General features: G+C 71.7%; 39 protein-coding genes and 2 pseudogenes (1 of these 41 running past the window's edge). 25 read left to right on the top strand and 16 right to left on the bottom strand.

What is annotated here, in order from left to right:
* A protein-coding gene (locus tag ACH4DZ_RS42705; RefSeq protein ID WP_398294922.1) for a hypothetical protein crosses the window boundary here: on the top strand, nt 1-5,983 show its 3' portion. The gene continues 830 nt to the left of window position 1, outside the view; the window shows 5,983 of its 6,813 coding nt (coding positions 831-6,813); its start codon lies beyond the left edge, outside the window; it ends in the stop codon at nt 5,981-5,983.
* 68 nt (nt 5,984-6,051) lie between these two features.
* On the opposite strand, the gene ACH4DZ_RS42700 is transcribed toward ACH4DZ_RS42705, so the two are convergent.
* Complete coding sequence (locus ACH4DZ_RS42700) at nt 6,052-6,726, bottom strand: TetR/AcrR family transcriptional regulator (protein WP_398294920.1); 675 nt, start codon at nt 6,724-6,726, stop codon at nt 6,052-6,054.
* Between the two features lie 385 nt (nt 6,727-7,111).
* Here ACH4DZ_RS42700 and ACH4DZ_RS42695 point away from each other — a divergent pair.
* A pseudogene (locus ACH4DZ_RS42695) lies at nt 7,112-7,342 on the top strand (LLM class F420-dependent oxidoreductase); the annotation flags it as partial.
* Nucleotides 7,339-9,285, top strand: coding sequence for an AMP-dependent synthetase/ligase (locus ACH4DZ_RS42690; RefSeq protein WP_398294918.1), 1,947 nt, complete (start codon nt 7,339-7,341; stop codon nt 9,283-9,285). The pseudogene ACH4DZ_RS42695 and the gene ACH4DZ_RS42690, both read left to right, overlap by 4 nt.
* A 106-nt stretch (nt 9,286-9,391) precedes the next feature.
* Here the strand turns inward: ACH4DZ_RS42690 and ACH4DZ_RS42685 are convergent, their stop codons facing one another.
* The gene (locus tag ACH4DZ_RS42685; RefSeq protein WP_398294916.1) at nt 9,392-10,531 is read right to left on the bottom strand and encodes an acyl-CoA dehydrogenase family protein; all 1,140 of its coding nucleotides are present in this window, start codon (nt 10,529-10,531) and stop codon (nt 9,392-9,394) included.
* 90 nt (nt 10,532-10,621) lie between these two features.
* On the opposite strand from ACH4DZ_RS42685, the gene ACH4DZ_RS42680 reads away from it, so the two are divergent.
* On the top strand, nt 10,622-11,248 hold the full coding sequence (locus tag ACH4DZ_RS42680) for a TetR/AcrR family transcriptional regulator (protein ID WP_398294914.1): 627 nt from the start codon (nt 10,622-10,624) through the stop codon (nt 11,246-11,248).
* Between the two features lie 30 nt (nt 11,249-11,278).
* Here ACH4DZ_RS42680 and ACH4DZ_RS42675 read toward each other — a convergent pair whose 3' ends face one another.
* From ACH4DZ_RS42675 to ACH4DZ_RS42665, 3 genes are all read right to left on the bottom strand, one after another.
* A complete protein-coding gene (locus ACH4DZ_RS42675) occupies nt 11,279-12,802 on the bottom strand; it encodes an aldehyde dehydrogenase family protein (RefSeq protein ID WP_398294912.1) in 1,524 nt (507 codons plus the stop codon).
* Entirely contained in the window at nt 12,799-13,797 is a 999-nt protein-coding gene (locus ACH4DZ_RS42670) for an oxygenase MpaB family protein (protein ID WP_398294910.1), read from the bottom strand. The genes ACH4DZ_RS42675 and ACH4DZ_RS42670 overlap by 4 nt, the downstream gene beginning before the upstream one ends.
* A 431-nt stretch (nt 13,798-14,228) precedes the next feature.
* The gene (locus ACH4DZ_RS42665) at nt 14,229-14,957 is read right to left on the bottom strand and encodes a LuxR C-terminal-related transcriptional regulator (protein WP_398294908.1); all 729 of its coding nucleotides are present in this window, start codon (nt 14,955-14,957) and stop codon (nt 14,229-14,231) included.
* A gap of 414 nt (nt 14,958-15,371) precedes the next feature.
* Between ACH4DZ_RS42665 and ACH4DZ_RS42660 the strand changes: the two genes are divergently transcribed.
* Nucleotides 15,372-16,280 carry a hypothetical protein gene (locus ACH4DZ_RS42660; RefSeq protein WP_398294906.1) on the top strand — a complete coding sequence of 303 codons (909 nt, stop codon included), beginning with the start codon at nt 15,372-15,374 and terminating at the stop codon, nt 16,278-16,280.
* A gap of 70 nt (nt 16,281-16,350) precedes the next feature.
* On the opposite strand, the gene ACH4DZ_RS42655 is transcribed toward ACH4DZ_RS42660, so the two are convergent.
* The gene (locus ACH4DZ_RS42655) at nt 16,351-19,317 is read right to left on the bottom strand and encodes an AAA family ATPase (RefSeq protein WP_398294904.1); all 2,967 of its coding nucleotides are present in this window, start codon (nt 19,315-19,317) and stop codon (nt 16,351-16,353) included.
* A 195-nt stretch (nt 19,318-19,512) separates the two neighbouring features.
* Between ACH4DZ_RS42655 and ACH4DZ_RS42650 the strand changes: the two genes are divergently transcribed.
* Together ACH4DZ_RS42650 and ACH4DZ_RS42645 are read left to right on the top strand one after the other, a co-directional pair.
* On the top strand, nt 19,513-22,707 hold the full coding sequence (locus ACH4DZ_RS42650) for an AAA family ATPase (RefSeq protein WP_398294902.1): 3,195 nt from the start codon (nt 19,513-19,515) through the stop codon (nt 22,705-22,707).
* 130 nt (nt 22,708-22,837) lie between these two features.
* A complete protein-coding gene (locus ACH4DZ_RS42645) occupies nt 22,838-24,013 on the top strand; it encodes a cytochrome P450 (RefSeq protein WP_398294901.1) in 1,176 nt (391 codons plus the stop codon).
* 185 nt (nt 24,014-24,198) lie between these two features.
* Here the strand turns inward: ACH4DZ_RS42645 and ACH4DZ_RS42640 are convergent, their stop codons facing one another.
* Nucleotides 24,199-24,780 (bottom strand): TetR/AcrR family transcriptional regulator, encoded by a 582-nt coding sequence (locus ACH4DZ_RS42640; RefSeq protein WP_398294899.1) that lies wholly within the window; start codon nt 24,778-24,780, stop codon nt 24,199-24,201.
* A gap of 340 nt (nt 24,781-25,120) precedes the next feature.
* Here ACH4DZ_RS42640 and ACH4DZ_RS42635 point away from each other — a divergent pair, with 340 nt between their 5' ends.
* Genes ACH4DZ_RS42635 through ACH4DZ_RS42620 form a run of 4 tightly spaced genes read left to right on the top strand, consistent with a single transcriptional unit; the run spans nt 25,121 to nt 29,979 of the window.
* Entirely contained in the window at nt 25,121-25,717 is a 597-nt protein-coding gene (locus tag ACH4DZ_RS42635; protein ID WP_398294897.1) for a 2Fe-2S iron-sulfur cluster-binding protein, read from the top strand.
* Entirely contained in the window at nt 25,714-26,706 is a 993-nt protein-coding gene (locus ACH4DZ_RS42630) for an FAD binding domain-containing protein (protein ID WP_398294895.1), read from the top strand. Before ACH4DZ_RS42635 ends, ACH4DZ_RS42630 begins: the two co-directional genes overlap by 4 nt.
* Entirely contained in the window at nt 26,703-28,832 is a 2,130-nt protein-coding gene (locus tag ACH4DZ_RS42625; protein ID WP_398294893.1) for a xanthine dehydrogenase family protein molybdopterin-binding subunit, read from the top strand. The genes ACH4DZ_RS42630 and ACH4DZ_RS42625 overlap by 4 nt, the downstream gene beginning before the upstream one ends.
* Nucleotides 28,825-29,979 (top strand): XdhC family protein, encoded by a 1,155-nt coding sequence (locus tag ACH4DZ_RS42620; RefSeq protein ID WP_398294891.1) that lies wholly within the window; start codon nt 28,825-28,827, stop codon nt 29,977-29,979. The genes ACH4DZ_RS42625 and ACH4DZ_RS42620 overlap by 8 nt, the downstream gene beginning before the upstream one ends.
* Nucleotides 29,980-30,042: 63 nt before the next feature.
* On the opposite strand, the gene ACH4DZ_RS42615 is transcribed toward ACH4DZ_RS42620, so the two are convergent.
* The 3 genes from ACH4DZ_RS42615 to ACH4DZ_RS42605 are packed head-to-tail and all read right to left on the bottom strand — an operon-like array spanning nt 30,043 to nt 33,451.
* Nucleotides 30,043-30,918, bottom strand: coding sequence for a geranyl diphosphate 2-C-methyltransferase (locus ACH4DZ_RS42615; protein ID WP_398294890.1), 876 nt, complete (start codon nt 30,916-30,918; stop codon nt 30,043-30,045).
* A gap of 47 nt (nt 30,919-30,965) precedes the next feature.
* Nucleotides 30,966-32,024, bottom strand: a complete 1,059-nt coding sequence (locus tag ACH4DZ_RS42610) for a family 2 encapsulin nanocompartment cargo protein terpene cyclase (protein ID WP_398294888.1) — start codon at nt 32,022-32,024, stop codon at nt 30,966-30,968.
* On the bottom strand, nt 32,021-33,451 hold the full coding sequence (locus ACH4DZ_RS42605; protein WP_398294886.1) for a family 2B encapsulin nanocompartment shell protein: 1,431 nt from the start codon (nt 33,449-33,451) through the stop codon (nt 32,021-32,023). The genes ACH4DZ_RS42610 and ACH4DZ_RS42605 overlap by 4 nt, the downstream gene beginning before the upstream one ends.
* 474 nt (nt 33,452-33,925) lie before the next feature.
* Here ACH4DZ_RS42605 and paaA point away from each other — a divergent pair, with 474 nt between their 5' ends.
* The 8 genes from paaA (at nt 33,926) to ACH4DZ_RS42565 (ending at nt 40,870) form a co-directional block, all read left to right on the top strand.
* Complete coding sequence (gene paaA / locus ACH4DZ_RS42600; protein WP_398294884.1) at nt 33,926-34,918, top strand: 1,2-phenylacetyl-CoA epoxidase subunit PaaA; 993 nt, start codon at nt 33,926-33,928, stop codon at nt 34,916-34,918.
* A complete protein-coding gene (gene paaB, locus ACH4DZ_RS42595) occupies nt 34,915-35,235 on the top strand; it encodes a 1,2-phenylacetyl-CoA epoxidase subunit PaaB (protein WP_398294882.1) in 321 nt (106 codons plus the stop codon). Before paaA ends, paaB begins: the two co-directional genes overlap by 4 nt.
* Nucleotides 35,236-35,245: 10 nt before the next feature.
* A complete protein-coding gene (gene paaC / locus ACH4DZ_RS42590; protein WP_398294880.1) occupies nt 35,246-36,073 on the top strand; it encodes a 1,2-phenylacetyl-CoA epoxidase subunit PaaC in 828 nt (275 codons plus the stop codon).
* A complete protein-coding gene (gene paaD / locus ACH4DZ_RS42585; protein ID WP_398294878.1) occupies nt 36,067-36,582 on the top strand; it encodes a 1,2-phenylacetyl-CoA epoxidase subunit PaaD in 516 nt (171 codons plus the stop codon). The genes paaC and paaD overlap by 7 nt, the downstream gene beginning before the upstream one ends.
* Nucleotides 36,582-37,757, top strand: coding sequence for a 1,2-phenylacetyl-CoA epoxidase subunit PaaE (gene paaE / locus ACH4DZ_RS42580; protein ID WP_398294876.1), 1,176 nt, complete (start codon nt 36,582-36,584; stop codon nt 37,755-37,757). The genes paaD and paaE overlap by 1 nt, the downstream gene beginning before the upstream one ends.
* A 208-nt stretch (nt 37,758-37,965) precedes the next feature.
* The gene (locus ACH4DZ_RS42575) at nt 37,966-39,330 is read left to right on the top strand and encodes an FAD-dependent oxidoreductase (protein WP_398294874.1); all 1,365 of its coding nucleotides are present in this window, start codon (nt 37,966-37,968) and stop codon (nt 39,328-39,330) included.
* A gap of 206 nt (nt 39,331-39,536) precedes the next feature.
* A complete protein-coding gene (locus ACH4DZ_RS42570; protein WP_398294872.1) occupies nt 39,537-40,238 on the top strand; it encodes an SDR family oxidoreductase in 702 nt (233 codons plus the stop codon).
* A 59-nt stretch (nt 40,239-40,297) separates the two neighbouring features.
* Complete coding sequence (locus ACH4DZ_RS42565) at nt 40,298-40,870, top strand: TetR/AcrR family transcriptional regulator (RefSeq protein WP_398294870.1); 573 nt, start codon at nt 40,298-40,300, stop codon at nt 40,868-40,870.
* A gap of 128 nt (nt 40,871-40,998) precedes the next feature.
* Here the strand turns inward: ACH4DZ_RS42565 and ACH4DZ_RS42560 are convergent.
* A pseudogene (locus ACH4DZ_RS42560) lies at nt 40,999-41,227 on the bottom strand (HAD hydrolase-like protein); the annotation flags it as partial.
* A gap of 20 nt (nt 41,228-41,247) precedes the next feature.
* Nucleotides 41,248-41,724 (bottom strand): Lrp/AsnC family transcriptional regulator, encoded by a 477-nt coding sequence (locus ACH4DZ_RS42555; protein WP_398294868.1) that lies wholly within the window; start codon nt 41,722-41,724, stop codon nt 41,248-41,250.
* Nucleotides 41,725-41,979: 255 nt separating this feature from the next.
* Between ACH4DZ_RS42555 and ACH4DZ_RS42550 the strand changes: the two genes are divergently transcribed.
* From ACH4DZ_RS42550 to ACH4DZ_RS42535, 4 genes are all read left to right on the top strand, one after another.
* Nucleotides 41,980-43,464, top strand: a complete 1,485-nt coding sequence (locus ACH4DZ_RS42550; protein ID WP_398294924.1) for an FUSC family protein — start codon at nt 41,980-41,982, stop codon at nt 43,462-43,464.
* 197 nt (nt 43,465-43,661) lie between these two features.
* Nucleotides 43,662-44,648, top strand: coding sequence for a hypothetical protein (locus ACH4DZ_RS42545; protein WP_398294866.1), 987 nt, complete (start codon nt 43,662-43,664; stop codon nt 44,646-44,648).
* A gap of 165 nt (nt 44,649-44,813) precedes the next feature.
* The gene (locus tag ACH4DZ_RS42540) at nt 44,814-46,724 is read left to right on the top strand and encodes an HSP90 family protein (protein ID WP_398294865.1); all 1,911 of its coding nucleotides are present in this window, start codon (nt 44,814-44,816) and stop codon (nt 46,722-46,724) included.
* Between the two features lie 2 nt (nt 46,725-46,726).
* Nucleotides 46,727-49,807 (top strand): hypothetical protein, encoded by a 3,081-nt coding sequence (locus ACH4DZ_RS42535; RefSeq protein ID WP_398294863.1) that lies wholly within the window; start codon nt 46,727-46,729, stop codon nt 49,805-49,807.
* Between the two features lie 14 nt (nt 49,808-49,821).
* Here the strand turns inward: ACH4DZ_RS42535 and ACH4DZ_RS42530 are convergent, their stop codons facing one another.
* On the bottom strand, nt 49,822-52,089 hold the full coding sequence (locus ACH4DZ_RS42530; protein ID WP_398294861.1) for an NACHT domain-containing protein: 2,268 nt from the start codon (nt 52,087-52,089) through the stop codon (nt 49,822-49,824).
* Nucleotides 52,086-52,982: a hypothetical protein gene (locus tag ACH4DZ_RS42525; RefSeq protein ID WP_398294859.1), complete on the bottom strand. Its 897-nt coding sequence runs from the start codon at nt 52,980-52,982 to the stop codon at nt 52,086-52,088. Before ACH4DZ_RS42525 ends, ACH4DZ_RS42530 begins: the two co-directional genes overlap by 4 nt.
* A 351-nt stretch (nt 52,983-53,333) precedes the next feature.
* Between ACH4DZ_RS42525 and ACH4DZ_RS42520 the strand changes: the two genes are divergently transcribed.
* Nucleotides 53,334-54,380: a lactonase family protein gene (locus ACH4DZ_RS42520; protein ID WP_398294857.1), complete on the top strand. Its 1,047-nt coding sequence runs from the start codon at nt 53,334-53,336 to the stop codon at nt 54,378-54,380.
* Nucleotides 54,381-54,504: 124 nt separating this feature from the next.
* Here the strand turns inward: ACH4DZ_RS42520 and ACH4DZ_RS42515 are convergent, their stop codons facing one another.
* Nucleotides 54,505-55,428 carry a sirohydrochlorin chelatase gene (locus ACH4DZ_RS42515; protein WP_398294855.1) on the bottom strand — a complete coding sequence of 308 codons (924 nt, stop codon included), beginning with the start codon at nt 55,426-55,428 and terminating at the stop codon, nt 54,505-54,507.
* A 119-nt stretch (nt 55,429-55,547) separates the two neighbouring features.
* On the bottom strand, nt 55,548-56,660 hold the full coding sequence (locus ACH4DZ_RS42510; RefSeq protein WP_398294853.1) for an N-acetylglucosamine kinase: 1,113 nt from the start codon (nt 56,658-56,660) through the stop codon (nt 55,548-55,550).
* Between the two features lie 125 nt (nt 56,661-56,785).
* Between ACH4DZ_RS42510 and ACH4DZ_RS42505 the strand changes: the two genes are divergently transcribed.
* Nucleotides 56,786-57,463 (top strand): uracil-DNA glycosylase, encoded by a 678-nt coding sequence (locus ACH4DZ_RS42505; RefSeq protein ID WP_398294851.1) that lies wholly within the window; start codon nt 56,786-56,788, stop codon nt 57,461-57,463.
* Nucleotides 57,464-57,671: the final 208 nt, after the last annotated feature.

Here is a 57,671-nt window from a genome sequence, read left to right as displayed (position 1 = left end):
GGGTGAGGCCCACCCCCGGTTGCCGCAAGCCGCCGACAGCGCACAAGAGGCCGAGGAGAGCGTCGAGCAAGTTCCGTTCACCACAGCGCAGTCGCGGGGTCCGCGTGACAGCAGGCCGCGGTTCGTGGTGCGGTCGGGCTTCGATGCGCGGCGGTTCACCTATGACGGCGATCCGGTCACCGACCTCACGGTCCGTATCGCGGTGCGCGGAGCGGCGGATCAGACGCCACGGGTGTTCGGTCAACTCAGCTCGGGAGTGAGCGAGTTCCTGAACAGTCCCGGCTACCGGCTCCCCAACGGCGACCTGCTGCACGTGACCGTCGAGCTGGTCGATCCGGAGAAGTCCCCGCATTTGACCGTGGACTTGGCGGGCCGTGATCAGGCGATGGATCAGGTCACGTGGTGGGCGGATGCCGACCCGGTGCAACTGGTGCATGAGCTGACCCATCAGCTCGGTCTGCGGGACGAGTACCGGGATGCCGATTCCCCGCATCGCCCGCACGTCCTGGGCAGCCTGCTCGGTGACCTGAATGCCGACCCTGAGGATTCCTCGCTGGCTGCCGGTGGGCTCCGGGGACGGCATCTGGCGTTGCTGGGTGCGTTGATTGGGGACGTAACTCCGCGGCCCTCGGCAGGAAGCGCGCAGGAGGACTCCGAACAGACCTGGGACGAGGCGCGTGAGGATGCCACGACGGTCCGCCGCGAGGCGGTCTGGGTCGACCCGATCTCCCTGCCCCGACCGTCCACCGGTGACACGGCGGTGACCGAGGTTCCGGCCCACATGCAGCAGGACCCGGACACGAGCATGGCGCCTGCCGTGCCGGTGCCGGTTCTGCGCCCGTTCAAGTTGGGGAATTTCGAGTTCACGAACTTGAATCAGACGGACAGGTACGTCGACAAGGCGGTTCGGATTGTCGAGCTGCTGGATGAGCACAGCACGATCAAGGGTTATGTCGGCGGCCGTCCTGTGCGTATCACTCTGCATGTGCGGACGACGGAGACCCCGGCGGACGTTCGCGATCTGGGTGACGCGGGTGTCGAGATCAATCTCGCGAGTTATTACTTCGAGAAGTACGACATCGGATACATCATGGGCATGCTGGCCCATGAGATCGGTCTCCATCCTCTGGCCTCCAGTAACACGAAGATTCCTGAGGAGGAGGAGCTCTACCAGGGCATGCCCCTGTTGGTGCCGGGGTTGGAGACCTTGAGCACGCCGCGTTTCATGAACACCGAGGGCGCGGGTCAGGCGGACCACATCATGGCCGCGTTCCCGCACACCATCCGGCACGGCATCTATCGCGACATCGTGCTGGAGATGGCGGAGGTGCTGGCCCAGCATGCGCGGGTGGGTGTGGCGGGCGCGAAGCCGAAGGACGTCACCGACCTCCTTGACACCTACCTCATGGACCTGGCTTCCATCGCGGTCACCAACGATCACCGGGCGCGTGCGATGAGGGATCCCGCTTACACAGCGAGGGTCTACAACGCCTACAAGGCGCAGTTGGCCGAGCACATGGCCCAGGACAGTCCTGTCCGTGCTCTGCTGCCGGGGGACAAGGGCAGGTTCGGTGTCCTGGGTGACTTCGCTGCGCTTGCCACCAGCGTGGGAACCAACAACCGCGGGGACAGCATCCAGCGCCCGGCTGTTCCGGAACCGACTGCGGGCAGCAATTCCGGCGAAGCGCGCCCCAGGCTGCCCCAGTCCGACAGCGACACCGGCGCCGACACCGGCGTCGGCGCGGCTCCGGCCCCGACGAGCGCCACCGCCGTCGAGCCGACCCTCACGCCATTCAAGTCGGGGAACTTCGAGTTCACCAACTTGAAGCACACGAACGAGGCGTACCGCGACAAGGCGGTCCGGATCATCGAGTTGCTCCGCAAGCACGACACGATCCGTGACTACGTCGGGGGCCGTCCGGTACGGATCACTCTCCACCTGCGCACAACCGAGACTCCGGCCGACGTGACGGACCGCGGTGACGCCGGCGTCGACATCAATCTCGCGAGCTATTACTTCGAGAAGTACGACATCGGTTATGTCATGGGGATGCTGGCCCACGAGATCGGTCTCCACCCTCTCGCCTCGCGGGATACGAACATTCCTGATGAGGAGGAGATGTTCGCGGGGGTGCCCTTGACCGTTCCGGGGCTGGCGCATCTGACTCCGCCACGGACCATGAACACCGAGGGCGCGGGTCAGGCCGACCACATCATGGCCGCGTTCCCCAGCAGTACCCGTCACCGGATCTACCGGGACATCGTGCTCGGCATGGCCAATGACCTGGCGGAGGAGGCGCGAACAGGCGAGGAGGGTGCGAAGGCCAAGGACGTCACGGACCTGATCGACACCTATCTCATGGACCTGGCCACGATCGCGCTCACCAACGACAAGCGCAAGGACGCGGCCTGGGAGCCGCGTTACACGGCGAAGGTCTACAACGCCTACAAGGAGCAGTTCGCAGCACAGCTCGCGCAGGGCAGCCCCGTACGGAGCCTGCTTCCGGCCGACAAGAGCTGGTACAACGTCACCAGCAACTTCTTCGGTCTGGGCAGCAGCGTCGCGTTCAACAACCAGGGCGACAGCATCCAGACCGCCACTCCGGTGTCGAGCAGCACCGAGACCGGCGAGACACGCCCGCGGCTTTCGCCGGGTCCGGGCGGCACCGAGTCCGGGCCGCAGACCGGGCCGTCCGACACCACGTCGTCGACGGAACCGCGTGCCAGTTGGCCGCGTGCAAGTCGGCCGCGTGACAAGCGGCCCCGTTTCGTGGTGCGTTCCGATTTCGATGCGCGGCGGTTCACCTACGACGGCGATCCGGTCACCGACCTCACGGTCCGTATCGCGATGCGCGGCGGCAAGGACGGTCAGAGCGCCCACTCCTTCGCGCAACTCCGCGAGGGCGTACATGAGTTCCTCAACGACCCCGGCCACCGGCTCCCCAACGGCGACCTGCTGCACGTGACCGTCGAGCTGGTCGATCCGTCGAAGTCCCCGCACCTGACCGTGGACCTGACCGGTCGCGACCGGGCGATGGATCAGGTCACGTGGTGGGCGGATGCCGACCCGGTGCAACTGGTGCATGAGCTGACCCATCAGCTCGGTCTGCGGGACGAGTACCGGGACGCCGATTCCGCGCATCGCCCGCACATCCCGGGCAGCCTGCTCGGTGACCTGAATGCCGACCCCGAGGACTCCTCGCTGGCCGCCGGTGGGCTCCGCGGGCGGCACCTGGCCCTGCTGGGTGCGCTGATCGGGGACGTAACTCCGCGGCCCTCGGAGCGTGGCGCGCGGGAGGAGAGTGAGCAGACCTGGGACGAGGTGCGCGGAGACGCCACGAAGGTCCGCCGTGAGGCGGTCTGGGTCGACCCGGTCTCCCTGCCCCGACCGTCCACCGGTGACACGGCGGCCACCGATGTCCCGGCCCGTATGCCGCAGGACCCGAACGCGGCACCGGCCCCCGCCACCGCAGATGCCGCCGCCGCACCGACCCTCACCCCCTTCAGGTCGGGGAAGTTCGAGTTCACCAACCTGAAGCACACGGAGGAGAAGTACCGCGACAAGGCCGTCCGCATCATCGAACTGCTGCGGGACCATCCGACGATCAGTGCCTACGTCGGTGACCGTCCCGTCCGGATCACGTTGCATGTGCGGACCACGGAGACACCGGCGGACGTACGCGACCTGGGTGACACCGGTGTCCAGATCAACCTCGCGAGCTACTACTTCGAGAAGTACGACATCGGTTACATCATGGGGATGCTGGCCCACGAGATCGGCCTGCACCCGCTTGCCTCCAGGAACGGGGACATCCCCGACGAGGAGGCGATGTTCCGAGGCATCCCCCTGCCTGTGCCAGGGCTGGGCGACCTGCGGACCCCGCGCACGATGAACACCGACAGCGCGGGCCAGGCCGACCACATCATGGCCGCGTTCCCCAGCAGTACACGGCACGGGATCTACCGCGACATCGTGCTGAAGATGGCCGACATGCTGGCCGAGGCCGCGCAGGCCGGTGTGGAGGGCGCCAAGGCCAAGGACGCCACCGACCTGATCGACACCTACCTCATGGACCTCGCCTCCATCGCGATCACCAGCGACTACCGGATGAACGCGGCCAAGGAACCCGGTAACACAGCGAAGGTCTACAACGCCTACAAGGCGCTGTTCGCCGCGCGCATGGCCGTGGACAGTCCCGCCCGTGCCCTGCTCCCCGCCGACAAGGGGATGTTCGGAGTCGTACGGGACTTCGCCACGCTGGCCGCCAACCTCGCGACCAACAACCGCGGTGACAGCATCCAGCAGCCCATCCCGACGGACGAGGCCCGCCCCCGGCTCCCGCAAGCCACCGCCGGCGCTCAGCGGATCGGGGAGAGCATCGAACAAGCTCTGGCCGGTACACCGCGGTTGGTGGGCCCGCGTGACAGCCGGCCGCGGTTCGTGGTGCGGTCGGGCTTCGACGTCCGGCGGCTCTCGTACCAGGGCGAACAGATCACGGACCTCACGGTTCGCGTCCAGATGCGGGGCACGGACTCAGAAGCGGCGCACGCGTACGAGCAACTCTCGGCAGGCGTACATGAGTTCCTGAACGAACCCGGCCGCCGGCTGCCGAACGGCGACCTGCTGCATGTGACCGTCGAGCTGGTCGATTCCTCGGAGTCCCCGCACCTCACGGTGGGCCTGACCGGTCGGGACCGGGCGATGGATCAGAACACGTGGTGGGCGGATGCCGACCCGGTGCAACTGGTGCATGAGCTGACCCATCAACTCGGCTTGCGGGATGAGTACCGGGATGCCGATTCCCCACACCGGCCGCACATCCCGGGCAGTCTGCTGGGTGACCTGAACGCCGAACCCGAGGACGCCTCGCTGGCCGCCGGTGGGCTCCGGGGACGGCACCTGGCCCTGCTGAGCGCGCTGATCGGAGACGTGAGCCCGGACCCCGAGCGGCCTCAGACGGGTGCGCAGGACATCGCGCAGACCTGGGACGAGGCCCGCAAGGGGACCGACGGGATCCTCCGCGAGGCCGTCTGGGTGGACCCGGTCTCCCTGCCCCGCCCGGCCGAAGGCGCGGACGGCACCGAAGTCCCCGCCCGCATGCAGCAGGACCCGAACACGGCGCCCGACCGGGCGACAGGGCAGCCGACAACGCTCTACGCCCCCTTCTCCTCAGGAAACTTCGAGTTCACCAACCTGAAGCACACGAACGAGGCGTACCGCGACAAGGCGATCCGCATCATCGATCTGCTCCGGAAGCACGACACCATCAAGGAGTACGTCGGTGACCGTCGCGTCCGTATCACCTTGCACGTGCGGACGACGGAGACCCCGGCCGACGTGACGGACCGCGGTGACGCCGGTGTCGACATCAACCTGGCCAGCTACTACTTCGAGAAGTACGGCATCGGCCACATCATGGGGATGTTGGCTCATGAGATCGGCCTGCACCCTCTCGCCTCCCGGAACCGGGACATCCCCGACGAGGAGGAGATGTTCCGGAATGTCCCGCTGGCGGTACCCGGCCTGGGGGATCTGGCGACGCCGCGCACCATGAACACCGAGGGCGCGGGGCAGGCCGACCACATCATGGCCGCCTACCCCAGCAGCACCCGGCACCGGATCTACCGTGACATCGTCCTGAAGATGGCCGGTGTCCTGGCGGAGGACGCCCGCGTGGGAGAGGACGGCGCCCGGGCCCAGGACGTCACCGATCTGATCGACTGCTATCTGATGGACCTGGCCTCCATCGCGCTCACCAACGACTACCGGATGAACGCGGCGAAGGAGCCCAACTACACGGCGAGGGTCTACAACGCCTACAAGGAGATGCTTCTGGCCCGGCTGGCCGACGAGGCTTCCGTCCGGGCCCTCCTGCCGTCCAACAAGAGCATGTTCGGCGTGATGAACGACTTCCGGCGCATCGGCACGTACATCGCGATCGGCAACAGCGGCGACAGCATCCAGCAGGCCGATACGACCTGAGCGCGTCCCTTGTCGCCGCGGGGTGTCCGTCACTCGACGCGCAGCCACAGCAGCCGAGCTCGCAGTGTTCAGCGTTCAGTGTTCGAGCTCGCAGTGTTCAGCGTGCAAGCGCGCGGCCCCGCGTACCCCACCGTCCCGAGGCTGAGCAGGACGTGCCGCTCGGCGACCTCCTCGGCGGTCAAGGGGCCGTCCGAGCGGTACCAGTTGGCCACGCCCTGGCACATGATGAGGATCGCCCGCACCGCGTCGGCCGGGATCGGTGTGGTGAACGCGCCCTCGCGGATGCCGGCCCGGACGGTGTCCAGCAGCATGTGCTGCAGATAGTCGCGCAGCGCCACGTACCGGGCGCGGTTCTCGGGCTCCAGGCTGCGGATCTCCGTGTCCAGGAAGGCCATGCCCTTGCGGTTGGCCATGTAGAGCACGATCGACTCCACCATGCCGCGGAAGCGGGGCAGCGGATCGTCGCCCGCCTCGGCCGCCGCGGCCCGGCAGCGGTCCAGGACGTCCTTCATGGACGTCTCCAGCAGTGTGGTGAGCAGGGCCTGCTTGTTCTCGTAGTGGTAGTACAGCGCGGGCACGGTGACGCCGACCCGGGTGGCTATGTCCCGCACCGAAGTGCCGTGGTAGCCGTGCTCGTTGAAGGCCTCCATGGCGTGCAGGAGGATGGGGTGCAGATCGAGCGGACCGTACGAGCGCCAGTGCTGCGCGGGGGAGATGGCGGCCCGGCTCGGTTCGCTGCTCAACTGGGCTCCTCGGATGGCTCGGTGGCGAGTGACATCGTATGTCGGCGGGACGCCGTGCGCTCGGATCGGTCACTTATCGATCGATCAGTGGAAGCGGCCGGGCCTGTGTCGAGGGTGGTCACTCCCGAGGCGTTGACCGTTCCTTCCACTACTCCTACTGTCTTAGCGAACGCTCAGTAAGTTGTTGGTCCGTCCTCGGCCCGTTCTTGTCCGTCCTCGGCCTGTTCCGGTCCGGTTGGTACACGCACCACCTCTCGCGAGAGGAACCGATGAGCCTGTGCACCTGTCCACACCCCTGACCTACGCCGGAGACCCGCGCACCGCCGCGGACCGGGCCGCCGCCCTGGAGGCGGCCGGTCTCGACGCGGTCTGGGTCGCCGAGGCCTACGAGGCGGAGGCCGCCGCGATCCAGGAGCACTTCCTGGCCGGCCGTAAGAAGGACGCGGAGGCCGCCGTCCCGGCCGAACTGTGCGAACTGGTCAGCCTGGCCGGCCCCGAGGGCTATGTGCGGGACCGTGTCGAGGCGTTCCGGGAGCCGGGCGTCACCATGCTCGATGTGACGCCCGTGGGACCCGAACCCGCCCGTCTGGTGGAGCGCGTCAAGGAGTGGCTGTGACAACCGAACTCTCAGCACAACCCCCTGCCGAACAGACCCTGCCGCTGCTGCTCGAACGCAACGCGCGTCTGTACGCCGAACTGCCCGCCCTCTCCTGGCAGGGAACGGGCGGCACCGGGCTGGACGACACCGGGCCGGGCGGCACCGAGTCGGACGGCGCCGGACCGGACAGCCCAGGACCGGACAGCCCAGGACCGGACGGCGCCGGACCGGACGAGGACGGCTGGGTGACGCTGACCTGGGCGCAGGTCCGGGAGCACACCACCCGCCTCGCCGCGGGCTACGCGGCACTCGGCGTCGGCCGCGGCGACCACGTGCTGCTCATGATGGCCAACCGGCCCGAACACTGGCTCTCCGACCTGGCACTGGTGCGCCTCGGTGCCGTACCCGTCACCGTCTACGGCACCTCCGCCCCCGAGCAGGTCGCCCACATCGCCCGCAACTGCCGGGCCCGGGTCGCCGTCGTGGAGGGGGCCGCCCAAGTGGCGCTGTGGGAGCCCCTGTTGGCGGACGCGGATGTCCCGCTCGGCCGCATCGTCGTGGTGGAATCCGGCGCGGAGGGCAGCCACTTCCCCTACGGCGCCCTGGGCCGGGAGCCGGTCCCGGAGCGGTTCGAGAAGGCGCTGGACGCCGCACGCCCCGAAGACCCGCTGACGGTCGTCTACACCTCGGGCACCACCGGTGAGCCCAAGGGTGTCGTCCTCAACCACCGCCATGTGCTGGCCAACGCGTCGGCGCTGGACGAGGTGGTCGAACTGCCGCCGCACGTCGAGCACATCTGCTACCTGCCCTTCGCGCACATCGCCGAACGGATGCTCGGCATCTACCTGCCCTGTCACCGCGCCTCGCACGTTCATCTGTGCGCCGACCCGACGGGTGTCGCCGAGATCGTGCGCAAGGTGCGTCCGGCCCAGTTCTTCGGCGTGCCGCGTGTCTGGGAGAAGCTCGCGGCCGCCGTCCGGGCCGTACTGCCGCTGCTGCCGGCGGAACAGCAGGCGGCCATCGAGGAGGCCACCCGGGTGGCCCGGGAGCATGTCGGTTACCGGGAGCGGGGCGAGCGACCGCCGGCCGAACTCGAAGAGGCCTACGCCCGGCAACGGGCCGAGGTCCTGCTGCCGTTGCTGGCCGCGGGCGGTCTGGACCGGATCAGCTGGGCGGCCAGCGCCTCGGCTCCCATGTCGATCGACGTGGTGCGGTTCTGGGCCGGCTTCGGCATCGTGATCATGGACGCGTGGGGGCTCACGGAGACCACCGGAGTGGCGACCACCAACAGCCCGCGCACCGGTTTCCGGCTGGGTTCGGTGGGACGACCCGTCTCGTCCGTGGAGGTCCGCGTCGCCGGGGACGGTGAGATCGAGGTGCGCGGCTCGACCGTGTTCTCCGGCTATCTGCGCGAGGACGGCACGGTGGGGCCGGTGGTGGACGAGGAGGGCTGGCTGCGGACCGGTGACATCGGCCGGCTCGACGACGACGGCTATCTGTGGGTCACCGACCGCAAGAAGGAAATGATCGTCACGTCGACGGGCAAAAACGTCTCCCCGGCGCTCGTGGAGAACGCCCTCAAGGGGCACCCACTGATCGGCCAGGCCCTGGTGCACGGCGACAACCGCTCCTACCTCGTGGCACTGCTGGTGCTCGACGCCGAGACGGCGCCCGCCTGGGCCGAGGCCCACGGCATCGACAAGCACACCGGCCCCGACAAGCACACCGGCCGCGATGCCCTGGCGTTCCTGGCGGCGCATCCGGTCGTACGGGAGGAAGTGGACCGGGCGGTGACGGCGGCCAACGCGCGCCTGAACCGCACCGAGCAGGTCAAACGGTACCGGCTGCTCGCGGAGGAGTGGGGTCCGGCCACGGGGGAGCTGACCCCGTCGCTGAAGATGAAGCGCCGCGTCATCCGGGAGAAGCACGCCGTCGCGCTGGGAGAGCTGTACGAGGACTGACGTCCGGGGCAGGTGTGCGTGACGGCGGGCGCTCCACTCCGGAGAGGGGTGGGGCGCCCGCCGTTCGCCGGGGTCCGCGGACCCGGACTGATCCAGAAGAAGCGCCCTAGAGCCCGTAGGTCTTGCCGATCACGTCCCGCTGGATCTCGCTCGTCCCGCCGTAGACGGTGGAGACGACCGCGGCGCGCAGATGGCGTTCCATGTCGTACTCGGTGGCGTAGCCGTAGCCGCCCATCATCTGCATACCTTCCAGGGCTGCCCGCTTGGCGGTCTCGGTGGCCTTGAGTTTGGCCATGGACGCCTCGCGCGGGAACAGCCGCTCCGGCTCGGCGTCGCAGTCCAGGGCCACCTCGCGCACCAGCAGCCGTGTGCACTCGATCTCCGTGGCGAGATCGGCGATCCGGTGGCGCAGGGCCTGGAACGAGCCGACGGGACGGCCGAACTGCTCACGCTCGCGTACGTGTCCGACGGCGTCGTCGAACGCGCGGCGGGCCAGGCCGAGCATGGTGGCGGCCAGGAAGAGCCGCTCGTGGTTGAGGCCGGCCATCAACTGCCGCCAGCCGTTGTCGACCTCGCCGACGACCGCGTCGGCGGGCAGCCGGACGCCGGTGAGGTGGACGTCGTTCACCTCGCGCCCGCCCATGGTCTCGATGCCCCGGACCTCCACACCGGGCGTATCGGCCGGGACGTGGAACATGGTGAGTCCCGCGTGCTTGTCCCGGGAGGTCCGGGCCACGAGCAGGATGCTGTCGGCGATATGGGCGTTGGAGATCCACGTCTTCTGCCCGTCGATCAGCCAGTCGCCGTCGGGGCCGCGCCGGGCGCGGCACGTGAGCGCCCCCACGTCGGAGCCGGCCGCGGGCTCGGACATCGCGATCGCGAGGACCCTGCCCCGCCCGACACCCGCCAGCACCTCCCGCTTCTGCCGTTCGGTACCGAACCGTTCGTAGGCCTTGGCGGTGATGACGCTGGTGACGAAGCCGCCCGCCGGGACCATTCCGTACGACGTCTCCTCAAGGAACAGACAGGCGTCGGCCAGGCCGCCGCCCGAACCGCCGTACTCCTCGGGCAGGCACACCCCGAGCCAGCCGAGTCCGGCGAGCCTGCCGTAGAGGCCGGGGTGGTGCCGGTCGTGGCCGCCCCCGGTCAGCGCGTCCCGCTGTTCACGCGTGCCGCACTCGCGCTTGGCGAAGTCGCGGACCGCCGCGACGAAGTCGGACTGTTCCGGGGTGAGTCGACTGCCCATGGGGTCCTCCGGGTTCCGGATGGTTACAAAGAAATGGTATTTGTTTCAAAGTCTCATCGGTGGATCTCGGGCGGTATCGTGAGGAGCACCATGACGACTTCTGCGAACGACTCCCTGCTCGCCCGGGCCATCGCCCGGCCCGAGACGGAGGAAAAGGTGGCGCGGCGCATCCTGGACGCCGCACTGGAACAGTTCACGACGTTCGGGCTGCGCCGCTCCTCCATGGACGACGTCGCCAAACGGGCCGGGGTCTCCAGGGTCACGGTCTACCGCCGCTTCCGGACCAAGGACGGACTGGTGGAGGCCTGCCTGCTGCGCGAGGGCAGCAGGTTCTTCCAGCAACTGGACTCCGCGGTGGCGGCCCTGCCGACCATGGAGGAGCGGGTCGTCGAAGGCTTCGTGGTGGCCCTGCGGTACACCAGGGCACACCCCCTCTTCGGCGGCCTGCTGCGCCTCGAACCCGAGGTGGTGCTGCCCTACCTGACCGTCCAGGGAGGCCCCTCGCTGGAGGCCACCTGCGACTACCTGACGGCACATCTGCGGCGTGCCCAGCAGGTGGAGGGGCGCGGCGACTCCGATCCCCGGCCGGTCGCCGAACTCATGGTCCGCGTCGCCGTCTCCTTCCTGCTGAACCCGTCGAGCTGCATCGAGATGGAGGACGAGGACCAGGCCCGCGCCTTCGCCCGCCGCTACCTCGCCCCGCTCCTGAACGCCTGAGGGCCCGTGTCGTGGGGGCCTTCCGGGCCGTCAGCGGTGCCGGTGCAGCCACTTCGCCGCCGCGACCGCGCGTTCCCGGGCGGTCGCGGGAGTGCTGAAGGAGGTCAAGTTCACCGGGGGGGCGAAGCGCTGCACGGTGACCGACTGGGGCGCGGTGAACGCCCGCAGCCCGTCCGCGCCGTGGATCCGTCCGAAGCCGGACTCCCCGGAACCGCCGAACGGCAGGGCCGGGACCCCGGCGAAGCCGAGCACGGAGTTGACGGACACCGCTCCGGCCCGTAGCCGCGCGGCGATCGCGGCACCGGCCCGCCGGTCGCGGCAGAACACCGAGGCGGCCAGCGCGTAGGTCGAGGCATTGGTGCGCCGAACGGCCTCGTCGACATTCGCCACCGCGTTGATCGCCACGACAGGCCCGAACGTCTCCTCGGTCATCGCCGCCGAATCCTCCGGTACGTCGGCCAGGACGACCGGCGTGACGAACGCCCCGGAGGCCGAGGCCGAGGCCGAGACCGAGGCCGCGTCGCCGAGCAGGGCACGCGCACCGCCCGCCAGCGCCTGTTCCACATGCCGCCGGACGACGGCCGTCTGGGCCGGGATCGTCATCGGACCGTAGACGGCGTCCGGTACGGGACCGACCCGCAGCGCACCGGCCCGCTCGACGACCTTGCGGCACAGCGGGGCGTACACCTCCCGTACGACGTAGACGCGTTCGACGCCCGCGCAGGTCTGCCCGGCGTTGCTCAGCGCGCCCCACACGACGGCGTCGGCCGCCGCGTCGAGGTCCGCGTCGACCGTGACGATCGTCGCGTCCTTGCCACCGCACTCGGCGAGGAACGGCGTCAGCGACCGCGCACACACGGCCATGACCTTGCGCGCGGTCCCGGGGGACCCGGTGAACGCCACCTTGTCGACGCCCGAGCGGGCCAACGCCTCACCCGTCGCCGCGGAACCGGTCACGACAGTGAGCAGACCGGCGTGTTCGGGCACGGCCGAGGCCAGGAGTTCGGCCAGCAGTACGCCCGTACCGGGGGTGTGCTCGGACGGCTTGAACACCACGGCGTTGCCGGCGGCCAGCGCGTAACCGATGGAACCCATGGGCGTGTACAGGGGATAGTTCCAGGGGCCGATCACCCCGATCACACCGAGCGGCCGGTGGGCCACGGAGGCCCGCTGGTTCACCGCGAGGAGGCCGCTGCGGACGCGCCGCCGTCGCAGTACGCGGTCGGCGTTGCGGGCCGCCCAGTCCAGGTGCTCCAGGGTGAGGACGACTTCCAGTACCGCGTCGCTGTGCGGCTTGCCCGTCTCCGCCGCGATCGTCCCCGCGACGGCGTCGAGCGAGGACGCGAGTTCGCGCTTCCACCGCAGCAGGTGTGCGCGGCGGTCCGCCGCGGAGAGCGCGGCCCACCCGGACGCGGCGGTCCGGGCCCGTTCCACGGCGCGGGCCACCTCCCCCGGACCGTGGACCGGATGCTCGCCGACGGGATCGCCGGTGGCGGGGGAGTGGACGGTGAAGGTGGCGGAGCGGGTCGCCGCGTCCTGGTCCGTGCCGGTCATCGAAGCTCCTGGTGTGTGGGACCGCCACCGGCCGGTGGGGTGCGGTGTCCGTTCGCGTCGGAGGGGGAAGCCGCCGCTGCCGGTTCCCCGCCGTCGCCGTCCGAGCGCACGGCACTCCGGTCGTCCTCGTCCGGCAGCGGTCGCAGCGGCCTGGAGTGGGACCAGTGCGGACCGAGGTCGTCCAGCGTCCAGCCGAAGGGGTAGGTGCGGGGCTCGGGCCGGTACGGGCGCCCGGTGGGCCGGGGTGGCAGCCGGCGCACCAGGGCGGCCCGGGCCCGCAGGGCGCGGTGGGTCGCGGTCCGTACCCGGCGTGGCTGCGGACGGAAGCCCAGCGCGGTGAGCAGCGAGTCGTCAAGGACGGCGAGCGAGGCGCGCGCCACCAACGGCCGCAGCCAGTTCGGGTACCACTGGGTGACGACCCGCAACGTGGCTGCCGCGACCCGCCGGTTGGCCGGGTCGTACGCGAACATCCGCTGCTCGTAGGAGTCGTGGAGGCGGGCGAAGTCCACGTAGTCGACGGGTAGTTCGGCGATGCCCATCATCTCGCCCATGCGCCGCCCCACGAGCGCGAGGCTCTCGGTCTCCTGCGGGGACAACGGCCGCCAGCCGTACCGGTCGATCCACCGCTTGGGACCGACGACGGTGGTGGCCAGGACGTAGAGGTAGTCCTCGTTGGCTATGCGGTAGCGGCCGTGGATGCGGTTGAGGTGGCGCACGGCGGCCCTGCCCTGCTCGGAGTCCATGCCGTCGCGCACCATCTCATGGGCGATCAGTACGGTGTCGTCGTATCGCTTCTGTCCGGCGCGCTCGAACTCCTGGGTGCGGTCCAGGAGTCGGGATATGCGGGGCACGCCGTAGTCGCGCAGGAAGGCGACCGAGACGCCCTGGAGGTAGTCCCAGGGGAACTCGTACGCGGTGATGAGGCGGAAGATCTCTTCGTAGTCCTGTCGCGGGTCCATCTGCTCGATGCGGTGGAGCCGGCTGTAGCGGCCCATGGGTGGGGTCTCCTATCGGTGCCTGCTGCGGACTTTGCAGATCGGAGAAGTGCGCGCTGTCGGCGGACGCGGGGCGGTCGGCTCGCCGGCGGCGCGGTCGGGTGCTCGCCCGGTCAGTCCTGTCACAGGCGTGTCCGGCGCTCATGGGAAGTCCCTTCCGCGCAGCCGGGCGACAGCGACGACGCGCACTCGGCGCCGGTCTCGGTGGCCATCGATGAGTCGAAGATACAAAAACTATTGACTTGTTTCACGGGGCGCGTCAATACTCCCGACACAACGGAGACCCGGAGGTGCCGTGACCGCTCTGCCGCACACATCCGCCGGGCAACACCAAGACAGTTGGTCCCTCTGCAGGTCGCATACCCGGGCACCCTCGCCTACCGGGTGACCTACCGGCCGGGCACCGATCCCGCCGCTTCAGCCATGGCGGTTCAGATCAGCCCGGCCCGTATCGCGTAGGACACGGCGTGCGCGCGGTTGCGGGTCCGGGTGCGCTTCATGGCCCCGTACAGGATGTATCTCACCGTGCGTTCGGAGTAGGAGAGCTCGACCGCGATCTCGTCGCACTGCTTTCCCTCCGCGATCAGGCGCAGCACGTCCACCTCGCGGGAGTTCAGCTTGGGTACGGTCCGGGCGCGGGTGGTGGCGGCAACTGTGTTGGCGGTGGCGGTGGCGGTGGCGGTGGCGGAGTGCTGGCTCGTGCGCTCGGCAAGAGGTGCCTGACGTGCGAGTGCGAGTGCGAGTGCGAGTGCGGGGGCGGGGGCGGGTGCGGGTGTGTCTGGGGAAGTGGGAGCGCTCCCGCCGCTGCCCGCCACCGCTCGCACGGTCCGGGCGAAGACATCCGGGCTGCAGAAGTCCCACCACACGACGGCGCGTACGCCCCGCTTCCGTGCCGCTGACAGGTCGGCCCGCCACTGCTTGCCCACGACCACGAGGAAGCGTGCGTCGGGTTCGTCGCTCAGGCGGGGGAGCAGGTCCAGCGCGGAGGCGTCCGCCACCTCCAAGGCGACCACGATCGCGTCGGCCTCGCGGATCCTGTCCCGCGGCAACTCGTGCAGACGGGGGTCCAGGGCGACGAAACCGGCCAGCCCGGCACGTACCAAGGGCGCGGGCGCGTGGATCGCCACGCGCACGGTCTCGGTGAGTACCCGCTGGGGCATGGGCCCTCCCGCCTCGCGCCTGTGGTCGCCCATGGGGAATGTGGTCGTCCAGATGGTTCAGGGAGCTGATGCTGCCACCCGCGGAGACCGGACAGCCGTGCCGAGGGCCCTCGGCTCCACAACCGAGGGAAACCTGGCGCGAGCACTCGGCCGCCCTGCTCAAGCCCGCTCTGCGCAAGGCGGCTCAGCGGAGGTCCGCGAGAACTTCCTGTACGGAACGGCAAGGTTCGCGATGACGCCTTCACCGGGGGAGCCGGTCGCACAACGATGGGGTGAGAGCGCGTTCCGACGCACTCCGGTTGCCGGAGCGTGCGTGCGGGATGCCGTGGCGGCCCGTGACCACTCCTGGCCGCTCCGGGCAACGCCCGGCAACGGCCCGCAACTTCTGGCACTTCTAGCAACAAAGGTAGTCCCATGATCGTGTCCCTTGTCCTGTTCGTGGTGCTCGGCCTGGTGCTGCTCGGAGCCGCTGCCGCACTGACCCGGCGGAAGCTCGGTTCCTCCTCCGGACAGGCCCGTACCGCGGGGCCGGGCGCCGACCGGAAGGTACTGGAGGCCGTCGCCCTGGGTCTGCAGGCACTGGCCGAGGGGCGCGCGCAGGACGCGCGCCGACTGCCCGAGGTGCAGACGGTCGTCCACTCGGGACAGCGGCTCACCGTGCAGCTCGCGCACGCCGACGCGGCGGCGCCCTCACCGTGGACGTCGGACGTCTCGGGCAAGGAGTGGTCGCTTGACCCGGCGAGCCTGCGCGGAACCGGCACCTCCGGCGGCGGGCCCACGCATCCCTACTCCCTGACCGTCACCCTCGGCCTGTACAGGGGAGACAGGGTGCTGGTCGACCTCGCGCAGTTGTCGGGGCCGATCGCCCTGACAGGTGACGACCACGAGGTGCTGCGCCTGGCGCAGGCCCTCATCACCGAGGTCGTCGCGGGGCCGGTCGGGCACCTCGCCACGGTCGTCCTGGTGGGTTCGGCGACCACACCTCCGGTGACCGACGGACTGGGCACGCGGTCGGCCCGGCTGTACCCCGCGGCCACCCGGAAGGAGGCCTTGGCCCACAAGGAGGCCCTGGCCCACGAGGACGGTGGGAGGGCCGGAGGGGCGTCGGTCGGCGGAACGCACGCCCGCCGTCTCTTCGTGGTCACCGCCGCCCAGTTCCGGGACGAGAGATGGGCCGACGCCCCGCTGCGCGAGACCGACGCGCTCCTGGTACTCGGCTGGATCACCGACGCGGAATGGCACATCGGGGTGAACACGGACGGCTCCCTGGACACCGGCCGCCTGGGTGTCCTCGTCGACACCCACACCGCCCGCTTCGCCTGACCTGTCAGACCTGTCAGACCTGTTAGACCTGTCGGACCTGTCAGGCTGTTCGACCTGTTCCGTCCGTCGGCTACCGGGCGGTGCCGGGCACACCGTCCGGCACCAGGCCGCGGTCGGCGAGGCTGCCGTCCAGCCAGGCCGCGGCCAGCTCCGCCCGGGAGCGGCACCCGGTGCGCTGGAACAACTGCGTCAGCCGCCGCTCCACGGTCTTCTCGCTCGACGCCAGCCGCGCCGCGATCTGCCGGTTGGTCGCCCCGTCGCTGACCAGCACCGTCAGCCTGACGTCCGCCGCGCTCAACCGGTCCCTGGCCGGCCGCAGTCTCGGCAGTACGAGACTCCGCCGCCGCGCCATGTGCCCCAGTGTCGTACGGGTGGCGCGCCCGATCCCCAGCGACTGCGCGAGGTACGAGGCCTCGGCCAGCCGCCGGTCGGAGTCGTCGCCGATCTCCACCAGGCACAGCCGGCAGAGCAGACTCATGTACACATCACCCCGCTGGTCCACCGACCGCAGGGCGGCCAGCGCGCCGTCCACCTCCCCGCGCACCAGACCCCGGCCCAGCAGCACGGTCTCGTGCGTCATGGCAGAGCCCACTTCCTCGTGCAGCGCCTCCAGTTCGCCCAGGGTCTGACGCATGGCCTGCGGCATGCCTTCCAGCAGGGCGTACGACAGATGCCGCAGCAGCACCTTCTCGATGCCCGACAGCAGACCGTCCCCGCGAGCCCGCCGTACGTCCTCGCGCGCCCCCTCCAGCGCCTTTGCCGCCTGGCCCGACCAGTACCGCAGACTCAGCCTCGCCCAGGCGACGAGCGGGTGGGTCACACCGTCGGGAATCAGCTCCAGCCATGCCCGGGCGTGCCCCAACTCCCCGCGGGCGCAGTGGATCTCGGCCGCCAGCGCGCGGGCGCACTGCGCGGTGGCGGCCTCCGTGCCACGGGTCCGGCTGCGTGCCTCGATGCGGCGGGCGGCCGAGAGAGCCTGGTCCCAGTCGCCCTCCAGATAGGAGCGCACCATGGCGTGGTAGCGCGCGGCGGTGCTGTCCCCCGCCCCCGTGTAGCGATCGCCGAGCACGGCGGCCAGGGCGTCAGCGAGGTCCGCGTGGGTGGCCGCGTGCCGCAGCCGGTCCATGGTGTGCGCGTTGTCCGCTTCCGGCGGCAGGGCGTCCAGTGCCTCCAGCAGCTCGGCGCGCCCGCCCGCGGCGGCGGCCAGCAACCGTAGTTCCGCGGGTGAGGGCAGCGGCCCGGATCCGGGGCGACGGTCGTCGACCGGGTGGCGCACAGGCAAATGCGCCTCGCCCTCCGGACGGCGTGCGACCCGGCCGATTCCGTACGGAGCTGCCAGCGCCGCGTATCCCTCCACGGCGGGCGGGTGTTCCGGGGCGCCGGTGTCCTGGCTGCCGGAGCCACCGGAGTAGGGCAACCGGTGTTCGTGCAACGCGGCCAGAGCCCACACTTCGGTGACATGCACCAGCGGATCCCGATCCCGATCCCGATCCCGGTCTCGATCCCGATCTCCGTATGGGCGTTCGCCTCCGTCCGGGCCTTCGCCACTCTGCAGGCTGCTTTCGCCTCCGTCCCTGGCTCCGCCGCCCTCCCCGGTGGCCCGCTCGGCGGGTGACGCGGCCAGGCGGGCGAGCAGTGGTTCGCCCAGGGCCAGCGCACCGGAGTGGTCGGCGTGGCGCAGGCTCAGTTCGGCGGACTCGTACAGCACCCCGGGCGTCCTGCGGTCGTACGGAGTCAGGCGTTTCAGCGCCGAGGAGTAGGCGCGGACCGACCGCGGCCAGTCGGATCTGGCGTCCGTACGGGCCGCTGCCAACAGCACGTCCACCGCGAGCGTGTCGTCCAACTCGGCGCCTGCGGCGGTCACATGGTCGGCGAGGCGGGGGTGACCGCCTCCCGCGGTCTCCGCGCCGAGCCGGTCGCTCAGGGACCTGGTGATCAGGGCGTGCAGCGACGACACGTCGTGGTGGGTGGGCAGGGCGCGCAGCGCCGCCGCGAGCGCCGGGACGGCGAACGACGCCCGGCCGTCCTCGTCCACGGTCAGGATCCCGTCCCCGACCAGCGGTGTCAGGGCCCGGTCGACTAGGCCGGCCCGCCGGGGGCCTCCCGGCTTCAGCCGGTGCAGATCGTCGAACCGTATCTCGGCGTGTTCCAGGGCGCGGGCCACCGCGGCGGCCGCGTCCAGGTCGGCGGCGTCCGGTGGCTCGCCCGGCCAGCAGAGCCGCCTCAGCCGTGCCACGTCCGTGGTGAGCCGCAGTGCCTGCTCCGGCTCGGTCAGGCAGACACGGCCGCCGAGTTCGAGGAGGCCGCCGCGTCCGTCCACCGAGTCGAGCACCGAGAGTACGGCCTCGGGGGTGCCTGCCATCGGTCCGAGCGCACGGAGCACCGCCGTCACGAGTGCCGGCTCGACCGGGCGGCCGAGCCCGCGCTCCATCAGGGCCTCGACGTCGGTGGGACCCAGTGGGGGCAGTTCGAGCAACCGGTCTGCGGCCGACGTCAGTTGCGAGGCCCCGCCGTCTCCCGGGTGTACCGGTCGGCCGGCCATCACCATCGGTACACCGGCCGGGCGGAAGACACGTATGAGCAGGCCGAGGGCGGAGGCGGTGGCCGACGGCAGGTGCTCGACGTCGTCGATCACCAGCGCGAAAGGGGCGTCGCGGGCGGCTTCCGTGAGGGCCTCGCTCAGGGCGGAGAGCTGACTCAACTCACCGTGTTGTCCTGGGGGTTGGCGAAATGTTCGGCGGGCGCCGCTGACGCGGACCGTGTTCCGGCGGTCGTGGACCTTGCTGAGTGCGCTGTGGACGCCGTCGGCCAGGGCGATGGCGCCGGGTGTGCTCCCGCCGTCGTGACAGCGCAGCCGCAGGATCTTGGCGCCCTCCTCGGCCGCCGCTCGCCGAGCGTGTTCCAGTACGGCGGTCTTGCCCGTCCCGGCCGCGCCGACGACCAGCAGGACGCGCGCCGGGGCACCGGTGGACAGCAGGGTCCGGGTCACGTCCCGGATCTCGCTGTCCCGGCCTATGACAGGTCCGCCGTCGTACACGTCCGCGCCTCCTGATCCGGTACGCGCCGGACGGAAATGACCAGCGGAAACGACCACATGTGAACAGCCCCTGGCACATGACCATAATGGCTGTCGCCGGCCGAAAGCCCGGACGAAGGGCCGGCCGACGGCGCTCTCCCCGTGGGCGCGTCACCGCCCGCCCGGCACATGTCGTCGAGGAGAGCGCGGTGGACCATGACTGCCCCGTCCGAAACCCCCTGGCTGCTCCACGGGGGTACGGCCGTGAGTCTGGACGGCACCGCCGGTCGACCGGTCGGCCGCGAACGGCAGTTGGACGAGGTCCATGGTCGGCTGAGCGATCCGGGCGGGCCGCGCGTGGTGCTCGTCCGCGGTGAACGAGGCGCCGGGCGGACCGAGTTCGTGCACGGAGTCGGTGAACGGTTGCGCGCGCAGGGGACGGTCGTGCTCGCCGTGGGCTGCGTACCCGGCGACGAAGTACGGCCGTTTCTGCTGGCGCTTCGGTTGGTCATGGCGCTGGAACAGCACCGTACGGCCGCGGCACACCAACGGTCGACGCGGCCGGCCACCGAGGCTCTGCGGGCGGCCGAGCAGCGTGACGGGACGGCCATGGCGGGACTGCTGCGTGCCGCTCTCGCGCAGCCCGTGCCCGTGCCCGCGTCCGCATCCGTACCCGCGTCCGTGGTCGTGGTGATGGACGACGTGCAGCATGCCGACGCCGGTTCGCTGGCCGTGCTCCGGGAGACCGACTTCGCGCGAGTGCCGCACACCGTGCGGCTGTTGGCCTCGGAAGTGGGGCGCGGCGAGCCGAGCGCGGGCGGGGCCGGTGAGGGGCGCCGGGCAACCGGGTTGGAGACCGCCGGGGGGACCCACACGGTCGTCCTGTCCCGGCTCGGACCGGAAGAGACCACCACCGTGGTGGCGCGCCGACTGCGGGCCACGCCCGACACGACGCTGGCCCGACGGGTGCGGGAGCTCACCCTCGGGGTTCCCGGTGCGGTCGACGCGCTGCTCACCGGGTGGACGCGGCAGGGCGCGATCAGGGTGGCCGACGGCCACGCCTTCGTCGGTGCGCGGAGACCGACGCCGGTGCTGTCGGACAACGACCGGTTCATGACGGCGCTGGACGCGCTGGGCGAGCCGTGCCGCACGGTGGCCGGGGCACTGAGCATCCTGTGGCCGCTCGGCGGACGGGCCGCGCGGCTGATCGCGACGTCGACCGGCCTGTCCGTGGACACGGTGAGCGACGCGCTCCGCACCCTGACCGACGCGGACATCGCGGAAGACCTCCCGGCACAGGCACAGGCACAGGCAGAGGCACCGGCACAAGCACAGGCACCGGCTCGGGCGGACACTGAGTCTCCCGTCCGCGACGACACGACCCCGCCCGGCTGGCGGTTTCGGTTGCCGCTCGTGGCGTATGCCGTTCGGGAGCGGCTGGGGCCGTTGGAGCGCAGTCGGCTGTCCGCCACCGCGGTGGAGGCGCTGTGGGCGGAGCAGGACGCGGTGAGCCGGGAGGGCGTCACTCCGTACCCGCGAAGACCGGCGGTCGTGGCCCTGCCGGACGAGGCGGACGCGGTGGCCTACCTCGCGGACCGCGTCGCGGAAGCGGGATCACTCGTCGACCTCGACCGCGCCGTCGCCGAACTGACGGCCGCCGCGCAGAGACTGCACCCCGACCCCGAGGGCAGGGGAGTGCTCCGGTGGTGCCGGGCGGCCGGCCACCTCGTCGAGCGGCCGGCCGACCGCGTCGCGGCCCTGCACCGGTACGCCGAGGCCGCCTACAACGCCGGCGACCACCGCATCGCACGGACCATCGCGGAGTCGGTCCTGCGCAACCTGGCGGACGTCCTCGGCCCCCGGGCGCTGCAGGACACCGCCAGTCTGTGCACGGCGGCGACGGCCAACGACCTGGACTGGCGGGCCCTGTCCCGGCTGGCCACGGCGCGTTGGTGGGACGAGCTGCGCCTGCCCGACCTGGCCGCCGTGACCGGCCGGGCCCTGGCCCTCGGCCAGTTGGAGAGGTGGCAGGAGGTACTGGAGCTGCTGGCGCGGACCGAGTCCGTGTGGGACACCGATGCCCAGGCCCGGGCGAAGCCCGCCTACTTCCGGGCCGTGGCGGAACTGGCACTGGGCCGGCCGGAGCGCTTCCGGGAGTCGCTGGCCTTCCCGGAGGCGTCGTACCTCGACACCGGTCACGTCCACGCGCTCGCCACCACCATGTTCGACGAACTCCTCAGCGGCCGGGACCTGCGCGCGGCCGAAGCCCTGCTGGACGCGCGGGGTCTGGCGGCCGACGTGCTGGCTCCGCGCAGCCTGTTCCTGTGGCGCCATCTCCAGGGCCGCTGGGACGAGGCGCTGGAGTCGGCCCGCTGGATGCTGGTGAACAACCAGACGAGCACCCCCGCGGCGGACAGCCATCTGGTCCCGGCGCGGACCGCCGCCATCCTGCTGGCCCGGGGCCGCCCCACCAGCGCCCGCCGCCTCCTCGACAGCGTGCGTGGCGACAGCGCGCGCGGCCACGAGGAGGGTCCGCTGGAGTACTCCCTGGACGCCGTCGAAGCGGAGTTGCTGCGAGCCCTCGGCGACCCGTCCGGCGCCGAGAAGGTACTGCGTCGCGGCCTGGACGCGGCAGCGGCCCGCGGACAGATCGCCGGCACCGACGAACTGTGGGCCGCACTCGCCGAGACACACGCGGAGGAAGGACGTACGGGTGAGGCGGCGGCCTGTCTGCGACACCTGCGACGGATCTCCGACCGCACGGGTGACGCAAGGACACGGCTGAGGTATCTGCTCGCGTCGGCCCACGTTCAGCGACAGAACGGCCGGCCCGGCCACATCGCTCCGATCGGTCAGGTCGGCGTCCGCCATGCCGGTCATGCCGGTCATGCCGGTCAGGCCAGCCAGGCCCGCCAGGTCGGTCCGGACGATTGCGGCACCGTCCACGACAACCTGCGCGAGGCAGTGGAACTGGCCCGCTCCCGCAGTCAGCCGTTCGAGACCGCGGTGACCCTCGTCGCCGCCGCGGACGCGGGCGCCGGCCCGCCCGCCCTGCTGCACGAGGCGTACGAACTGTTCGGCGAGACCGGCGCCGCACTGCCCCGCTTCCACACCAGGACCGCCATGCGCGAGGCCGGAACGACCGTCCCCGGGCGCCGGCAGGCCACCGCCGAGAACGAACAGCTGCTCGCGACCCTGATCGCCGAAGGACTCACCAACCGCCAGATCGCCACGGTGCTGCGGCTCAGCGAGGACGCGGTCGCCAACCGCCTGACCCGGTTGTTCGCCCGTACCGGACTGCGGTCCCGCACCGAAGTGGTCACCGCCGTACTCACCCACTACCGCGTCCACCGTGGCACGGCCGAGCACGGCCGAGTACGGACCGAGCAGGTACCGAACGGCGATTGTTAGCCTTGCGTGTGATCGGATACCCCATACCGGCCCGGACCTCGATGCCGGCGCGAATCTCGATACCCGCCCGGACCCCGAAACCCGCCCGGACCCCGAAACCCGCCCGGACCTCGCCACGCCGGACCCCGCGATGAACGCCGTCGCCTCCTCCCCTCTCGGCGCCGCGACCACGCTGGCCGAACTCACCCGGGACCCCCACGCACGACTGGCACGGCTCCGTGCGCACGAGCCCGTGTCCTGGCTGCCCGAACTGGACGGCTGGCTGGTGACCCGCCGGGACCTCGCGATGAGCGTGATGCGGGACGCCGAGACCTTCACGGTCGACGATCCCCGGTTCTCCACCGCGCAGGTCGTCGGGCCGAGCATGCTGTCCCTGGACGGTGACCCGCACGCCCGCCACCGTGAGCCCTTCACCGCTCCCTTCCGCCCCCGGGCGGTCCATGACGGCTTCGCCTCGTTCATCGAGGGGGAGAGCGACCGGCTCATCACCGGACTGGCCCCGGCCGGCACCGCCGACCTGCGACGCGCCTTCGCCGGTCCGCTCGCGGTCGCCGTCGTCACCGAGGCACTCGGGCTGGTCGGCACGAGTACCGCCACGGTCCTGTCCTGGTACGACTCCATCGTGGCGGCCGTCTCGGACATCACCGCGGGACAGGCGGCGGGTCCCGCCGGCACCGCGGCCTACGCGCAGCTGCGGGCGGCCGTGGAGGCCACGGTCGCCGACCGGAACGCGGCCTCGCTCCTCGTTTCCGCCGCCGGACGGCTGACCCCGGCCGAAGTGGCGTCCAACGCCGCGGTCCTGATGTTCGGCGGCATCGAGACCACCGAGGGAATGATCACCAACGCGCTGCTGCATCTGCTGAGCCACCCCGACCAGCTCGCCCTCGTCCGGGCCGACCCCGAGCTGCTGGACGGCGCGATCGAGGAGTCGCTGCGCCTCGAACCGGGCGCCGCGGTCGTGGACCGCTACGCCACCCGCGACACCGTCCTCGGCCCGGTCACCGTCCGCCGGGGCGACCTGGTCACCGTCTCCCTGGCCGGAGCCAACCGCGACCCCGAGGTCTTCCCAGACCCCGACAGGTTCGACGTCCGGCGGGAGAACGCGCGCCTCCAGCTGGCCTTCGCCCACGGCCCGCACTACTGCCTCGCCGCACATCTCGCGCGACTGGAGACCCGTATCGCTCTCCGGCACCTGCTCGGACGGCTCCCCGCCCTGCGCCTGGACCCGGTCCGCCCCACCGCCCCGTACGGCCTGGTCTTCCGCAAGCCGCTCAGCCTCCACGTCCTGTGGGACAGCCCGGTCTGACCGCCCGCCACTCCGACCGACCGTCACTCCGGCGCACCCAGGCCGAGTTCGCCAAGGACCCGCACGGGAAGGACCTGCGCTCTTCTACGCGTACTTCCACCGGGTCGGCTCCGAGGACCGGAGCGCCCTGCACGAGGAACCTCTGCGTGAGGAACCCCTCTCCCGACACCACCGGGAACGCGGCCTCACCGGCGGCCCGGGGCCCCCGCGCGCAGCCCGTCCATGACGAAGTCCAGGAGGCGGGCCGCGCGCGACTGCCAGTCCCCGTGCGGGTCGAGCTGCCAGAGGCCGGCGATGGCGAGGAAGAAGTCGTCCGCGCTCACGCCGGGCCGGATGGTGCCCGCCTCCTCGTTGGCGCGGAGCAACAGTTCCGCCGCGGACGCCACCGGAGTGGGTTCCGGCTTCGCCGGGCTGCCCGGGGCGCTGGTGGCCTGCCGGATCGCGTCCGCCAGCCCCGCCTTGGTCATGGCGAACCGGGCGAGGTGGTCCATCCACTCGCGCAGCGCCCGCTCCGGCTCATGGGCGTGGAGCAGCTCGCACGCCGCGTCGGCGACCTGCTGCATCTCGTGGCGGTAGATCTCCAGGACGAGCGCCTCGCGGTTGGGGAAGTTGCGGTAGAACGTGCCCTGCCCGACACCCGCCTTCTTGGCGATGACGCTGAGCGGGGCGTCCGCGCAGAGCGTCAGCTCGGCCACGGCCACTTCGAGGATGCGCTCGCGGTTCCGCTGCGCGTCCGAGCGCAGAGGTGCGTCCTTCTTGTGCCGCACGCGTCCTCCTCGCGGGTTCGTGGCCGAATCCCGTCCTTGCTAAGCGGACAGGTGTCCACTACGTTTTCTTGTGAGCGGACAGTTGTCCGGTTAGGTACACCTTACCGGCGAGCCGTCCTGCCTGGACAGATGGCGGTGGCCGGCCGCGGTCCTGCCTGCTTGCATCATGCACGCTTCCGGCCCGCCACCGTTGCACGGGGCGTCATCCCCCACCAGACACCACTCCCGGTCCCTATTCCGACGACTCTTCGCGTCTCCTACGTCTATAGCGTTTTTCCGTTCTCTCTGCCTGCCGGACCGTCCTCGTCGGACGAACCGGGAATGTGAAAGAAGGCTGATCATGGCCACAGCGCCCCCGTCGACGTACAGCGCCGTCACGTTGAACATCAACGGCGAGAAGCACACCCTGACCGTCGACCACCGCACCACCCTGCTCGACGCCCTGCGTGAACGCCTCGATATGACCGGCACCAAAAAGGGCTGTGACCAGGGGCAATGCGGGGCGTGTACCGTCCTGGTCGACAAACGCCGGGCCGTCGCCTGCCTGCAACTGGCGGTGGCGGCCGAAGGCCGGGAGATCACCACCATCGAGGGCGTCGCCGAGGGCGATCAGCTGCACGCCGTGCAGCAGGCGTTCCTCGACCTCGACGGATACCAGTGCGGCTACTGCACACCTGGACAGATCTGTTCGGCCGTCGCGGTCATCGAGGAGCACGCGGCCGGCTGGCCGAGCGCCGTCACCGACGACGTACGCCCCGAAGCGGGACCGCCGCCCCTGACCCCCGACGAGATACGCGAGCGCATGAGCGGCAACCTGTGCCGCTGCGGCGCGTACGTGTCGATCGTGCAGGCGGTCGCCCGCGCGGCCGAGGCGGATGCCGACGCGCGAGCCGCCCAGGCCGCGCAGGGCACCGAGCGCGAAGGGGCAGCGGCATGAAGGAGTTCGGATATCAGCGCGCGGTCGACGTCTCCGGCGCCCTCGCGCTGCTCGACGCCGACCCGGACGCCCGGTTCCTCGGCGGCGGCACCAACCTCGTCGACCTGATGAAGACCGGCGTCGAGCGGCCCGGCCGGCTCGTCGACGTACGCGAGCTCCCGCTGGACCGCATCGAGTCGACCGAGGACGGCGGACTGCGCATCGGCGCGACCGTCACCAACAGCGACCTCGCCGCGCACCCCGACGTGCGCCGCCGCTACCCGGCCCTGACGCAGGCGGTCCTCGCCGGCGCCTCCGGGCAACTGCGCAACATGGCGACCGTCGGCGGGAACCTGCTGCAGCGCACCCGCTGCGGCTACTTCACCGACGTGACCAAGCCGTGCAACAAGCGCGACCCCGGCAGCGGCTGCCCCGCCATCGAGGGCGAGCACCACAACCACGCCATCCTCGGCGCCTCCGACCACTGTGTGGCCACCCACCCCTCGGACCTCGGCGTGGCGCTGGCCGCCTTCGACGCCGTCGTCACCTACGAGACGGCCGACGGGCCGGGCGAGCTGCCCCTCACCGACTTCTACCTGCCGGTGGGCGACACCCCGCACCTGGAGACCGCCCTGCCGCCGGGGGCACTGATCACCGGCGTCGTCCTGCCGCCCGCCCCGGTCGCCGCCAACTCCCGCTACCGCAAGGTGCGCGAGCGGGCCTCGTACGCCTTCGCGATCGGCTCGATCGCCGCCGCGCTCGACGTGCGGGACGGTGTCGTGCACGAGGTGCGCCTCGCCTTCGGGGCCGTCGCGTCCCGGCCCTGGCGGGCCCGTGCGGCCGAAGCGGCCCTGACCGGCGGACCGGTCGACGCCGCCGCCTTCGCCGCCGCGGCCGACGCGGAACTGGCGGCCGCCCGGCCGCTGCCGCACAACGGATACAAGGTGACACTCATGCGCAACCTCGTCGTCGCCGTGCTGAGCGAACTCGCCGAGGAGGCCGCCCGATGACCACCACCACGACCGGAATCAGGGCGGTACCGGCCGTCGGCACCGCGCACACCCGTGTGGAGGGCCGCGACAAGGTCACCGGAGCGGCCCGCTACGCGGCCGAGATCCCCTTCACCGAACTGGCCCACGGATGGCTGGTGCTCTCCACGGTCACCCGTGGCCGCGTCAGCTCGGTGGACGACGCTCCGGTCCTGGACATGCCGGGCGTCCTCGCCGTTCTGCACCACGGGAACGCCCCGCGCGTCGACACGGACTACGTAGGCATGCTCGGCATGCCGCCGGACCCGACCATCGCCGTCTTCCAGCACGACCGGGTGCCGCACGCGGGCTGGCCGGTGGCGCTGGTCGTCGCCGAGACCTCCGAGCAGGCCAGGGAGGCCGCCGAGGCGCTGGTGGTGCACTACGAGGAGGAGGCGCACGACGTCACCTTCGCCGGGGAGCACCCCGACGCGTACTCGATACCCGGCCCCGGCGGGCCGGCGGTGACGGAGAAGGGCGACCTCGAAACCGAACTGGCCTCGTCCGCCGTCGTCCTGGACGCCGTGTACACCACACCCGAAGAGCACCACAACTCGATGGAGCCCCACGCGGCGACGGCCCTGTGGGACGGCGGCCGGCTTGAGGTCGTGGACTCCAACCAGGGCACGATCTGGGTCGCGGCCGAACTCGCCAGCCTCTTCTCGCTCGACCCGGCCTCGGTGCACGTGCGCTCCGAGCACGTCGGCGGCGGCTTCGGCAGCAAGGGCGTCCGCGCCCACCAAGTCGCCGCGGTGATGGCCGCGACCGTCCTGTCCCGCCCCGTCCGGGTCGTCATGACCCGCCGTCAGATGTTCTCGCTCGCCGGCTACCGCAGCCCCACGACCCAGCGGGTCCGGCTCGGCGCCGACGCCGAGGGACGGCTGCGCGCGCTGGAGCACAGCTGCCTGAGCCTGACCTCGACCGTGTACGAGTTCATCGAGTCGGGTGCCGGCGTGGCCCGCGTGATGTACGACGCCCCCGCCCACCACACCGCCAACCGCGTCGTACGGCTCGACGTGCCGAGCCCGACGTTCATGCGCGCTCCCGGCGAGGCGCCCGGCTCGTTCGCGCTGGAGTCGGCCCTCGACGAACTCGCCGAGAAGCTCGGCATCGACCCGATCGAGCTGCGCACGCGCAACGAGCCCGCGGTGGGCCCGGTCTCCGGACTGCCGTTCAGCACCCGCAACCTCCCCGCCTGCTTCGAGGAGGGCGCCCGCCGGTTCGGCTGGGCCGACCGGGACCCGCGTCCGGGTGTGCGCCGGGAAGGGCGCTGGCTGATCGGCACCGGCACGGCGGCTGCCTCCTTCTTCGTGGGAGCGATGCCGTCCACGGCCGCCGCGACCGCGGAGGCCGACGGCACCTTCACCGTGCGGGTCAACGCCGCGGACATCGGAACGGGAGCCCGGACCGCGCTCACCCTGATCGCCGCCGATGCCCTTGAGGTGCCGACCGACCGGGTACACGTGCGGATCGGCGACAGCGACTTCGGTCCGGCGATGATCGCCGGCGGCTCCATGGGCACCCGGTCCTGGGCCTGGGCGGTCACGGCCGCGGCCGGGGAACTGCGGGAGCGGCTCGCCCTGAGCGACGGCATCCCGCCGGAGGGCATCACGGTACGGTCGGACACCACCGCCGCCGTCGGGGCCCTCGCGCAGAAGGAACGTCACTCGTTCGGGGCGCAGTTCGCCGAGGTCGCCGTGGACGTGAGCACCGGAGAAGTGCGCGTGCGCCGGATGCTCGGCATGTTCGCCGCGGGGCGCATCATCAACCCGCTCACGGCCCGCGGTCAGTTCACCGGCGGGATGATCTGGGGCATCTCCATGGCCCTGCACGAGGAGGCGGTCAGGGACCGGAACACCGGCGCCCTGTACGGTGCCGACCTCGCGGGCTATCACGTCGCCTCGAACGCCGACGTACCGCTCGTCGAGGCGGACTGGGTGGACGACCCGGACCCGGACGACCCGGTCGGGATCAAGGGCATCGGCGAGATCGGCATCGTGGGGGCCGCGGCGGCGATCGCCAACGCCGTCTGGCACGCGACGGGGGTGCGCCACCGCGACCTGCCCATCCGGCCGGACCGCGTCATCACGGCGGGCCCGCATGTTTGACATCGCCGACGAGTTGGCCCGCTGGGTCGAGGAGGGCCGTGAGTTCGCCGTGGCCACCGTGGTGGCCGTCGGCGGCAGCGCACCGCGCGGTCCCGGCGCGGCCCTCGCCGTCGACAGCGGGGGCACGGTCATCGGCTCGGTCTCCGGCGGCTGCGTGGAAGGAGCGGTGTACGACCTGTGCGTACAGGCGCTCCAGGACGGCGAGAGCGTCCTCGAACGGTTCGGCTACAGCGACGAGGACGCCTTCGCGGTCGGTCTGACCTGCGGCGGGGTGCTCGACATCATGATCACCCCGGTCGCGGCACAGGCGCCGGTCCGTGAGGTGTTCCGCTCGGCGCTGTCGGCCGTCGCCTCGGGCGAACCCAGGGCGCTCGCCCGGGTCGTCCGGGGCCCGGCCGAACTCCTCGGCAGTGCCCTGCTGGTGCACCCCGACGGCTCGTACGAGGGGTCGTACGGCCATGGCTCCGCGGAGCTGGACCGGACGGCGGCGGCCGAGGCGCGGGCGATGCTGGACGGCGGACGCACCGGCACCCTCGACCTCTCGGAGGACGGCAGCAACTGCCCCGGCGGGCTCACCCTGCTCGTCGAGTCGAACGTACCGCCGCCGCGCATGATCGTGTTCGGTGCGATCGACTTCGCTGCGGCGCTCGTGCGGGCCGGAAAGTTCCTCGGCTATCACGTGACGGTGTGTGACGCCCGTCCCGTGTTCGCCACCCGGGCCCGCTTCCCCGAGGCCGACGACCTGGTCGTCGACTGGCCGCACCGCTATCTGCGGGGCACCGCCACCGACGGGCGCACGGTGCTGTGCGTGCTCACCCACGACGCCAAGTTCGACATCCCGCTGCTGGAGCAGGCACTGCGGCTGCCGGTCGCGTTCGTCGGGGCGATGGGCTCGCGCCGCACCCACGCGGACCGTGACCGGCGGCTGCGGGAAGTCGGCCTGACCGAGGCGGAGTTGGCGCGACTGCGGTCGCCGATCGGCCTCGACCTCGGCGCCCGTACGCCCGAGGAGACCGCCCTGTCCATCGCGGCCGAGATCGTCGCGGCCCGACGCGGCGGAACGGGGGCGCCCCTCACCGGGACGCGCGCCCCGATCCACCGCGACGGCGGAGCGCGGGACGCGACGGACGCCGCGGAGGCGGCCTGAAGGCCAGGAACCGGGCCCGGCCGTCGATCACGACGGCCGGGCCCGGTTCCGGTTCAGGACACGTCAGACGCGGTCGGCCACGATGAGCAGGTACTGGAAACTGCCGTTCCTGTAAGCGTCCAGGAACGTTTTTTCGATGCCGGTGACCAGATGACCGGCCTGCTGCCGCAGCTCCCAGTAGGGAATGGTGTCGGCGGTCAGGTCCTGGACATGGACGGGTACGAGCCGGTTGCGGGCCATCGCGCGGAAGTACTCCGAGCGCGGGTGGATGTCGCAGATGTAGTGGGCGTTGATGAGCGACACCTCACGGGAGGCCCGCCCGTAGGCGTCGTTGTAGCAACCCGTGATCGTCACATAGCGGCCCCCGCGGCGCAGCAGCCGGGCGTGCTCGGCGAAGAGCAGGTCCAACTCCACGTACATGGTGGACTCGTTGTTCCAGGAGGCCGCGTACGCGCCGGTCTCCAGGCCGGTGTCGAGCATGTTCCGGTGGTGGTAGCGCACCTTGTCGTCGATGCCCCGCTTGCGGGCCTGCTCGTTGGCGAAGTCGGCCTGTTTCCGGGAGATCGTCACCCCGTCGGCGTGGCAGCCGTACCGCAGATGGGCCACCACGCTGCCGCCGCCGCGCCCGCAGCCGGCGTCGAAGACGCGGTCGGTGGGGGAGAGGTCGCCGCCGAGTTGGGAGGCCAGCAGTTCGGCCTGGGCCTGTTCCAGCCGGTGCAGTTCGGCGGTGATCCGGTCGGGGCCCGAGCCGGGGCCCTCGTCGAGCACGGACCGGTCGACGGCCCCGATGCCGTAGTGATGGTGGTACAGGTCGTCGATCTTCCCCAGTTCGAGGTTGACCGGGTTCTCCTCGGCGTTCCAGTAGTCCGCGACGCGGGTCTGGTACGTGGACTGGCTCGGCACCGATGCGGCGGCGGTCTCGGCGTTGGTGATGGTCAAGTGGGCACTCCTCGTGGCGTGGTGGTGATGGGCGGGGACGGCGGGCGTCACCAGTAGTTGGGCAGGTGGTAGCGGTGGGAGTTGGTGGCGTGCCATTCGTGGTTTCCGGACACCCACGCGGCCAGGCCCTCGGCGTAGCGCGCGACGAGGGGGGAGGTGGCGGACAGGACCGCCGACTCCTCCTCGAACGCTTCCATGATCTCGTTGTGGATCTCGACGGCCCGCAGATAGGCGGCCTTCAGCCCGCACCGCTCGTTGGCGGCGACGACCTGGGGCAGGTTCAGATGGGTGGGGTCGGAGGCCAGTTCCTTGGTGAAGGAGTACAGGTCGTTGACGATCGTGGTGGCGTTGCAGGCGAGCGCGGTGATCCGCTGGATCTCGGACCGGGCGTACAGGGCCGCGGGCAGTTCGTAGCCGTCGACGGCGTCGACGATCGACAGACAGGGCCGGAAGTTGTTGAACTGCCGCATCACCAGGTACTCCCAGACCTGCGGCACGTACCGGATCTCGGACCAGGCGGCCTCCGCGAGATAGCCCATGTGCAGCCGGGCCAGGTCGTGCACGATCCGGTCGCTCTGGCTGGGTGTGGCGAGTTCGCGGTAGTCCCGCAGGGCGTGGTGGTACGAGCGCAGCGGCCCGTCGGCCTCCATGCCGCGGCGCCACTCCTCCTCCAGCTCGGGAGTGCCGTGGTACGGGTCGAGCGCCGACTGGGCGATGACCAGCCGCCCGCCCAGCCCGCGGGCCGCTCCGCCCCTGCCCTCGACCTCCTCGCAGTAGCAGTCGTCGACGACGTTCTCGGCGAGCAGCAGCTTCCCGGCCGCCGTGAGGTGGTCGAGGCTGATCGCGCCGGGGTGCTGGAGCACGACGGCGCGGCCGCACTGGAAACCCGAGAAGTCTCCCGTCCAGCTCTGGGGGAACAGGTCCAGCGCACGGGCCCAGGCCTCCAGCCTGCGGTCGATCTCCGCGGCCTTCTCCGGGTCCGCGGGCACGGCGGGCCGGTATCGCAGCCCGGGTACCGTGCCACCGCGACGGCTGGTGGTGGCGCTTGCGAGATTCGGCGGCCCGGGCAGTCGTGGAGCCGCGTGGGGTACGGGCGGGGCGCTCACTCCGCGGTCCGCCCGACCTGGACGTTCTCCAGGATTCCCGCCGCGTCGGGAACGAGGATCGCCATCGAGTAGTAGGCGGTGACCAGATAGTTCATGATCGCGGTGGTGTCGATGTTCATGAACCTGACGTTGAGGCCCGGCTGGTACTCCTCGGGAATGCCGGTCTGGTACAGGCCGACCACGCCCTGGTCGGCCTCTCCGGTGCGCAGGGCGATGACACTGCTCGTGTGCTGCCGGCTGATCGGGATCTTGCCGCAGGGCAGGAATGGGACACCGCGCCACGCCGGCACTTCATGACCTTCGATGGTGGTGGTGCCGGGCACGAGACCGCGTCGGTTGCACTGCCGGAAGAAGGCGGCGATCGCCTTCGGGTGGGCCAGGAACACCCGTGTCTTGCGGCGCATCGACAGCAGTTCGTCGAGGTCGTCGGGGGTCGGCGGGCCGGAGAAGGTGCTGACGCGCTGGGCGTGGTCGATGTTGTGCAGCAGGCCGAACTCGCGGTTGTTGACCAGCTCCCACTCCTGGCGCTCGCGAATCTCCTCGATGGCCAGGCGCAGTTGCTGCTCGGTCTGGTCCATCGGACTGTTGTAGAGGTCCGCGACACGGGTGTGGACGCGCAGGACCGTCTGGGTGAGCGACAGCTCGTACTCGCGCGGGGAGAGGTCGTAGTCGACGAAACCACCGGTGAGGGTCGGCTCGCCCGCGTGTCCCGCCTGCATGGGGACGTCGGCCTCGCCCTTGCGGTTCATGGGCTTGCTCTGCCGCTCGGCGAACGCGGCCAGTTGTGCGGCGAGGGAGGGGGTGCGCTCCACGAACTGTTCGAGGCTGTCCCAGTTGAGTGTCAGCACCACGCCCGCGGTGTCGGCCCGTACCGAGTGGTGCCAGCGCGGATCCTCCTGGCCGATGGCCTCGTCGCCCAGCTGGGCGCCGTCCGTGACGACCCCGGTGACCTCCTCCTCGCCGTACTTGCCGGGGGTGTAGCGGGTGAACCGGCCGTGGACGACGAGATACGCCTCCGTGACGGGCTGCCCGGCGTCGAAGAGGACCTGGCCGGCGCGGACCTCCCGCACGCGGAAACGTGCGGCGATCTCCTGCAGGGCCGCCGTGTCGGAGTAGCCGCGCAGGGCGGGCAGTTCGGTGAGTGTCTCGGGGATGACCTTGATGTCGTCGGCGCCGTTGTGGTCGAACTGCACCCGGCCCCGGCCGACGCGGAGCTGTAGCCGCCGGTTGACCCGGTAGGTGCCGCCCTTGACGTCCACCCACGGCAGCATCTTGAGCAGCCACCGCGAGGTGATGGCCTGCATCTGCGGTGCGGTCTTGGTGGTGGTGGTGAGCTGACGCGCGGCCCGGGTGCCGAGACTGGTGAAGGGTGCTTCGGCGTCGGGCGGGCCGACGGCGCTGTCGGGGGGACTTTCCGGGGCGGTCACATGTCCTCCGGGTACGTGATGCGAACAGGCGGGCGGTGCTGGGCGGACGCGGGGCGGCTGTCGGACGCGGGTGCACGGGGGCGGTGGAGGTCGGGGCGACGGCTGTGGGGCTGTGGGGCTGTGCGGACGACTGGGCAGCGCGGGCTGCGTGTAAAGCCAAACAGCCACGGGGGCGGCCGGGAACCGCGTGAAAGGGGCGTGTTCGCGCCCCGGACGTGGCGCGCGGTATCGCGAGGCACACCGACGACGCCGACGCGCTCCCGCGCCGGTCACGACCCCCGTGCGACCGGCGCGAGGGGCGTACGAGCGGCTCGGACCTCGGGACCGGCACGCCCCTGGACCCGCCTGTTCGCCTGCGGTTCCGGGCCGGGCAGGAGCGGTTTTCGGGCGTGTGATCGAGCCCGGGTCTTGCCCGGGTCGTGGAAAGGCGGCACACTGGTACCGAACGAATGGTCGGTAGGGGAGCTGGTATCGATGACCACGACACACTCCGCCGGGACGTCCCTCCCGGACCCGGAGCCGTTGTTGCAGGAGCACTTCGACGCGACGATCGCGCGGGACCAGCGGATCGAGCCCCGCGACTGGATGCCCGACGGCTATCGCAGGACGCTCGTCCGGCAGATCGCGCAGCACGCGCACTCGGAGATCATCGGAATGCAGCCCGAGGGCGAGTGGATCACCCGCGCCCCGTCGCTGCGCCGCAAGGCCATCCTGTTCGCCAAGGTCCAGGACGAGGCGGGCCACGGGCTGTACCTGTACTCGGCCGCCGAGACGCTCGGCGCCGACCGCGCGGACCTGACCGAGCGGCTGATCGAGGGACGCCAGAAGTACTCGTCGATCTTCAACTACCCGACCCCGACGTTCGCCGACGTCGGCGTCATCGGCTGGTTCGTCGACGGCGCGGCGATCTGCAACCAGGTCCCGCTGTGCAGGAGTTCGTACGGGCCCTACGCGCGCGCGATGGTGCGGATCTGCAAGGAGGAGTCCTTCCACCAGCGGCAGGGCTACGAGCTGCTGCTGACCATGATGCGCGGCACCGAGGCCCAGCGGGACATGGTCCAGGACTCCGTGAACCGCTGGTGGTGGCCCTCGCTCATGATGTTCGGCCCGCCCGACGGCGACTCGCCCAACTCCGCGGCCTCCATGGCCTGGAAGATCAAGCGGCACACCAACGACGAACTGCGTCAGCGCTTCGTCGACATGACCGTCCCGCAGGCCGAGAAGCTCGGCGTGACCCTCCCCGACCCGGAGCTGCGCTGGAACGCGGAGCGCGGCCGTCACGACTTCGGCACCCCGGACTGGTCCGAGCTGAAGCGGGTCATCGGCGGCGACGGCCCCTGCAACGCCGAGCGGGTGCGGCGGCGCAGGTCCGCCCACGAGGACGGCGCCTGGGTACGGGAGGCGGCCACGGCCCACGCGGCCAAGCGGGCACGGCGCGCGCGTGCGCAGGAAGGGGCGACCGCATGAGCGACTCCACCCCGGACGCGACGGCGGAGACCGCCAGGGGCGACTGGCCGCTGTACGAGGTCTTCGTGCGCGGCAAGCGCGGGCTGAACCACGTCCACGTGGGCTCCCTGCACGCGGCCGACGACACGATGGCCCTCACCCACGCGCGCGACCTCTACACCCGCCGCAACGAGGGCGTCTCGATCTGGGTGGTGCGCTCCGAGCACATCGCCGCCTCCACCCGCGACGAGAAGGACCCGTTCTTCGCGCCGAGCGCCGACAAGGTCTACCGCCACCCGACCTTCTACGACATCCCCGACGACGTCCCGCACATCTGAGGAGCAGGGCATGAGCGACGACCATGTCTATCTGTCCCTCGTCGAGGGACACGAGGACGACACCCGCTGGGCGTACGGCACCGGCTTCGAGGACCCGCTGCACGGGGTGGACACCACCGTGCTCGAAGGCGTCGCCGCCGACCTGCTGGCCGCGGACTGCGTGGCCCTCGCCGACGACGCCCTGGTGAGCGCCCAGCGGCTCGCCGAGTGGACCACCCGTGCCCCCGAGCTGGAGGAGGAGGTCGCCCTCGCCAACATCGGCCTCGACCTCCTCGGCCAGGCCCGCCTGCTCTACGCCCGCGCGGGCCAGGTCGACGGCACCGGGCGCGGCGAGGACGCGTACGCCTACTTCCGGGACGCGGACGACTTCAGGAACGTCCGGCTGGCCGAACTGCCGGGCGGCGACTTCGCGTTCTCGGTCGTCCGGCTGCTGGTGCTGTCCAGCTGGCGGCTCGCCCACTTCGAGGAGCTGTCGTCGCATCCCGACCCCGTCCTGTCGGCCGTCGCGGCGAAGGGCGTCAAGGAACTGACGTACCACCGGCAGTACGCGGCCGAGTGGGTCGTGCGCCTCGGCGACGGCACGGACGAGTCGCACCGCCGCACCCGGAAGGCGATGGAGCAGATCGCCCCGTACTTCGGTGAGCTGTTCACGGCGTACGACGTACGGGACGAGGTGGTCGCCGTCCTGCGGCAGGTCACCGAGGCGGCCGGGCTCCCCATGCCGGTGTACCGCCCGCTGCCCGGCGCGGGCAGGGCAGGGGAGCACACCGACCATCTCGCGCCGCTGCTGGCCGAGCTGCAGAGTGTGGCCCGCGCCCACCCGGGGGCGACATGGTGACCGCGGTGCAGAACGCGCAGCGCGCCTGGCACATCGCCGAACAGGTGCCGGACCCCGAACTGCCCATGCTCACGCTGGCCGACCTCGGCGTCCTGCGCGGGGTCGAGGTGGCCGGGGACGGCACCGTGGTCGCGCGGCTGACACCCACCTACTCGGGCTGCCCCGCGATGGCCGAGATGCGCGCGGACGTGGCGGCCCGGCTGCGCGGCGCGGGGTACGCGCGCGTGGAGATCCGTACGGTCCTGGATCCGCCGTGGACCAGCGACTGGATCACCCCCGAGGGCCGCCGCAAGCTCGTCGAGCACGGGATCGCACCGCCGGGAGCGGCCCCCCGGCGCGCCGCCGGTCCGGTGCCGCTCGTGCTGACCCCCGTCCGCCGCGCGGTGGCCTGCCCGCGGTGCGGCACGGCGGACACCGAGGAGACGTCCCGCTTCTCGGCCACGTCCTGCAAGGCGCTCTACCGCTGCCGCGCCTGCCGCGAACCGTTCGAGTACGTCAAGGAGATCTGATGGAAGGCCTGAGGCAAGAGCCGGCGGGAGACACCACGGACGCGGCGGCCCCGGCCCCGGCACCGGTCGCGACGGCTCCCGCCCCCGCGCCGGCGGTGCCTCCCCGTGTCCGCCGCCGCCCCGCCTTCCACTCCCTGCGCGTCGCCGCCGTACAGCCGCTCTGCGAGGACGCGGCGGCCGTGAGCTTCGTGATCCCGGCGGAGCTGGCGGCGGAGTTCGCCTTCGCGCCCGGTCAGTCGCTGACGCTGCGGCGCGTGGTCGACGGGCGGGACGAGCGGCGTTCGTACTCGATCTGTTCGCCGGCCGGTGCGGTGCCGCGCATCGGGGTGCGTGTGGTGCCGGGCGGTCTGTTCTCGGCCTGGCTCGTGCGAGAGGTACGCCCCGGCGACACGGTCGAAGTGATGGCCCCCACCGGCACGTTCACGCCCGACCTCGCCGCGCCGGGCCACCACGTGCTGGTCGCGGCCGGTTCCGGTGTCACGCCGATGCTGTCCATCGCCGAGTCCGTCCTGGCGGCCCACCCGCGCTCGACGGTCACCCTCTTCTACGGCAACCGCCGCACGGACACGGTGATGTTCGCCGACGAGCTGGCGGATCTGAAGGACCTGTATCCGGCGCGGTTCCAGCTCGCGCATGTGCTGTCCCGTGAGCCCCGCGAGGCCGAGGTGCTGTCCGGCCGCCTCGACGCGGAGCGGCTCTCGGCGCTGGTCGGTTCGCTGGTCGATGTGGCGTCGGCGGACCACTGGTGGCTGTGCGGGCCGCACGGCATGGTCGTCGACGCCCAGCGGGTCCTGACCGGCCTCGGTGTGCCCGGCGACCGTGTCCACCGGGAGCTGTTCTACGCCGACGACGAGCCCGTGCGGGAGGTGCGTCACGAGGAGGCGGCCGTGGAGGGGCCTGTCAGCCAGGTCACCGTCACGCTCGACGGCCGCTCCACCACCTCGGCCCTGGTCAGGGACCGGAGCATCCTGGAGGGCGCCCAGCGGACCCGTCCCGACCTGCCCTTCGCCTGCAAGGGTGGCGTCTGCGGCACCTGCCGTGCGCTGATCACCGACGGTAAGGCCGACATGCGCCGCAACTTCGCCCTGGAGGACGCCGAGGTCGACGCGGGCTACGTACTGACCTGCCAGTCGTACCCGGTCTCCGAAACCGTGACCGTGGACTACGACAGCTGAGGTGGCGGCCGTACGGCGGAGGGGCTGTACGACGGAGGACCGTGCGACGGAGGACCGTACGTCGGATGGGGCGCCGGGGGACACCCACTCGACCCACTCATAAATCAGGCTTATGAGGTCATAGATCCAGCCCGGCTACAGACTTAGGATAGCCTTAGTTTAGGCTCCCGGTGAGTACTCCTGATCACCGCTCGAAGGGAACCTGATCATGCCTCGCCCCCTGCGGGTAGCCATAGTCGGAGCCGGCCCCGCCGGGATCTACGCCGCCGACGCGCTGTTGAAGTCCGCAGTGGCCGTCGAGCCCGGTGTCTCCATCGACCTCTTCGAGCGGATGCCGGCCCCCTTCGGCCTGATCCGTTACGGCGTCGCCCCCGACCACCCGCGCATCAAGGGCATCATCACGGCCCTGCACCAGGTGCTCGACAAGCCGCAGATCCGCCTCTTCGGCAACGTCGACTACCCGGGCGACATCAACCTCGACGACCTGCGCGCCTTCTACGACGCGGTGATCTTCTCCACCGGGGCGACGGCCGACCGGCACCTCGACATCCCCGGTATCGGGCTCGACGGCTCGTACGGTGCGGCGGACTTCGTGTCCTGGTACGACGGGCACCCGGACGTGCCGCGGACCTGGCCGCTGGAGGCCGAGAAGGTCGCCGTCCTCGGCGTCGGCAACGTGGCGCTCGACGTGGCCCGCATCCTCGCCAAGACCGCGGAGGAACTGCTGCCCACGGAGATCCCGCCGAACGTCCATGAGGGGCTCAGGGCCAACAAGGCCCTGGAGGTCCACGTCTTCGGCCGCCGCGGTCCGGCGCAGGCGAAGTTCAGCCCGCTGGAGCTGCGGGAGCTGGACCACTCCCCGAACATCGAGGTCATCGTCGACCCCGAGGACATCGACTACGACGACGGCTCGATCGCGACCCGGCGCGGCAACAAGCAGGCCGACATGGTCGCGAAGACCCTGGAGAACTGGGCGATCCGCGATGTCGGCGACCGTCAGCACAAGCTGTTCCTGCACTTCTTCGAGTCGCCGACCGAGATCCTCGGCGAGGACGGCAAGGTCGTCGGCCTGCGCACCGAGCGCACCGCCCTCGACGGCACCGGCAACGTCAAGGGCACCGGCGAGTTCAAGGACTGGGACCTCGGCGCGGTCTACCGCGCCGTCGGCTACCTCTCGGACAAGCTGCCCAAGCTGCCCTGGGACGTCGACTCGGGCACCGTTCCGGACAAGGCCGGCCGGGTGATCGAGGAGACCGGCGAGCACCTGACGTCGACGTACGTCACCGGCTGGATCCGGCGCGGCCCGGTGGGCCTCATCGGTCACACCAAGGGCGACGCCAACGAGACGGTCGCCAGCCTGCTCGACGACCACGGGAACGGCCGTCTGCAGACGCCCGCCTCGCCGGACCCCGAGGCGGTGGACGCGTTCCTCACCGAGCGGAACGTCCGCTTCACCACGTGGGAGGGCTGGTACCGCCTGGACGCCGCCGAGAAGGCGCTGGGCGAGCCGCAGGGCCGCGAGCGGGTGAAGCTCGTGGAGCGGGAGGACATGCTCGGCGCCAGCGGAGCGTAGGCGCGCGGGCGCGCTGACGCACGAGCAACCAGTCGACGGGAGTGGCCCCAGCTGTGACAGCTGGGGCCACTCCCGTTTTCGCGTCCACTCCCCGTGCACACGGCTTGCTCCGCACGGCTTGCATCGCGAAACCGATCGGTTTACCTTTACAGAGAAGGGAAACCGATCGGTTTCCATGTCGGGTGTGCTGAGGTTCGGAGAGAGTCATGACCGCAATCGAGGGTTCCGTCGTCCTGGTCACCGGCGGCGGCAGGGGAATCGGCAAGGCGCTGGTCGAAGGGCTCTTCGAGCGGGGCGCCAAGAAGGTGTACGCCACCGCCCGCGACCCGCGGACCGTCAAGGACACCCGGGCCGTACCGCTGGCCCTGGAGGTCACCGACCCCGCATCCGTCGCGGCGGCCGCGGAACAGGCCGGCGACATCACCGTCCTGATCAACAACGCGGGTGTCTCCATGCGGACGTCGTTCCTGGACTCGCCGGTCGACGACGTGCGCAAGGATTTCGAGACGAACTTCTACGGGCCGCTGCTCACCGCCCGCGCGTTCGTCCCCGTGATCGAGCGCAACGGCGGCGGCCACCTCCTGAACGTCCACTCCGTGCTGTCGTGGATCGGCCTGGCCGGCTCGTACAGCGCGTCCAAGGCGGCGCTCTGGTCCCAGACCAACTCCCTGCGGCTCGACCTCGCCCCGCGCGGGATCAGCGTCACGGGGCTGCACGTCGGCTACGTCGACACCGACATGACCGCGGCGATCGACGCGCCCAAGTCCTCACCCGTGGACGTGGCGGCGCAGGCGCTCGACGGCATCGAGAGCGGGGCCTTCGAGGTGCTCGCCGACGATCTGACCCGCCAGGTCAAGTCCGGCCTGTCGGCCGACCTCTCTGTCCTGTACCCGCAGCTGGTCGCCTGACCGGCACCCGGTAGACCGATCGGTTTCTACCGGCCGGGCGACGGAGGTAGCCTCACCTCATGGCCACCACCACGGACAAGACATCCACGCGGGACCGGCTGCTCGACGCGGCCACGGAGCTCTTCTACCGCGACGGCGTCTCCCTCGGCGTCGAGGCGCTGTGCCGGGCCGCCGGGGTGTCCAAGCGCTCCATGTACCAGCTCTTCGCGAGCAAGGACGAGGTGCTCGCGGCGAGCCTGGAGCGGCGCGCACCGGAGTACGGGCGCATGCTGCACCTCGGTCCCGAGGATCCCCGCTCGCCCCGGGAGAGGATCCTGTACGTCTTCGAGCAGCTGGAACGGGTGTCGGCGCAGGACGACTACCGGGGGTGTCCGTACCTGTCGGCGCTGGTCGAGCTCAAGGACCCCGAGCATCCGGCCAGTGTCGTGGCCCTGCGGGTCAAAGGCGCCTTGGTCGAGGCGTTTCGCGCGGACGCGGAGCGGGGTGGTGCGCGTGATCCTGAGCTGCTGGCTCGGCAGCTCACGCTGGTCTTCGACGGGGCGAGTGCGCGGGCGGGCGCTCGGGCGGAAACCCTGACGGGTCTGACGACGACGACGGCCGTGGCGCTGCTGGACGCGGGGGGTGTGAGCTAGCAGCTCGTGTGCAGCCCCGGTGGGGGCGGGCCGCGCAGTTCCCCGCGCCCCTGAAAACGGGGCTGCGCCCCAGCTTTCCCGCTTCTCCGGGGGCGCGGGGAACTGCGCGCTCAGCCCCCGCCGGCCCGCAGCCGTACGCAGATACCGCCGGTTCTTGTCGGCGAGCAGCACGTCGGCCGGGGCGCCTAGCCCGTACCGCTCCTTCCAGAGCCCGATCGTCTCCCGCGTGCTGATACCGACGTACCGCTCGTGGTCGGCCCAGGTGAGGTCCGTGACGCCCCGCTCGGCGAGCGTCTGCCGGCCCGCCTCGTAGTAGTTCGGCTCGCTGTCCACGAGGGTGCCGTCGAGATCGGTCATGGGTTCCAGGATGCCAATGATCAGCCCCGGGCCGTACGGCCGATCGACTCCACGAGCGGCAGCACCCGCTGCGGCACCCGCTCCCGCAGCGCCACCTCCGTCCGCGTACGAACGACCCCGGGCAGACTGATCAGCGCCTGGATCACATCTTCGAGGTGGCCGTTGTCCCGCGCCACGACGCGCGTCAGCAGATCCCCGCCACCGGTGATCGAGAACGCCTCGATGATCTCCGGCACCGCGGCCAGCGCGTCCCCCACGTCGTCGAGATGCCCCTGTGTGACCTCGATGTGTACGAACGCGAGCACCGGGTGGCCCAGTGCGGCGGGGGAGAGCGAGGGGGCCGTCCCGGTGATCACACCGTCCCGCTCCAGCCGGTCGAGCCGCGCCTGCAGCGTGCCGCGGGCGACCCCGAGGACGCGGGCGTACTCCCGCACGCTGGTGCGCGGCTGCTCCAGGAGCAGTCGGAGGATGCGGGTGTCGAGCTCGTCCACGGCCATGGTCCGTTGGTCTCCCTGCGGTCCGGAGTGATCGTTCCCGACTGTACCAATGGACCAATGGATCAGTAGCCTGTTGAGCCATTGCCTATCGCCTGCTTAACGTGGGCGCATTGATGGCGTCGTGAAGCGCCGGGCGGCAAGGAAGCCGGACCGGACGCACGACGCCATTCCCATGCCTGTGGGCCGTGGTCGCGGGGCCATGAGCGCAAGGTGTCGTCGACGCGGAACGGGGGCGGGCAGCCGACGGTGAAGAAGATGTTCATGGCTCCGGATCCGGGCCTGGTACGGCTGCGGATCTCGCTGCGCGCGGTGCTCGGCATCGGTCTCGCGGTGGCCCTGTCGGAGCTCGCCGGGCTCTCGCTGCCCGCCTCGATCACCGGGGGCCTCACCGCGCTGCTCGCGCTGTTCACGGTCGGCGACGCGACCGTGCGGGGCCAGGCGGTCACCACCGCCCTGCTGCCCGCCGTCGGCTTCCCCGTACTCGCCCTCGCGGCCGTACTGCACGCGGTACCGACCGTCCGCGACGCCGTCTGGCTGGCCGTCGTCCTGGGCGGGGTGTACGCCCGCCGCTGGGGCCCCCGCGGCCACGCGCTCGGCGTCTTCGCGTTCATGACCTTCTTCGTCGCCCAGTTCCTGCACGCGGTCCCGGCCCAGCTTCCCCAGCTGTACGCCGCGATGACCCTGTCGCTGGCCGCGTCCTCGGCGGTGCGGTTCGGCGCGTGGTGCATCGAGCGGCGCGCTCCGGCACCGGTCGCGCCCGCGCCGCCCACCGGCCGCGGTCTCGCCCGGCCGACCACCCGCCAGGCCTTCCAGGCGACGGCCGCCTGCGCGTTCGCGATCGCCGCGGGCCAGGTCCTGTCGCACGAGCGCTGGTACTGGGCCGTCGGCACCGCCTGGTGGATCTTCGTGAACACGTCCTCGCGCGGGGAGACCCTGGTGAGGGGTTTCCGAAGGGTCCTGGGCACCGTCATCGGTATCGCCGTCGGCCTGGTGGTCGCGGTTCCGCTGGACGGAGCGGGCGCTCCGACCGCGGGGCTCGTCGCGGTCTGCGTGTTCGGCATCTTCTACGCGGCCGCCGTGTCCTACACATGGATGATGCTGGCGGTGACGGTGATGGCGGGCCTGCTGTACGGGCTGCTGGGAGTGCTCGATCCGGGGCTGCTCCTGCTGCGGGTGCTGGAGACGGGGGCGGGGGCGCTCGGCGCGGCGCTCGCCGTCCTGCTGGTGCTGCCGGTGACCACGCATGCCACCACCGACGCGTGGATCGAGCGCGCGTTGCACTGCGTCCATGCCTGCACCTCCGAGGCCGCCGCCCGTCTGGCCGGGTCCCCGGCCGCGGACCCGGCCCGGTATGTCGCCGAGCTGGAAGGGCTGTTGGGCCGGGTGCGCCTCTCGCTGGCCCCGCTGGTGCATCCGCTCGCGCCGCTGCGGGCCCGCAGGACGCGGGCCCGCCAGGTCATCGAGCTGCTGGACCGGTGCGCCCAGGAGGTCCGCGGCCTGGCGTCGATCGCCGCGGATCCCGATGCCTCCCACGACGAGAGGCTCGCTGCCGCCTGCTGGCGGGTGGCAGCGGCGGTGGAGGCGCTGACCGGGCCCGCCGCGGCCCGCGGTGGGATCGACGTGCCCGCTCTCGCAGCGCACTCTGCCGGTGGTGAGCAGGCTCTGACGCATCTGCATGGTCTGGAACAGGCGCTGACGGCACTCGCCGTGCCCCTGCGGGGCCGCGTCACCCTCGCCTGACCGCGCCCCGCCCCCGCTCGTGCGGCCCTGGTGGCCCCTGCCCGGGGGCGCAAGGACCCAGGTCAGTGCCCTGCGCGGGCCGGGCCCCGCCCGCTCGTTCCTCGCGTGCGGAGCCGGTGAATTCCGTGGGTAAGTGGTGTCGGTGGGGCCGTCTATGCTGCACCGGAAGATCACGCGGGACCACGGGAGGGCGCGGCATGTTCGGCAAGCTGTTCGGCGGCGGGGCGGAGAGACCGGCGGCGGATCCGCACGCCCTTCCCGTCCCGCGAAGACAGAAGAGCGGCGTGTACACGCTGCGCGCACTCGGCGACGCCCGGGTGCTCGCGCTGGTCGAGGCCGCCGACGCAGGCGACTGGGAGGCGCTCAAGACGGCGCTGGCCCCCTTCGACCTCGGCCGCGACCACCAGGTCCTCGGTGAACTGGCCGATCTGGACGGCGTACAGGACTGGATCGGACGGGCCGTCGAGGAGGACAAGGAGCATCGGGCGACGGCCCTGCTGATATCCGGGACGCGCCATGTCGACTGGGGCTGGGAGGCGCGCACCGCCGACCGGGCCGTGAACGTCACGCAGGAGCAGTGGCGGCTCTTCCACGAGCGGCTCCACATCGCCGAGGAGCAACTGCTGGAAGCCGCCGAGCTGCGGCCCGACTGGGTCACGCCGTGGCGCCGCCTGCTCACCTCCGGCCGAGGCATGTCGCTCGGCACCGCCGTCAACGAGACCCGCCGCGACGCCGCCCTGCGCCGTGACCCGCTGGACCTGGAGACCCACCTGGAGTGGGTGTCGCAGCTGCAGCCCCGCTGGGGCGGCGAGCCCGGCCGGGCACTGGCGTTCGCCCAGGAGGCCGCCGCCCGCGCGCCGCAGGGGCACCGCCTCGGCTGTGTGATCGCCATGGCGTACATCGAGGAGTGGGTGGAGTCGGAGCGCGGGGACTACCTCGAAACCTCCGAGATCCAGGCGCAGTTGAGGGAAGCGGCGGACCACAGCATCCTTCACCCGGCCTACGTGTGGCGCCCGGGCTGGCAGCACGACTACAGCATGTTCGCCATGGCCCTGTCGCTGGCCGGTGAACGCCACACGGTCAAACGTGTCTTCCGGACGCTGGACGGCGCCTACACCAAGTGGCCCTGGACCTACTTCGCGGACCCCGAGAAGCAGTTCGCCCGCCACCACCGCCGCGCCTGAACGCCGGCCGGCCCCGCCTCGCGCTCCGGCACCTCACCCGTCGGCACCTCCATGTCGGCACCCCGCGCTCCGGCACATCCTGCTCCAGCACGTCCCGTTCCAGCACGTCCCGTTCCGGCATCTCCCACCCCGGCATCTTCTGCCCCTCCCCCTCCGGACTGCCCGATGACTCTGCCCGACACCGCATCGAACCCGGCCGGCGCCGACCGCACCTTCCAGGTGGATCTGCGCGGCCTCGTCGATCTCCTCTCCCACCACCTCTACTCCAGTCCCCGCGTCTACCTGCGCGAACTTCTGCAGAACGCGGTGGACGCGCTGACCGCCCGGCACGCTCTCGAAGAGCCCGCGCCCGACGACCCCTTCGGCATCCGCCTGTATGCGAACGGTTCGGTGGTACGCGTCGAGGACGACGGCGTCGGTCTCACCGAGGCCGACGTGCACACCTTCCTCGCCACCATCGGCCGCAGCAGCAAGCGCGCCCTGGAGGCCTCCGCGGACGAACCCGTCCGAGGCTGGGGAAAGATCACCGAGCAACGCGGCGACTTCATAGGCCAGTTCGGCATCGGCCTGCTCTCCTGCTTCCTCGTCGCGGACGAGATCCACGTCCTGAGCCGCTCCGCCCGCACCCCCGACGCACCCGCCGTCGAATGGCGGGGCCGCGGCGACGGCAGCTACACCGTCCGCGTCCTGCCCGCCACAGCCCGCCCCCGGCCCGGCACCACCGTCACGCTCACGCCGCGCGCCGACGCGGGCGAGTGGACCCGCCCGGCCCAGGTGCACGCGCTGGCACGGCAGTTCGGCTCCCTGCTGCGTCACCCGGTGACCTTCGACGACGGCACGGGCGGCGGCACGGGCGACGCCAAGAGCAACGGTGCGGGCGCCGCCGTCAACCCCGAGCCCGCGCCCTGGGTACGTACGTACCCCACACCGGGAGCCCGCTCCCGCGCGCTGGCCGCGTACGGCAAGGAGGTCTTCGGGTTCACGCCGCTGGACACCATCGAACTCGACCTGCCCGCCGTGGGCCTCAAGGGCATCGCGTGCGTACTGCCCGAGACCGTGCCGGCCGGGCGCCGCAACGGCCACCGCGTGCACGTCAAGGGCATGCTGCTGTCCGAGCAGGCCGAGGAGATACTGCCCGAGTGGGCGTTCTTCGTCCGCTGTGTCGTCGACGCCGAGAGCCTGCGCCCGACGGCGTCCCGCGAGTCCCTGTACGAGGACGACACGCTCGCCGCCGTCCGCGACGCCCTCGCCGAGCGGCTGCGCGCGTGGATAGCCCGGGCCGCCGCCAGCGACCCGGACCTGCTCGCCCGCTTCCTCCACGCCCACCACCTGGCCGTGAAGTCCCTCGCGGTGCACGACGACGAGATCCTGCGGATGCTGCTGCCCTGGCTGCCGTTCGAGACCACCGACGGGCACACCACCCTCGACGAGTTCGCGCGCACCCACCGCACCGTGCTCGTGACGTCGAGCGTGGAGGAGTTCCGGCAGGTCGCCGCGATCGCCTCGGCCGCCGGACTCGGCGTCGTCAACGGCGGCTACACCTACGACCGCGAACTGGTCCACCGGCTGCCCGAGATCAGGCCCGGGGCAAGCGTCGCCGACCTCGACCCGGAAACCCTCACCGCCCACCTCGACCCGGTCGACCGGGAGACGGAACTCGCCGCCGCGGCCTACCTCGCCCAGGCCCGTGACGCCCTCGCGGTCTTCGACTGCGACGTCGCGCTGCGCACCTTCCACCCGGCCTCCGCCCCCGCCCTCCTCGTCGACAGCCGCGAGGCCCGGCACGAGCGCACCCGCTCCCAGCTCGCCCGTGAGCAGGAGGGCGGTCTGTGGGGCGACATCCTCGGCGCCCTGCGCCAGGAGGCTCCGCGGGCCCAGCTGATCCTCAACCAGCTCAACCCGCTGGTGCGCACCGCCGTCGCCATCGGCGAACCCGAACTGGCCCGCACCAGCGCCGAAGCCCTCTACGGGCAGGCCGCGATGCTGTCCCGGCGCCCGCTGAGGCCCGCCGAATCGAGCCTCATCAACCGCTCGTTCCTCGACCTGCTCGCCCACGCCCTGCGCAAGGACAGCTGACGATGCCGACCGCACCCCACCCCCAGAACACCGACGAGCTGTACCAGGCGCTCAAGGAGAACGACCGGCGCCCCTACGGCCGCACCCGCACCGTCACGGCCGAGGAACTCGTCGACGCCGCCGAGCGGTTCGACGACCCCGTCCCGCTCGTCCACGCACTCCTCGAACTCCAGGAGGCGTACACCTACGGCTCCGAACCCAGGAAGTCGCCCGTCGTCTTCGCCCGGCTGCTCACCCTCTTCGACGAGCAGCCCGACGTCTTCGACGAGCGCCTGCGGCACCTGCTGTTCTGGCGGTTCAAATGGGTGGCGAACGCGCTGCGCGCGCTGCCCGAGATACCGCTGACCGCCCTGCGCCAGTGGCTGACGGAGATGCGCGACCGCTACGAGAAGGAGGGCCTCGGCCTCCAGCCCTACTACGGACAGGCGTACCAGCTGGCCGCCCACACGGGCGAGGACACCACCTCCGCCTACGAGTTGTGGGCGGCCCGCACCCGCACCCGGCTCAGCGACTGCGAGGCCTGCGAGATCTGCGAGCGCGCCCGCTTCCACCTCGCGGCGGGCGACGACGAACGGGCCCTGCGCGCCTGGGAGCCCGTCCTGGCCGGGCAGGAGTCCTGCCAGGAGGAACCGGCCCGCTCCCTGTCGTACGCGCTGCTGCCCCTGCTGCGCACCGGCAGCACCACGGGTGGCACCGGCAGCACCGACCGGGCACGCGAACTGCATCTCGCCGGCTACCGCGGCTGCCGCCGCAACCCGTCGATGGCCGGGGAGGTCGGCCGGCACCTGGAGTTCTGCGCGCTGACGGGCAACGAGGCACGCGGCCTGGAACTGCTGTCCGAGAACCGGAACCTGTTCGACGAGGTCGAGTCGCCGCTGGACCAGCTCGACTTCCTCACCGGTGTGGAAGTCCTCCTCCAGCGCGTCGGACTCCTCGGCCACGACGCACTGCCCGCCGCCGGGTACGCGGGCCGTACCTGGACGGTGGCCGGTCTGCGCGCCGAGGTGAAGGGCCGTGCCGACGACCTCGCGGCCCGCTTCGACACCCGCAACGGGACCACCGCCCACGCCGACCGCCGCAGGACCCGGCTCGACCGCGCCCCGCTCCTGGAGTCGCTGGAACTGACCCTGCGCCCCCGCGGCCTGGACGACATGGCCCCGGCCGGCCCGGTCACCGTACCCGCCGCCCGTACGGCCGCCGCCGTCCCCGACTCGCTGCCCGAACTCATCGTGCGCGCAAGGACGTTGGACGAGCAGGGGCACCCGGACGCACAGGCCTGCTGGGCGCGGCTGCGTACGCTCGTCACGGCCCGCGGTTACCTCCACCCCGACGACCCGGCCGTGGGACCGCTCGTACGGCTGCGCGCGGACCTGCTGGCCGAGGAGGGGAACCGGGCGGGCGAGAAGGACGAGTTCGCCGACGCCGCCGACCTCCACGAGGAGGCCGCGGGGCTCTACGACGACGCCGGAGAGCCCGGTCACGCGGCGCTCGCCCGTGTCAGCGCCCTGCTCGCCACCGCCGAGATCCCCGCGCCGGACGCCGAGGCGGCGGACGCGACGGCCACCGACGCGGCGGATGCGACAGCCGCCGACGTCACGGGCACCACACCCGCCGATGTCACGGGCACAACAGCCGCCGACGCAGCCGAGGAGAAGGCCGCCGCACTGACCGCCGCCCACGCCGCCATGGTCCGCCTGCACGAGGAGACCCCCGGCCTCGCTCCCTACCAGGAGGCCCGTCTGCTGCGGATGCGGGCGACCGCGCTCGGCCTGCGCCTGCAGACCTCGCGCAGCGAGGAGCATGTCGCGCCGGTCTTCGCCGAGGCCGACCTGCTGCACACGTTCGCGGCCCGGCACGACATCACCGGGCAGGTCTCCAGCGCCCTGCTGCTGCGGGCCAGCACCCACGCCCTCTCCGGCGACCTGCCCGCCGCCGTCGCCGAGATCGACGCCCTGCTCGACCGGCTGAAGGCGCAGGGGCCCGCCTGGCACCTGCCCCGTACGCTCGGTCTGCGCGGCCGGCTCCAGCTCGGCCTGCGGGACGCGCAGACCGCCCACGCGGATCTCACCGAAGGCCTGCGGCTGGCCGCGGACCGGACGGCCGACGCGGTCGGCACCAGCCGCCTCCACAGTGATCTGGCCGAGGCCTGCATGCACCTGGGCCGCCCCGACGAGGCCCTGCGGCACCTGACGCTCTCCGCCGAGGCGAACCTGCGCCGCGGCAGCCGGACGGACGCGTTCTGCGCCTACGTCAACGCGGCCCAGCTCAGTCTCGACCTGGGCCGTGTCGAGGACTGCATCGCACTGCTCGACTCCCTGCTGGCCGAACCGGACGCCGCCGCCGGGGAACTGGACGACCGGATCCTGGCCCAGCTGCGCCTGACCCGCGCCCGCGCGTTGCACGCGGGGGAGGATCTCAAGGCGGCGACGGCGGAGTTCGTCGCCCTCGCGGCCGAGTCGGCCGACTGGGACGACGACCCGGGGAGCCATGCCATGATCGCCGCGGAGACGGCCGTACTCCTCGGTGAGTCGGGCGACTTCGGCCGGGCCCGCGAGGTGGCGGACCAGGCGCTCGCCGCCCACGCCCGGGACCCGCGCTACGAGCAGATCAGCAACTGCCTGCGCGAACTGGCCCGACTCCAGGCCCAGCAGCAGGGTGCCGACGGTCTGGCCGACGCCCTCGCCCTCCTCTCGGCCGCCGGCCGGATCGCCGACGAGGCCCGCACCGCCGGGTACGAGGCGCACGGCCGCTCCCTGGACACCGCCCTGGCGTACGAACACGGGCGGGTCAACGCCTACGCCGGTGCGTACGAGGACGCCCTGGCCGCTCTGAACAAGGCCCTCGCCCTGCTCGGCGAGCCGGGCCCGGAGCGGGACCGCGCCGATGAACGGGCCGATGAACGGGCCGAGGAGTGGGCCGAGAGCGTCCGTCTCGCGGGCGCCGTGGAGGGCATCTACCTGGAACGCCCCGCCCCCGCCCTCACCCGCGTAGACGCGGCGGTCGCCCGCCTGACCGCCGCGGGCCACCCCGACCTGACCGAACCACTGATCTCCCTGGCGGCCCGGCTACGGGACGAGGAGTGACGCGGGGAGCGCCGTCAGAATTCGGTGACGTGAAGACTCTCGCCGGGGGCCGCTCGTACTGTCACCTTCTTGAACCCCCGTTCGTCCTGGACGGATTCGATTCTGGGCGTCCGCAAGGTGGTGATGAGGATCGTGGTGCGAAGCAGCTCACGCAGGTGCGGGAAGGACTCGCCGAGACGGAGGAAATGACGCCTGAGCAAGACATGCAGAGCCTGTACCAGATCTTCGAAGTCCGGCTCGGGAACGGCCGGGGCGACCGGGTCGGGCTGTTTCGGCGGCGATCCCCGGTGCCGGGGGAGATGCTCCACCAGGTACGGGTCCAGTGAGCGTCCGGGTTCCTCCTCAACGAGCTTCTCGCGCCTGACGAGTTCCCCCTCAAGGGCCTTCAGCATGCGCTCAGCGCTGTCGCGGGGTGCCTGTGCACGGAGTGTCCGGGCGTACTCCTCGTGGTGCAGCCGGTAGACCGAGCGGCCGGCGCTGTCGACCGCCTCGGTCACGAAGGGAGCCGCGAACTTGAGTACGTTCCGCACGTCGTCGTCCTTGAGCGACAGGTTGAGCATGCGGGAGACGGTGTCCGGCCACAGGCCGCCCGCCCACGGCAGGCCTGTGCCGTGGGCGAAAGCGAGTCCGGTCAGCAGCGCGTGCACCGCGGGATCCGGGCAACGCGCATCCAGCGCCCGCAGGAAGGCCTGGGGCACCGTCAGACGGTCGTCGGAGTCCGTCGGCGCGGGCGGGGTCGCTGCCGACGCGGTCAGCCGCTGGACTTCCAGGCGCAGCACGAGGTGGTTGCCCCCGGACCGCTGGACGACGCCGGGAGCGGCATCCTGTGCCTGCTCCGGGGACCAGCCGCTGCTGCTGCCCGGCCCGTCCGGTTCGAGCAGCAGACGCGTCGCGAGTTCCTCCAGCGCGCCCTTGTCGTCGTCCGCCGTTCGGTCGAGGTCTACATCGTCGTGAGAGTGCAGGTCACCGAGCACGTCATCGTGGTCCCTGGGATGCCAGGTCGCGATCACCCGCATCTGACCGACCCGTGCCGCCAGTCCGTTGAGAGAGCGTGCGACCCTTTCGGGTTCGGTGGTATCGCCCGGTGCTCCGGCTTCTTCGACACCGTCCACGAGCAGCACGTACGGCGTCACACGTGTGCGCAGCCCGGCCTCAAGCTGGTCAGAGGGAGTGTCGGGAGGGGCGCCCTCGGACACGGCGATCTCACTGATCAGGTCCTCCAGCCAACGGTGCCGGATGTCGAAGAACAGGTGAGTCGCCGGTGCCGCGGTCGGTGCGCCGGTCCGCTGCGCGAGCCGAAGCGACAACGCCTGCAGCAGCGTCGACTTGCCGCTGCCGGGTGAACCGGTGACCGCGAGCCGGCGCCGGGGCGCGGCCCGAGCGGCGCTCCAGGTCACAAGGCGGGCCAGCTCTTCGGCGCGGCCGACGAGAACGTTCGGTTCGAACGGCTGGTGCTGGTGCTGTCGCCGTTCCGCGGCGTCGCGTCGGGACTTCACCCAGGCACCTTGCTCGGCGAGGGACAAGCCGTCGGGCGGTGTCTCGTCGGCGCGGCGGGGGTTGGGGAAGAACGGGTGGCCCTCGGGATCGCTCAGCAGCGTCGCATGCGTGGCGTGCTGGCTCGTACCGGATTCCCTCAGTACCCGGTTGACGTGATCGACGATGTCCTCCAGCAGGAGCCGCTCCGGCCGGGTGCCACCGCACGCCTCACTCGACACCGCCTGAACCAACGCCTGGGAGAACCGGGAGTCCAGCGCGCGTTCGTAGTCCCGGGCGGCCGAGATCACCGAGAACGCCTTCAGCCGCCTGTCCACGTACACCTCGGGGCGCTGGCCGAGGTCCAGGGCCACGCTGTGGGCCGCTTCTCTGACGCTGTCGGCCCCGCCGACCGCCGCGTAGCAGGTGTCGATGATCAGCAGGAGCCTGCGGGCCCCGCGCTCGTGCATCAGCCGAACCAGATCGTCCGTACCCAGCGCGGTGGCCGCGGGTCGGCCCGGGTCGGTGTCGGCACACAGGAGATAGTGCCGGCCGTTGATGCCTTCGCCGTGACCCGTGTAGTAGACGATCACGGTGTCGTCGCCGTCGAAGTAGCTGTCCGGCTCTCCTCCCAGCGTGCCGCGCAACGTGCCGGCGCTTTCGTTCAGCATGGCGGGGGCGCCGCCGTACTTCAGGGGCTGGGTGAAGAGCCGTTGCACACGTTCCACATCACCTGGCACCCCGCTGAGTTCGCACAGGCCGTCGTGCGCGTAGTCGGCCGATCCCGCCGCGAAGAACAGGCCGCTCATGAGGCGAGCCCTTCGCCGATCGCCCGTCCGGTGACACTCGCGGTCAGGTAGCGGCCGAGGTCGTGGGCGCGCCAGCCGTTGTCGACCTTGCGGTCTTTCACGGCAGAGGAGCTGTCGTCGTCGAGGGACACATCTCGCACGTCCTCTTCCCGTGAGCGGAACACGCCGGACAACTTCTCCCGCAGGGCCACCACGTCGTAGGGGTCACAGATGTTGGTCCACCGCTGCACGCCATGCGGCCACGCTCCGACGCCGTCTCGTGGGGCGGGAGTGAGCCGGTCGAACACGAGCGGAATGCCCAGTGGTGAGCCCAGGGTGACGAACGTACGCACCGACGGGCCGGCCCCGGCGCACAGCGCTTCGTATGCGATCACGGAGCCCAGGGAATGCCCCACCACTACGCGCGTGTCGGCACCGATCCCCTCACTGACTCTGCCGAGCACCTGCCTGCGCATGTCGTCGTCGGTGAGGTAGTCCCGTACCTGGCTCAGAAGGCGGAAGAGCACGGGCTCCGTGAGGCGTGTCGCGAACCGGGACATGCTCAGGGAGCGGAGTGCCGCCTTGACCGTCCTCGGCGTCCGTGCCTTGGCGCCGGCGAGGTCACCCGGTGGCTGGACGTTGTGCGGGTCCACGTCGGCCGCCCTGGACCACCACAGGAGCGCGAGCTGCCGCTCGAAGTCGCCGTCCGCCTCGTCGGGATCGCGCGTCTCACCTCCCTTGTCCCTGTCCGGCTGCCGACGGAACAGATCACCGTAGAAGGCCACCCCGATGTCCCGGGTGCCGGGCACCGGGCCGCCCGCGATTTCCACTCCGTCGCGCAGTGCGTCCGCGACGGGGCTCCGCAGCAGCCCCGGCCCCGAGAACTGCTGACCCACCCCGTGAACCACCGTCACCGATGTCACCGCACAGCCCCCTCGGATCGCCCTTGCGCACTGAGCCGACACCGCGAATCGCCCGGAATCGGACCCCCGGGACCTGCCCAAGCGCGGAGACCGGTACGCGTCACACCGACGGAGTTACGTCAGGCGACGGGGCGGGGGCGCTCGCCCGCACGTACGTCGACGCCACGCGTCATCACACCGACCGCACCCGTGAGGCGGTGGCACAGTATCCCGCGTACGCGCGCCGTAGGGAGGCAGGCGGCCCGGCCCGTCCAGCCGTTTGGTCTAGGCCATTCGCTGCTACCGTCGCCTCCAAGAACGTGAGAAGGGCGTGGCAATGACGTGGCACCGAGAGGGGACGCAGTGACGGACGGCGGCGGCGGACGGCAGCGGCGGGCGTACATCGGCTCCTTCACGGCGGCGGGAGGCCTGGGCGTGCTCACCGCCGCCGTGGACGGGGACACCGGCGCGCTGACGCTGCTGAGCGCCGTGAACAGCGTCGCCGACCCCTCGTACCTGGCCCTGTCGCCCGGCGGGGACATGCTCTACGCGGTGAGCGAGACGACACAGGGCGCGGTCGCCGCCTACCGGGTGAAGGGCGACGAGCCGGCCCTGGCCGGTCCGCCGACGCGGGTCGGCGGCAGCGGGCCCACGCATCTGAGCCTCTTCGACGGTCATGTGCTGACCGCCAACTACGGCTCCGGCAGCGTCAGCGCCCTGCCCGTGCGCCACGACGGAAGCCTCGGCACGGTCTCCGGTGTGCTGCGGCACGAGGGCGCGGGCCCGCACACCCAGCGCCAGCAGGGCCCGCACGCCCACCACGTCCAGCCCGATCCGAGCCGCCGGTGGGCGGTGAGCGTCGACCTCGGTACCGACTCGGTCCGGGTGTGCGCGCTGCGCGACGGCACGCTCGCGCTGCACCGGGAGATCGCGCTGCGGCCCGGTTCGGGACCCCGCCACCTGGCGTTCCACCCGGACGGCGAACGCGCGTACGTCCTCAACGAACTCTCGCCGACCCTCACCGCCTGCCGCTGGGACGCCGTCGAAGGCGCGCTCAGGCCGGTGGGGGAGACCTCCGTGCTGGCCGACCTCCCGGACGGCGACGCCTACCCGTCCGGCATCGTCGTGTCGCCCGACGGCCGTTTCGTGTGGACCGCCACGCGCGGCCAGGACGTCGTCTCCGTGCTCGCGACCGGCGCGCCCGACGAGGGCCTGGAACTGGTCGCCACGGTCTCCTGCGGCGGCACCTGGCCCCGCGCACTGGCCCTGGACCCGACGGGCCGCTTCCTGTACGTGGCCAACGAGCGGTCGGGGCATGTCGCGTGGTTCTCGGTGGACCCCGACACGGGCATCCCGCGGCGCGGCGGGTCGGTCAAGGCGCCCGCGGCGTCCTGCGTGGTGCTCGACTGATCAGTTACGCCGAGGGGCTGTGGAGAGGCTCCCCGAGAGGTTCGGCAACCCCGAAGGGCCCGGCTCCGGAGACGGAGCGGGCCCTTCGGGGTTGATGCCTGTGCGGGAGCGCCCGGCCGGCGCGTCAGCGGACCGGCGCGCCCTGCGGCTGCGGCGGCGCGATACCGAGCGCCGACGTGTACTTGGCGAGCGCCAGCTTGCCGATCGCCGGGTACGGGCCCAGCGCCTCGGCGGCGGAACAGCCCGCCTCCTTCGCGGCCTCGTCGAGCAGCCCCGGGTCGAGCTCGGGGCCGATCAGATACGGGGCGAGCGCCAGCTGCTGGGAACCGGAGTTGCGCAGCTGCTCGGCGGTGGCCGCGATCGAGCCCTCCTCGTCCAGCGCCGCCGCCATCACGGGCACGGCGAGTCTCGCGGCGAGCAGCATGCCGGTGATCCCGGCCGCCTGCACGGCCTCGTCACCGCCCACCGACGCCAGGATGATGCCGTCCGCGGCGGTCGCCACGGTGAACAGCCTGGCCCGGTCGGCGCGCGCCAGACCCGCCTCGGACAGACGCACGTGCAGCGCCTCGGCGAGCAGCGGGTGCGGGCCGAGCACATCCGTCAGGTCGGCCGCGACACGGCTGTCCATGACGGCCTGGCGGACGCGGCGCAGCAGCGCGTTGTCCGGACCGGCGAGCAGCGGCACGACCACGGCGACGGGCCCGTCGGGCTCCACCACGTCCACACCGGCCGCGCGGGCCTGCTCGAAGCGCTGCGCGCGCTCCTCGGAGGCGTGCGCGAGCACCGACTGGAGGGTGGGGAACTCGGAGTCGTCCCCGTCGAGGTACCCGATCCTGGCGTCGAGGCCGGGCAGCTCGGAGCGCGCGATGCTCACGACCTCCTCGACGAGGCTGCGGGTGGCGGCGCTGGGCGTGCCCGGCACCGCGAGGACGAGCGCGGGCGCGCCCTCGGGAGCCGCCAGCGGTTCCGGCCGGCGGTGCCGACCGGGCTGGCGGGGTCGCGGCATTCGTACTGGCAGGCCGGACGCGGGCCCAGTGGGGGAGCTCATGGCGCCGAATGTTACTGGTTTCCTGGGCTCCCCTGTTCGGGGAGGGTGCAGGTGAGCGGTATCCGTCCGGTTTTGTCTGATGAGTTACGCGCGGAGCGATCTCCCTGGTTATCTGTGGATCACGGAGAGCGATCTTGCGAACGGTTGTCCGACGCATCCGCGGCATCCGAGATGTCCCGTACGACGAACAGCATGCTGTCGTCGCGCGGCAGCGTGAGCCGGTCGTCGGCCAGCTCGACGGCGATGCCGACGGCCCCGTCGAGCGGGTCGCCCGCGGCCGGTACCTCCCGCACGTACGGCAGCCGCTCCGCCAGCGCGGCCCGCAGCGGTACGAGGAGGGGGTCGCCCATCCTGAACAGCCCGCCCGTGAGCGCGAGGCGCACCTCACCCGCTCCTTCGGTTCCCGCGGAGGGCGCGTCCGCCTCCGTGGGGCACACCGCGGCGGCCGAGTCGGCGATGTGCCGGGCCGCGGCGGCCAGGACGCCGATCGCGGCCGGGTCGCCACCGTCGGCGCAGACGGCCACCTCGGGCGCGAAGGACGCCAGGACGGCGGGCCGGTCCGGGCGCGGATAGAGGCGGCCCGGTACCGCCGGAGCGGAGCCGAACACCGCCTCGACACGGGCCAGGAGCGGCGCCGAGCCGCCGGGCCGCCCGTCGTAGGCGCGCAGGGCCGCGTCGAGGCCGGCCTGGCCGATCCAGGCCCCGCTGCCGCTGTCACCGAGCAGATGGCCCCAGCCGTCCGCCCTGCGCCACTCACGCAGGTCCGTGCCGATCGCGATCATCCCCGTACCGGCGGCGACGACCGTGCCCACCCGCTGCCCCAGCGCGCCCGTGTACGCCGCGACGGCGTCGGCGACCAGCGCCAGCCGCCGTACGCCGAGTTCGCGGGCCAGCGCCGACGGCAGCTCGGCGCGCAGCGAGTCACCCAAAGTGGTGAGGCCGGCGGCCCCGACGGTGACGGCCCGGAGCGTACCGACCCCGGCGTCCGCCATCAGCCGCCGGGCCATCGGCAGCAGCTGGCCGAGCAGATGTCCGGCGTCGATGCCGCGGGGGCCGGTGCGCACCGGCTCACCGGACGTCAGGGGGGCCGTGATCCGGCCCCCGTCGACAGCCAGGACGACCCGCAGCCCCGACCCGCCGGAGTCCACCCCCAGAACCCCGGACCCGCCGCCCGGCCCGCTGCCGGGAACGGTCACGGCAGCCGCCAGTCCACTGGACGCGACAAGCTCCACCTCTTCCCTCGGTGAGGAGGAAGGGTAGCGCGCGGGGACGATTCCCGCGGGTGGCCTTCCCGCCTGTGCCGGGTATGCACCGGGCGTATGTGAGGCCCTGGTGTGAGCCAGTAGAGTGACGCGCCGTGGCTCCACGACCTTTACACGAACTTGTTGAAGCAGGCTGGGCGAAGGCCCTTGAACCTGTGGCCGAACGCATCGCCGCGATGGGCGACTTCCTCCGGGCCGAGATAGCGGCCGGCCGGACCTACCTACCGGCCGGGGCGAATGTGCTGCGGGCCTTCCAGCAGCCCTTCGACGACGTCCGCGTCCTGATTCTCGGTCAGGACCCCTATCCCACGCCGGGGATGGCCATCGGGCTGAGTTTCGCGGTGGCGCCCGAGGTGCGGTCCCTGCCGGGCAGCCTGGAGAACATCTACAGGGAACTGCATACGGACCTGGGGCTGCCCAGGCCGTCCAACGGGGACCTCACCCCTTGGACCCGGCAGGGCGTGCTGCTGCTCAACAGGGCACTCACCACAGCCCCGCGCAAGCCGGCCGCGCACCGGGGCCAGGGATGGGAGGAGGTCACCGAGCAGGCCATCCGGGCGCTGGCGGCCCGCGACAAGCCGCTGGTGTCGATCCTGTGGGGGCGCGACGCCCGCAACGCCCGGCCGCTGCTGGGCGACCTGCCCTCCGTGGAGTCGGCGCATCCGTCACCCATGTCGGCCGACCGCGGCTTCTTCGGCTCCCGGCCGTTCAGCAGGGCCAACGACCTGCTGACGCGGCAAGGTGCCGAGCCGGTGGACTGGCGGCTGCCGTAGGCCGGGGTGCGCACGACGGCCGGAGGCGACCGGGTGGACCCCGGAACCGACGTGGGGGGGGGGGGGGGGGGGGGGGGGGGGGGGCCCCCCGCCCCCCCCCCCCCCCCCCCCCCCCCCGGCCGGCCCGGAGGACGGACCGCCCATGGGCGCGCGGGTCCCTCCGGGTCGGAACCGCCGGGCGCGGGTCCGGGAGGCGGCTCCGGGACGC

The sequence above is a fragment of the Streptomyces sp. NPDC017991 genome (assembly GCF_044328075.1).
Lineage (GTDB): Bacteria > Actinomycetota > Actinomycetes > Streptomycetales > Streptomycetaceae > Streptomyces.
The sequence above is the reverse complement of the archived record's forward strand: the minus strand, read 5'-3'. Positions and strand labels throughout refer to the sequence as shown.

Coding starts and splice junctions, on each gene's coding strand:
- ACH4DZ_RS42550 (WP_398294924.1), top strand. CDS start 41,980: ATGTTCATGGCTCCGGATCCGGGCCTGGTACGGCTGCGGATCTCGCTG.
- ACH4DZ_RS42545 (WP_398294866.1), top strand. CDS start 43,662: ATGTTCGGCAAGCTGTTCGGCGGCGGGGCGGAGAGACCGGCGGCGGAT.
- ACH4DZ_RS42625 (WP_398294893.1), top strand. CDS start 26,703: ATGACCACCACCACGACCGGAATCAGGGCGGTACCGGCCGTCGGCACC.
- paaA (WP_398294884.1), top strand. CDS start 33,926: ATGACCACGACACACTCCGCCGGGACGTCCCTCCCGGACCCGGAGCCG.
- ACH4DZ_RS42530 (WP_398294861.1), bottom strand. CDS start 52,089: ATGAGCGGCCTGTTCTTCGCGGCGGGATCGGCCGACTACGCGCACGAC.
- paaE (WP_398294876.1), top strand. CDS start 36,582: ATGGAAGGCCTGAGGCAAGAGCCGGCGGGAGACACCACGGACGCGGCG.
- ACH4DZ_RS42650 (WP_398294902.1), top strand. CDS start 19,513: ATGACTGCCCCGTCCGAAACCCCCTGGCTGCTCCACGGGGGTACGGCC.
- ACH4DZ_RS42675 (WP_398294912.1), bottom strand. CDS start 12,802: ATGACCGGCACGGACCAGGACGCGGCGACCCGCTCCGCCACCTTCACC.
- paaD (WP_398294878.1), top strand. CDS start 36,067: ATGGTGACCGCGGTGCAGAACGCGCAGCGCGCCTGGCACATCGCCGAA.
- ACH4DZ_RS42565 (WP_398294870.1), top strand. CDS start 40,298: ATGGCCACCACCACGGACAAGACATCCACGCGGGACCGGCTGCTCGAC.
- ACH4DZ_RS42535 (WP_398294863.1), top strand. CDS start 46,727: ATGCCGACCGCACCCCACCCCCAGAACACCGACGAGCTGTACCAGGCG.
- paaB (WP_398294882.1), top strand. CDS start 34,915: ATGAGCGACTCCACCCCGGACGCGACGGCGGAGACCGCCAGGGGCGAC.
- ACH4DZ_RS42575 (WP_398294874.1), top strand. CDS start 37,966: ATGCCTCGCCCCCTGCGGGTAGCCATAGTCGGAGCCGGCCCCGCCGGG.
- ACH4DZ_RS42570 (WP_398294872.1), top strand. CDS start 39,537: ATGACCGCAATCGAGGGTTCCGTCGTCCTGGTCACCGGCGGCGGCAGG.
- ACH4DZ_RS42680 (WP_398294914.1), top strand. CDS start 10,622: ATGACGACTTCTGCGAACGACTCCCTGCTCGCCCGGGCCATCGCCCGG.
- paaC (WP_398294880.1), top strand. CDS start 35,246: ATGAGCGACGACCATGTCTATCTGTCCCTCGTCGAGGGACACGAGGAC.
- ACH4DZ_RS42620 (WP_398294891.1), top strand. CDS start 28,825: ATGTTTGACATCGCCGACGAGTTGGCCCGCTGGGTCGAGGAGGGCCGT.
- ACH4DZ_RS42635 (WP_398294897.1), top strand. CDS start 25,121: ATGGCCACAGCGCCCCCGTCGACGTACAGCGCCGTCACGTTGAACATC.
- ACH4DZ_RS42645 (WP_398294901.1), top strand. CDS start 22,838: ATGAACGCCGTCGCCTCCTCCCCTCTCGGCGCCGCGACCACGCTGGCC.
- ACH4DZ_RS42665 (WP_398294908.1), bottom strand. CDS start 14,957: ATGCCCCAGCGGGTACTCACCGAGACCGTGCGCGTGGCGATCCACGCG.
- ACH4DZ_RS42515 (WP_398294855.1), bottom strand. CDS start 55,428: ATGAGCTCCCCCACTGGGCCCGCGTCCGGCCTGCCAGTACGAATGCCG.
- ACH4DZ_RS42660 (WP_398294906.1), top strand. CDS start 15,372: ATGATCGTGTCCCTTGTCCTGTTCGTGGTGCTCGGCCTGGTGCTGCTC.
- ACH4DZ_RS42540 (WP_398294865.1), top strand. CDS start 44,814: ATGACTCTGCCCGACACCGCATCGAACCCGGCCGGCGCCGACCGCACC.
- ACH4DZ_RS42685 (WP_398294916.1), bottom strand. CDS start 10,531: ATGGGCAGTCGACTCACCCCGGAACAGTCCGACTTCGTCGCGGCGGTC.
- ACH4DZ_RS42630 (WP_398294895.1), top strand. CDS start 25,714: ATGAAGGAGTTCGGATATCAGCGCGCGGTCGACGTCTCCGGCGCCCTC.
- ACH4DZ_RS42670 (WP_398294910.1), bottom strand. CDS start 13,797: ATGGGCCGCTACAGCCGGCTCCACCGCATCGAGCAGATGGACCCGCGA.
- ACH4DZ_RS42555 (WP_398294868.1), bottom strand. CDS start 41,724: ATGGCCGTGGACGAGCTCGACACCCGCATCCTCCGACTGCTCCTGGAG.